The sequence below is a fragment of the Stenotrophomonas sp. MH181796 genome (assembly GCF_009659995.1).
Taxonomy (GTDB): domain Bacteria; phylum Pseudomonadota; class Gammaproteobacteria; order Xanthomonadales; family Xanthomonadaceae; genus Stenotrophomonas; species Stenotrophomonas riyadhensis.
In genome coordinates this window covers 111018-167244 of sequence record NZ_RAHU01000005.1, presented here as the reverse complement: position 1 = coordinate 167244, position 56227 = coordinate 111018, and the positions used below count along the sequence as shown (strand labels likewise).

The following is a 56227-nucleotide window of genomic DNA, read 5'->3' as shown; positions in this document are numbered from 1 at the left end:
TCCTGCAGGCCGTGGTTGATCTGGATGGCGAGGTGCCGTGCTGGCTGCCGCTCGGGCAGGGCCTCCGCACCGCCATACAGCGCTTCGCGCGCATCGGCGGGCACCTCGCGCCGCGCTTCGGCCTGCACCGCCGCCGGCGTGTACGGCGCCAGCGGCGCCATCACCTCCTGCAGTGACTGCAGCGTCGGGCGGCCTTCGGCATCCGCCGCCGCGGCCATGCAGCGCGCGCGCATCGTTTCGTAGGCGACCTCGATGGCGGCCGCATCCATCCAGCCCGACTCCATCGCGATCTGCGCCGAGCGCAGCAGCGGATCCTGCGCCTCGGCCGCGCACAGCTCCGGCAGCGCGCGCCATTCCACTTCAAAGTCGGTGCCGGCGTGGCCCATCAGGCGGGTGGTACGTAGATGCAGGAAGGTGGGCCGCCGCGTGCGCCGGCAGTGTTCCACCGCCGCCTGCACCTGGGCGTGCCCCGTGGCCAGGTCGAGGCCATCGGCAAAGAAATAGTCCAGCCCCGGCTGGCGGCTGAAGCGCTCGGCAATCCAGCCTTCCGGTGTCTTCACCGAGATGCCCAGCCCGTTGTCCTCGCAGACGAACAGGATCGGTGCCGGCAGCTTCTGGTAGGCCGACCACATCGCGGTGTTGAACGCGGTCTGCGCGGTGGCATGGTTGGCCGAGGCGTCGCCGAACGAGCACAGCACGATGCTGTCGGCCGGGATCGGCAACGGCTGCCCCAGGCGCTTGCCGCTCTCGATGGCCAGCGCGGTGCCCAGCGCTTTCGGCAGGTGCGACGCGATGGTCGACGTCTGCGGCAGCACCCACAACGGTTTGCTGCCCCACACCTTGTGGCGCCCCCCGCTGGCCGGGTCATCGGCGCTGGCGGCGAAAGACAGCGCGGCATCGCGCAGCGGATCGATGCCCGGCACCTGGCGCGAACGCTCGGCCATGAAGGCACCAGAGCGATAGTGCAGGAAGGCTGGATCGGTATGCCGGCAGGCCCGCGCCAACAGCGCGTTGCCTTCGTGGCCGGAGGAACCGATGGTGTAGAAGACCTTGTTCTGCACGCGCAGCACGCGTGCCATCAGGTCCAGCTGGCGGCTGGCCAGCTGCGAATCGAACAGCTCGCCAAACGCTGCGGCAGTGAGCGTGCTGCCCGGCAGGATCGGCGCATCCGGTGCCGGGCGCGGACGCGGGGTGCCGCGCCAGCCACGCACCGCATCGAGGAAGTTGACGTCGCACACTTCGGCGCGGTTGAGCACGCGCATGCGTGCGGGAATCGGATCTGGAACCACAGCGAACATCGAACACCCTCCGTGTCGTTGTTGCATTCCGCCCGGCGTTGGCCAGGCGCTACCCTGTGGGGGTCACCCTGGTGAGAGTCACGCAGCCTCGAATCGCGAGCGCACTTCGGCAGTCACCGCCGGCATCGGCAGGAAGCGCGGTTGTTCACGCACGCGCTGCAGCCAGCCACGCACTTCCGGGAATGGCTGCAGGCTGATACCACCCTCGCCTGCGACGTCGGTGTAGGCGAACAGCGCGATATCGGCGATGCCATATCCGCTGCCGGTGAACCACTGCGCTTCGCGCAGATGTTGCTCCATTACTGCCAGCGCGGTGGCGGCACGCTCGTGCAGGCGCGGCAGTTCGGCGCGGCGCGGTGAATCAGCGGGGGTCCAGCCACGGATGAAGCGCGCCACTGCCACGCAGGGCTCGTGCGTGTACTGCTCGAAGAACATCCAGCTCAACGCCTGCGCGCGCTCCCAGCCATCGCTGGGCAGGTACGGCGTGCCCTCGGCCAGCCAGAACAGGATCGCGTTGGATTCGGTCAACACGCGGCCATCGTCGCGGACGATCAGCGGCACCTTGGCATTCGGGTTGAGCGCCAGGAATTCGGGGGTGTGGGTCTGGCCGTGGGCACTGTCCACTTCCATCCAGCGGTAGCGGCTGCCGAGCTGCTCCAGCAGCAGGCGGACCTTGTGGCAATTGCCCGAGACCGACATGCCATGCACCGTCAACGGGACGCGCTCTTCCACCATCGCCTGCTCCATCGGATCCGGCCGGCGGCCGGCTGCGTGCAGTCTGGCAAGCGCGCCGGTGAATGCCAAGCGCGGGTGCAGCATGGCAACACGGTCGTGCCGGCCGCTGGCCGGCAATCGCACGAATCTGCCGCAACGCGGTTGCCGGCCAGCGGCCGGCACGACCGGGCAAGGCTCAGCGCGCGCGCTGCCGCCACTGCTCGCGCGACTGGCCCCAGATCTGCATCGGCTTGTCGTTGTACGGCGGCGGCAGTTCCCCCATCCGCAGCAGCGTGCTGCCGAGCTTGCGCGCGACCGCCCGCGAGTTGTCGTTGTTCTCGGCGATGGTATGGATCACCTCGTCCCATCCGAGTGTGTCGAATGCCCAGTCGATCGCGGCGACTGCGGCTTCCGGCGCATAGCCCCGGCCCCAGCTGGCATGGCGGATGCCCCAGCCGACCTCGGTACCGGGCCAGTCCTGCGGTTGCCACGGACCCATCCGCCCGATCCAGTCACCGCTGGACTTCTCGATCACGCTGAACATCGAGAAGCCGAACAGCTGCCAGGCACCGGCCAGGCTGCAGAAACCGCGCCAGGCCACCGACGGCGGCTGCACGCCACCGAGGGTGCGCATCGTTTCCTCATCAGCGCAGAACGCCAGATACGGTTCGTAGTCCTCGCGCAGCAGCGGGCGCAGGATCAGGCGCTCGGTTTCGATGCGCAGGTCGAAGATGCTCATGCCGGCTCCATGTCGAAGGAAGCGTCCATGATGGTGGATTCACGCCCCGCGCGGATGAATTTCGCCGGCTGCAACGAAACGGGCCAGCATGAGCCGGCCCGTCAGGTACTGCATGCTGCGCCTGGATTACTGACGCGTAGCGGCGGCAGTGGCACCGGCAGCAGCGGTCTGCGTGACCAGCTGGCCGTCGACCACCGGCAGGCGATCGCTGGCCGGCTTGTTGTCCATGCGCACGGTCTTCTCGGCGCCATCGTAGCGGTAGGTCACGTTGTAACCCTTGACCACATCGGTATTGCCCATGGCGATGCGGTTACCCGGCTTGCTGGCCATGCGCATGGTGCCGGTGGTGCCGTCCTCGTTGCGGTAGGTCACGTTGTAGCCGGTGACGCGGCTCGACTCGGAGGTCGCGGTCTCGGTGTGGCACTGGCGCTCGGTGCGGTTGACCACGCGGCCACCCACATGGCGCTTGTCGATCTGGTTGCCGATGAAGCCACCGGCCACCGCGCCGGCCGCAGTGGCCGCCTTCTTGCCATTGCCGCCGCCGACCTGGTTGCCGAGCAGGCCACCGACCACAGCGCCAACCACGGTGCCGCCCACATTGCCATCACGCTCCGGCAGGCGTTCCTGCACCGTCACGTCCTGGCAGACCTCATGCGGGGTCTGGGTGGTGGAGGTCTCACGCACCGCATCGGTGCCGATCACGGTGGCATACGCCTTCTGCTTCTCGGTGATCGGGTCGACCTTCAGCACGTCGGCGTATTCCAGGCCGCGCGGCGCGGACGGATCCAGCTTGTCACCACGTGCGCCATCGTCGGCGGCGTTGCCATCGACCAGGCGCGATTCACCATTGGGGGTTCCGGCGCTGATGGAATCGGGCGATTTGTCGCCACTCTTCATGAAGGCGGCAGTGGCGATGCCACCGACCAGCAGCGCGCCCGCTGCGACCAGGACAGTTGTAGTTGTGCTTTTCATGACCTGCTCCTTGCGGACCATCCGCAACGTTCTCGGGCCAGATTGCAGCATGCGCTGCCTGAACGGAATCTCCACATTTCCTGCTCATTGCTGTAACCCATTCAGCATCGGGAAATGCTGGGCCCGTGGTAGCGTTTGCATATTCCCCACGAGGATTCCCGCCATGGCCAACCCGATGCTGCTGCCGGTACTGCAATGGGCGCGCCGGCTGCGCTACCCCACCCTGTTCAAGCTCACCGCGGGCCTGTTCGCGCTGACCCTGTTCATCCCGGACCCGATTCCGTTCGTCGATGAGCTGGTGCTGGGCTTCGGCACCCTGCTGCTGGCCAACTGGAAGAGCCGCAACGCCGCAACACCTCCGCCGCTGGAACAGCGTTGAGCGTGCTGGTCGACAGCCACTGCCATCTGGACGCCAGCGAGTTCGACCATGACCGCGCCGCCGTGGTCGAGCGTGCGCAGGCGGCTGGGGTGCGCCTACAGGTGGTACCGGCGGTGACCGCAGCCAGCTGGCCGAAGCTGCGCGAGGTCTGCCGGCAGGCGCCGGGGCTGTACCCGGCCTACGGCCTGCATCCGATGTTCCTGGCCGAGCACCAGCCTGGGCACCTGCCGCTGCTGCGCGAGTGGATCGAACGCGAACGCCCCTGCGCGATCGGCGAATGCGGCCTGGACTTCTTCGTCGAAGGACTGGATGTCGAGGCGCAGCAGGCGTATTTCATCGGCCAGCTGGAACTGGCCCGTGAATTCGACCTGCCGGTGATCGTGCACGCGCGACGCGCGGTGGATGCGGTGATCGCCGCCATCCGCCGCATCGGCGGCCTGCGCGGCGTGGTGCACAGCTTTTCCGGCAGCCCGGAACAGGCCGCGCAGCTGCACCGGCAGGGCTTCCTGCTCGGGCTCGGCGGCCCATTGACCTACGATCGCGCGCAGCGCCTGCAGCGGCTTCTGCGCGAAATGCCGCTGGAACAACTGCTGCTGGAGACCGACGCGCCCGACCAGCCTGACGCCGGCATCCGCGGCCAGCGCAACGAACCGGCGCGGCTGGCAGTCATCGCCCGCCACGTGGCCGCGCTGCGCGGGATGGAGCTGGACGCGGTGGCCCAGGCCACGACGGAGAATGCGCGGCGGCTGTTCGCGCTGCCCGTGAACTGAGGGTAGTGCCGGCCGCTGGCCGGCATCTGCGCTGATTCAATCATTCCGGAGTTGCCGGCCAGCGGCCAGCACTACCGTCACGCGTCGGCGTGATCCTCGACCACTTCAGCCTTCACCTTCTTCGGCTCCAGCAGCATCTCCAACGCCTTGCCGACCGCTGCGAAGGCGAACGCGCCGGTGATGTGGGTCGCTGCGCCCAGGCCGGCGCCGCAGTCCAGCTTCAGCGCCGCATCGGCGCCCAGGTTCGGGCGGATGCCGCAGACACTGCCATCGGCCTGCGGGTACTTCACGTTCTCCAGCGAGTACACCGCCGGCACGCCGAAATAGCGCTTGGCATTCTTCGGGAAGTTGAACTCGCTGCGCAGCTTCTTGCGGATCAGCGCCAGCATGGCGTCATGCTCGGTGCGCGAGACATCGCGGATACGCACCAGGGTGGGATCGGTACGGCCACCGGCAGCGCCCACGGTCAGCAACGGCAGCTTGCGGCGACGGCACCAGGCGATCGTCTCGACCTTGACCCGGAAGCTGTCGCAGGCATCGATCACCAGGTCGAAGCCACGGTCCAGCAGTTCGGCCATGTTGGACACGGTCAGGAACGCCTGCACGGCATCGACCTCGATATCCGGATTGATCGCACGGCAACGCTCGGCCATCGCCTCGGCCTTGTTGCGGCCGTAGTTGCCTTCCATCGCCGGCAGCTGCCGGTTGGTGTTGGACACGCAGATGTCATCGGCATCGATCAGGGTCAGGTGGCCGACCGCTGAACGCGCCAACGCTTCCACCACCCACGAGCCGACGCCGCCCATGCCGACCACCGCCACGCGGCTGCCCTGCAGGCGCTCGAGTGCGCCCACGCCATACAGCCGTTCGATGCCGGCGAAGCGTTGTTTGACCTGTTCGTTCATCCCGCTATTTTAACGTGCAGGCGCCGGCACCCGCAGTACGTCGGCATCGAACCCACCGTTGCACGCCCGGAGAGCCCGCCATGAACGCCAGCCCGCCCCGCCGCCTGTCCACTGCCCATCGCTACCTGTTCGTGCTGTGCCTGGGCCTGCTGATCGGCCTGATCGCCACCGTGATGGTCAGCCGCGCCCTGCAGGCGCGTCGCGACCCGTTCCCGGACAGCCTGATGCAGGTAATGCAGCGGCAGTCGCAACTGCTGCAGCAGGCCCAGCAGCAGAACCGCTGCAGCCTGGCTGACAGTGTGCCGCGGCTGCAGGCCATACGCCTGCTGTCCAATGACCTGGACCTGGCCTTTCCCGGGCTGAAGGACAGCACGCAGTTCCAGCAGCACGCCAGCCAGCTGCGCGGCAACCTCAACGCCGCACTGGCAGCTCCGCCCAGCGACTGCAAGGCACTGGCCCAGGTGGTGGAAACCCTGCAGGCCGACTGCCGCGCCTGCCACCAGGACTTCCGCTGAGCCGCATTCATCCTGCAGCCGGGCAAGCCATGCACGGTTGGCGCGTCGTTCACGTTCGAAAGGAGAGGATTCGTCCACCCTGCTGCATGACGCAGTACCACCCCAGACACCCGCCTTCACGGCCAGGAGATGCCCCATGAAGATCCAGCTCATCGCCGCCACTGCCATCGCTACCCTTGCTCTGGCTGGCTGTGCCACCCCCGGCGGCTACGGTGGCGGCGGTTACAACAACGGCTACAACAATGGTGGCTACGGCAACAACGGCGGCTACAACCAGGGCCGCTGCGCCGACTGCGGCATCGTCACCCGCATCAACACCGTGCCCTCGGGCCGCACCGCGCCCAGCGCGACCGGCGCGATCCTCGGCGGCATCGTCGGCGCCGTGGCCGGTCATGAAATCTCCGATCACACCGGTGGCAGCCGTGGCAACAAGAACATCGCCGCCGCCGCAGGCGCAGTCGGTGGCGCCCTGGCCGGCAACCAGATCCAGAAGAACGTGACCAGCGATACCTACGACATCAGCGTGCGTATGGACGATGGCCGCACCATCGTGGTCAACCAGCGTGACCTCGGCGGCATCCGCGAAAACACCTATGTCCGCGTGGTCAACGGCAAGGTCATCCTGCGCTGATCCGCACCGGGCCATGCGCAAAGAAAAAGGCCCGCTTGCGCGGGCCTTTTTCATGCCGACGGGCGGCGGGTATTACACCGGCTGCACCTTGTCAGCCTGCAGGCCCTTCTGGCCCTGCACGACTTCAAAGCTCACAGTCTGGCCTTCCTTGAGGCTCTTGAAGCCCTGGGTCTCGATGGCACGGAAGTGCACGAACACGTCCTCGCCATTCTGCCGGCTGATGAAGCCGAAGCCCTTCGCATCATTGAACCACTTTACGGTACCGGTCTCGCGATCAGCCATCTCACTAACTCCCTTTGACTCTCTCTTGTTGTTGGAAACGCCTGGTGGGCGGCTGACAAGCAAGGGGGAAGCGAGGTGCATCGATGCAGCGGATCGGGAAGATCTTGCTTCATCAGGCCACGATCCACGGTGACCTTGCCAAGCTCAGCGACTGCAACTTAACCCGCCCAAAACGAAAAATCAACTGGCAAAATCTTTCACTGTCAACCCCAAAACGGCCACCATACGGGACAGCATGGGACTCTCATTCATCTTATATCTGCTAGCGGTCATTTTTGTCCTCGTCGGCATCGCCGGAATCATCCTCCCGGCCCTGCCCGGCATCCCGCTGGTGTTCATCGGACTGCTGCTGGCGGCCTGGGCCGACGGCTTCGCCCATGTCGGCTGGCCAACCCTGGTCGCGCTGGGTGTGCTGACCCTGCTCTCGCTGCTGGTGGACGTGCTGGCCACGGTGGTGGGTGCGCAGCGGGTCGGCGCCAGCCGCAAGGCACTCTGGGGCACCTTCGTCGGCAGCATCGTCGGCCTGTTCTTCATGCCGATCGGCCTGTTTGCGGGACCGCTGGTCGGTGCCCTGCTCGGCGAGTACTGGCACACCCGCGAACTGGGCCGCTCGACCAAGGTCGGCCTGGCTACCTGGCTCGGCATCCTGCTCGGCCTGGCGTTGAAGCTGGCGGTGGTGATCGCGATGCTGGGCCTGTTCGCCTTCGCCTGGTTCCTGTGACTGGCGCAGCCTTCACGCCACGCGCACGCGGTGGCCGTGCATAAACCGTGGGGGCTGGCCGCGATCCGGTACAGCCGCCACACTGTGCGATTCCCGTATTCACCGAAGGGCCTGCTGGAATGACCCTCCCCCCGCTGCTTCCCCGCCTTGCGCCGCTGGCGCTGGCCCTGGCCAGTGCCCCGCTGGCCGCGCAGGAATTCGTGCCCAGCACCGATACCTCGCCGGCCGCTTGCGCGGCCATCACCACTGACGCGGCGCGCCTGGCCTGCTATGACCGCCTGTTCGCGCATACGCCGCAGGCCACGGCCGCCGCCGATGCGGCTGCCGAGGCGGCCGCGCAGGCCCGTCGCGAAGAACGCCAGACCGCACGCGTAAGCCAGGGCGAAGAGAAACTGCGCGAGCGGGTCAGCGACCTGTTCCGCCCCGCTGCGCCGGACAGCGCGCTGGCCAATGCCGGCCGCGGTTCGCTGTTGGACAGCCGCTGGGAGCTGGCCGAAGACTCCAAGCTGGGCCCGTTCCAGCTGCGTGCGTACAAGCCGGTGTACCTGCTGCCTGCGTTCTGGACCAGCGACCGCAACACCACACCGCATTCGCCGAATCCGGCCAACACGGTCACCACGCCGCAGGTGCTGGACAGCGCCGAGCTGAAGTTCCAGATCAGCTTCAAGACCAAGATCGCCGAGAACCTGTTCGGCGACAACGGCGACATCTGGGCAGGCTACACCCAGAGCTCGCGCTGGCAGGCCTACAACGGCGAGGATTCGCGCCCGTTCCGCGAAACCAATTACGAGCCGGAAGTGATGATGGTGTTCCGCAACGGCTACTCGATCGGTGGCTGGCGCGGCCGCATGACCGGCATCGCGCTGAACCATCAGTCCAATGGCCGCGCCGATCCGCTGTCGCGCAGCTGGAACCGGGTGATGCTCAACATCGGCCTGGACCGCGAGAACTGGGCGCTGGTACTGCGCCCGTGGTACCGCATCCCGGAAACCCGCAGCGACGACAACAATCCGGATATCGAGGACTACATGGGCCGCGGTGATGCGACCCTGACCTGGAACCGCAACGGCCACGAAGTCTCGTTGATGGCACGCCATTCGCTGCGCACCGGCAGCCGCTCACACGGTGCCCTGCAGCTGGATTACGGCTTCCCGATCAGCAACCTGCTGCGCGGCCACGTGCAGATCTTCGACGGCTACGGCGAGAGCCTGATCGACTACAACCACAAGGCCACCTACGTGGGCGTGGGCGTGTCCCTGCTGGAGTGGTTCTGATGGACGTGACGATCTGGCACAACCCGGCCTGCAGCAATTCGCGCGGCGCATTGAAGCTGATCCGCGATGCAGGCTTCGATCCTATGGTGATCGAGTACCTGGGCACTCCACCGGACGTGGCCACGCTGCGCCAGGTGCTGGCCGAATCCGGATTGAGCGCACGCGATCTGGTGCGCAGCAAGGAAGTGCAGTTCGCCGAACTGGGCCTGGAAGATGCGGACGAGGCCACGCTGCTGGCGGCGATGGCCGAGCACCCGCGGCTGATCAACCGCCCCGTGGTGCGCACACCCAAGGGCACGCGGCTGTGCCGCCCACCGGAAACGGTGCTGGAGATCCTCTAAGCCCGCCCTACTTTTGGTAGAGCCGAGCCATGCTCGGCTGCGGTTCGCGTGCTACCCATGAATGCAGCCGAGCATGGCTCGGCTCTACAGAACGGGTTACCGCCAGTCGGTGATGCCTTCGCGGCGGTACACCTCGGCGAACGCCGGGCGCGCCTTCATCGACGTGGCATGTGCCTTCAGCACCGGCCAGGTGTCGCTGGGCTTCGGCATGTTGCGCGACCAGCGCATCAGCATCACCAGCATGTAGTCGACCACGCAGGGCGTGGCACCCAGCAGGTACGGTCCGTGTGCCTGCAGGTGCGTGGCCACATGCTGCCAGGCCGCTTCCAGGCGCTGACGGGCCATCTCGCGAGTGGCCTCCACGTTTGCCTCGCCCGCCATCTCATACGGATAGAACCAGGCACGATAGGCCGGCTGCAGCGTATTGGCACACCAGAACATCCAGCGGTAGGCATCGGCGCGCTGCGGCGTACCCAGTGCCGGCAGCAGGTTGGCTTCCGGATGGCGGTCAGCCAGATACAGTGCGATCGCCGCCGCTTCGGTCAGTACCAAGCCATCGATCAGCAGCGTCGGCACAACGCCGGCCGGATTCAGCGCCAGGTACTCCGCCGACTTGTGCTCGCGCGCGTCGAAATCCAGCAGCACCAGTTCGTGCTCGATACCCAGCTCGATCAGCAGCCAGTGCACTACCAGCGCGGCGGTACTGGTTGAACCATACAGCGTGGTGCTCATGCGGAAGATCCCGTGCAGGTGGATCGGCCGATTATGCGCCCACACGGGCGGTCACTGCTCAGCCGCAGCGGCTCATGCAGGTATCGCGGCCTTCGCTACAGGTCATGATCGGCGTGCGTATCGCGCAGTCGTGCGTCTTCAGTTCACAGGAACGGCGCAATTCGGGGTTGGCAACGTCCTTGCAGCGCTTGTCTGGCGCCGGCACCATCTGTTGTTCGCAGCTGAAGTCGTTGCTGCCGACACTGCCCCGCGCCATGCAGCTGCGATAGTCGGCCTGGCACTGCATGCGGCACTGCGAGGAGGCGGAGAAGTCCGCACCTTCATAGGATGAGGTTGTACTGCAGCCGGCCAGGGCCAGCAGGATCGCAACGGCGATGAATCGATGCAGGCCCATGAACAAGTCCTGTGTGAGGTCGCGCCGAGCCTAGCAGAGCAGATGCTGCAGGTTCGTTAAACCTCACCACACAACAACGGCGCCATACGGGCGCCGTTGCTTGAACCGGATGCGCGGCAGGGTTACTCCACCACCACCGGAATCTTGCCGATGCGGGCCTGCCACTCACGCGGACCAGTCTTGTGCACCGATTCACCGGTGGAATCCACTGCCACGGTCACCGGCATGTCCTGCACGGTGAACTCGTAGATCGCTTCCATGCCCAGGTCAGCGAAGCCGACGACCTTGGCCGCCTTGATCGCCTTGGACACCAGGTAGGCCGAACCACCGACGGCCATCAGGTAGGCCGACTTGTTGTCACGGATCGCCTCGATGGCCGCCGGGCCACGCTCGGCCTTGCCGACCATGCCCAGCAGGCCGGTCTGCTCCAGCACCTGGCGGGTGAACTTGTCCATGCGGGTCGCAGTGGTCGGACCGGCCGGACCCACCACTTCGTCGCGCACCGGATCGACCGGGCCGACGTAGTAGATGAAGCGGCCCTTCAGATCGACCGGCAGTTCCTCGCCCTTGTTGAGCATGTCGACCATGCGCTTGTGCGCGGCGTCGCGGCCGGTCAGCAGCTTGCCGTTCAGCAGCAGGGTCTGGCCCGGCTTCCAGCTGGCCACATCTTCCGGCGTGATCGTGTCCAGGTCCACGCGGGTGCCCTTGGACGAATCGTAGGTCAGCTTCGGCCAGTCCTCCAGCGACGGCGGGTCCAGCATCACCGGGCCGCTGCCATCCAGGGTGAAGTGCGCATGGCGGGTGGCCGCGCAGTTCGGGATCATCGCCACTGGCAGGTTGGCCGCATGAGTCGGGTAATCGTTGATCTTGATGTCGAGCACGGTGGTCAGGCCACCCAGGCCCTGCGCGCCAATACCCAGCGCGTTGACCTTCTCGTACAGCTCCAGGCGCAGCTCTTCAATGCGGTTGGACGCACCACGGGCCTGCAGCTCGGTGATGTCGATCGGCTCCATCAGCGCTTCCTTGGCCAGCAGCATCGCCTTCTCGGCGGTGCCGCCGATGCCGATGCCGAGCATGCCCGGCGGGCACCAGCCGGCGCCCATGGTCGGCACGGTCTTCAGCACCCAGTCGACGATGGAATCGGACGGGTTGAGCATGGCGAACTTGGTCTTGGCTTCCGAACCACCACCCTTGGCGGCGACGATGACGTCGACGGTGTTGCCCGGCACCACCTTGACGTTGACCACGCCCGGGGTGTTGTCCTTGGTGTTGATGCGCTTGCCGGCCGGATCAGCCAGCACCGAAGCGCGCAGCTTGTTGTCCGGGTGCATGTAGGCACGGCGCACGCCTTCATTGGCCATGTCTTCCACGCCCATGGTGGCGTCGTCCCAACGCACGTCCATGCCGATTTCCAGGAACACGGTGACGATGCCGGTGTCCTGGCAGATCGGACGGTGGCCTTCGGCGCACATGCGCGAATTGATCAGGATCTGCGCCATCGCTTCCTTCGCGGCCGGCGACTCCTCGCGCTCGTAGGCGGCGGCAAGGTTCTTGATGTAGTCGACCGGGTGGTAGTACGAGATGTACTGCAGCGCGTCGGCGATGGACTGGATGAGGTCTTCCTGCTTGATCGATGTCACGACTTGCTCGCTTGCTGGAGGCTGGCGGGGGTAATCCGCCCATTTTACCCCCTCCCCCGGCCGCAGGATCACAATCTCGGGGTCGGATCCCCTGCAAGGGGCTCTGACCCCACACTCCCTGTCACGCGTGCTCCCTTCCCGGCGTCCTGGTCGACATGAACCCTGAAACCGCATTCCAGACCCACCGCCCGCGCCTGATGGCCCTGGCCTACCGCCTGCTCGGCAGCCGCACCGACGCCGAAGACGTGGTCCAGGACGCCTGGCTGCGCTGGTCCGGCGCCGATCCGGCCAGCGTCCGCGATGCCGAAGCCTGGCTGGTCACCACCACCACCCGGCTTGGCCTGGACCGGCTGCGCGCGGCCAAGCGCGAGCGCGTGCACTACGTCGGCCCGTGGCTGGCCGAGCCGCTGGCGGTCACCCTGGAGCCCGACCCGGCGCCCGGCCCGGCCCAGCTGCATGCGCTGGCCGACGACGTCTCGGTCGCCTTCCTGACCCTGCTCGAACAGCTCGGCCCCGAGGAACGCGCCGCCTTCCTGCTGAAGGAAGCCTTCGACCACGATTACCGCGAGATCGCCGACCTGATCGGCCACAGCGAGGCCAACTGCCGCCAGCTGGTGCACCGTGCCCGGCAGCGCCTGCAGGCCGGACGGCCGCGCTTCAACGCCGACGCCAGCCAGCACCGGCAGCTGCTGGCGCGCTTCATGGACGCCTCGCAGCGCGGCGACAGCGAAGCGATCCAGGCCCTGCTGCACGCCAACGCGCTGCTGGTTTCCGACGGCGGTGGCGTGGTTACTGCGGCGGTGCGGCCCCTGCTGGGCGCCGAACGCATCGGCCGCCTGTTCTGGGCCATCGCCCGCCGCGGCGCGGCGCATCCGGCGCAGTTGGGCTACGTCAACGGCGAGCCTGCGATCCTGCGCTTCCAAGGCGATCGCCTGCACTCGATCACCACCATCGAAGTGGTCGATGGCCGCATCGCCAACGTGTACAGCGTGTTGAATCCGGAAAAGCTGCCGGACGTTGTCACGCGCGGTGACGGCACGGCGTCCTTGTAATGAAAGGCGGCCATCGTGGCCGCCGTGGAGCCGAAAATGTCCGACCACGCCTCTCCCCGCGTCCCTTACACCCGCCTGGCCGCCGAAGCCTTCAAGGGCCTGCTGGCCACCAGCCAGGCGGTGCATGACAGCTCGATCGATCCGACCCTGATGGAACTGGTGTTCCTGCGCGTGTCGCAGCTCAACGGCTGCGGCTACTGCATGGACATGCACGGCACGGCGCTGCGCAAGGGCGGCATCGAGCCGCGCAAGCTCGATACCCTGCCCGCCTGGCACGAAAGCCGTTTCTTCGATGCCCGCGAGCGTGCGGCGCTGGGCTGGGCCGAAGCGCTGACCCGGCTGACCGACGGCGCGCCGTCGCAGGCGGCGTTCGATGCACTGGCACCGCACTTTGATGAGAAGGGCATCAGCGACCTGAGCATGGGCATCGCGGTGATCAATGCCTGGAACCGGCTGGGCGCCGGGCTGCTGCCGCCGCTGCCCTGAGCGCTTCGTTGACAGTGCCTGGACCGCCGGGCACTGTACCTGCCCCGCAGGAAGCATCCGAACGTCATGGCCGACGAAGCCCCCGACACGCCCAGCAAGGAGGCGCTGAAGGCGCTGACCCAGTACCGGGAGCGGGACACCGCGCCGCCCGAACTCCTGTCGACGCTTGAACGGCATGGACTGTTGTGGCCCGTCGAACATCCGGGCCATGAGGCCCTCCAGGTGCGGATGTTCGCCGCCTATGCCCGCGCCGACCGCCAACATGTGGCAGACAACTTCATCCTCGGCGTGCAGGAGAACCGCAGCGACCTGCGCGCCGGGCTGTCGGCGTATGCGTTCATGGTGCACTTCCCCAGGCATCAGGAGCAGCCACACCCCAGCCTCGCCTGTGCGGTCTGCGGCCAGGTCCGCGAAGGCAGATTCGACCCGACCACCTGGGCGCGCGTCCGCCACAACATCGGGGTCGTGCTCGGCGGAAGCGTAAACGCCATCACCTTCCTGTTGGAACAACACAATCTGACCCCCAGACGGGCGCCCGGCGACATGAGCACACTGGTGGCACTGCTGCGGCTGCTGCACCACGAGAGCGACGCCAAGGACACACCGTCGACCATCGTCAAACGCGTGCGCGCGCTGCCGGGCCTGAAACTGTCCGTCGAGCAGGCGCGTCACCTGCTGGATGCCCTGGGCCATGCCGGGCTGCTGCAGACCCCCGAGCATCCCGGCCTGGCGCAACGCTTCACCCGGGTCGGCCTGGCACCGCGCACGTCGCGCTCTTCGGACTGGAGCTATCCCGTCGATTTCTGGAAAGGCGCCTACGGCATCGACAGCGGGGCCCTGCGCTTCTGGTTCGCTCACCATCCTGCGCTGCTGGCTGCGCTGGACTGAGCGCGCAGGCGGCGCCGACGCGCTGCCCTGCCGGCGCATGGCAGGCATGCGCCCCGTTCATGCCTCCGCCACGCGCAGGGCGCGCACAATACGCACATGCCTGCTACCCCCACCGCTGGCGCTGCCGCCGCGAAGAAACCCAGCCTGCGCCAGCGCTTCAGGGCGATGCGCAACCTGCCACCGTTCCTGCGCATGGTCTGGAAGACCAGCCCCGCGCTCACCCTGGCCAGCCTTGGCCTGCGCCTGATCCGTGCGCTGCTGCCGGTGGCGATGCTCTACGTCGGCAAGCTGATCATCGACAGCGCCCTGCACCTGAGCCAGCACGACGCTGGCTTCCCGCCGCTGGGCGAAGCACTGTCCAGCGGCATACTGAATCCGCTGCTGGGCCTGCTGGCGCTGGAATTCGGCCTGGCCATCGCCTCGGATCTGCTCGGCCGGCTGGTCAGCTACGCCGATGCCCTGCTCTCGGAACTGTTCGCCAACGTCACCAGCATCCGGTTGATGGAACACGCGGCAACGCTGGATCTGGAGGACTTCGAGGACCCGGACCTGCAGGACAAGCTGGACCGTGCGCGACGCCAGACCATGGGCCGGATGAACCTGATGAGCCAGTTGTTCGGCCAGGTGCAGGACGCGATCACCGTGGCCAGCCTCGCCGTCGGCCTGCTGGTCTACGCGCCGTGGCTGATCCTGCTGCTGGCGCTGGCACTGGTGCCGGCCTTCATCGGCGAATCGCACTTCAACGCGGCCGGCTACAGCCTCAACTTCCAGTGGACGCCCGAGCGCCGCCAGCTCGACTACCTGCGCCAGCTCGGTGCCAGCGTGGAAACGGCCAAGGAAGTGAAGATCTACAACCTGCACCGCTTCCTGGTGGAGCGCTACCGGCGCCTGTCGGTGGCGCTGTTCCAAGCCAACCGCGCCCTGGCCCGGCGCCGCGCGTTCTGGGGCACGCTGCTGGCCGCACTGGGCACACTGGGCTACTACACAGCGTACGCCTACATCGCATGGCGCACGGTGCGCGGCGACTTTTCGATCGGCGACCTGACCTTCCTCGCCGGCAGCTTCCTGCGCCTGCGCCAGCTGCTGGAGGGCCTGTTGATCGGGTTCTCGCAGGTGGCCAGCCAGGCGCTGTACCTGGATGACCTGTTCTCGTTCTTCCAGATCCAGCCGGAAATCCACTCGCGTGAAGGTGCGGTGCGCGTGCCGCAGCCGATCCGGCAGGGCTTCGTGTTCGAGAACGTCGGCTTCCGCTACCCGGATGCCGAGCAATGGGCGGTGCGCCACCTTGATTTCCAGCTGCAGGCTGGCGAAGTACTGGCGCTGGTCGGTGAGAACGGCGCCGGCAAGACCACCCTGGTGAAGCTGCTGGCACGGCTGTACGAACCGGACGAGGGCCGCATCCTGCTCGATGGCCGCGACCTGCGCGACTACGACCTGGATGACCTGCGCGCCAACCTCGGGGTGATCTTCCAGGACTTCGTGCGCTACAACCTCAGCGCCGGCGAGAACATCGGCGTCGGCCAGGTCGAGGCGATGGACGACCAGGCGCGCATCGCCGACGCCGCGCGGCGCGGCATGGCCGAGGAAGTGATCGACGACCTGCCCGGCGGCTACGACCAGCTGATCGGCCGCCGCTTCAAGCAGGGCGTGGACCTGTCCGGCGGCCAATGGCAGAAGATCGCCATCGCCCGCGCATGGATGCGCAATGCGCAGGTGATGATCCTGGATGAGCCAACGGCGGCGCTGGATGCGCGAAGTGAGTTCGAGGTGTTCCAGCGGTTCAGGGAACTGGCGGATAATCGCACCGCAGTGCTGATTTCCCACCGTTTCTCCTCGGTACGCATGGCCGATCGCATCCTGGTGCTGGCCGATGGCCGGATCGAGGCCAGCGGCACCCATGAGCAGCTGATGGCACAGGGCGGCCGCTACGCCGAGCTGTTCGAGCTGCAGGCGGCCGGCTACCGCTGAGAACGCCTCTCGTTCCGCCTAATGAGAACCTGTCTCATTTGAGATAGAATCACCCCCGACGACTTCCGATAGATACGCCCATGTCCTCCGCTTTTGGCGCCGAAACGGTGCTTGAGGTCCGCCACTGGACCGATGCCTACTTCAGCTTCACCCTCACCCGCGACAGCGGTTTCCGCTTCGAGAACGGCCAGTTCGTGATGATCGGCCTGGAAACCGAGGCGCGGCCGCTGCTGCGTGCGTACTCCATCGCCAGCGCCAACTGGGAAGAGCACCTGGAGTTCTTCAGCATCAAGGTCCAGGACGGCCCGCTGACCTCGCGTCTGCAGCACATCAAGCCGGGTGACAAGGTACTGGTCGGCAAGAAGCCCACCGGCACTTTGCTGATCAGCGACCTGCACCCGGGCAAGAACCTGTACCTGCTGGGCACGGGCACCGGCATGGCTCCATGGCTGTCGGTCATCAAGGACCCGGAAACCTACGAGCGCTTCGAGAAGGTGATCCTCTGCCACGGCGTGCGCTACGAGAAGGACCTGGCCTACCGCGATTACTTCGAGAAGGAACTGCGTGAGCACGAGTTCCTGGGCGAGATGATCGGCGACAAGCTGCTGTACTACCCGGCCGTCACCCGCGAGCCGTTCGCCAACCAGGGCCGCCTGACCCAGCTGATGCAAAGCGGCGAGATGCAGCGCACCCTCGGCCTGCCGGAGCTGAACCCGGAGAACGACCGCGCGATGATCTGCGGCAGCCCGCAGATGCTGGCTGATCTGCGCAGCGTACTCGATGCCCGTGGCTTCCAGGTCTCACCGCGTATCGGCCAGCCGGGCCATTACGTGTTCGAGCGCGCGTTCGTCGAAAAGTAAGCAAAAAGGGGACGGAGGGGATTAAGTCGTTTGTGCACAAACGACTTAATCCCCTCCGTCCCCTTTTTGGGTTCATCTCACAGCAGCGCTTCGATCTCGTCGCGCAGCTGCTCCGGCCTGGTGGTGGGCGCATGCCGCGACACCACCTGCCCCTGGCGGTCGACCAGGAACTTGCTGAAATTCCACTTGATGCGGGCGCTACCCAGCAGGCCGCGCTTCTCGCGTGACAGCCATGCCCACAACGGATCAGCCCCCTCGCCGTTGACCTCGATCTTCTCCGACAGCGGGAAGCTGACCGGGTAGTCCAGCGAACAGAACTGGCGGATCTGCGCGGCGTCGCCGGGCTCCTGTGCACCGAACTGGTTGCATGGGAACCCGATCACCACCAGGCCACGCTCGCGGTAGTCCTGCCACAGCTGTTCCAGCCCGGTGTACTGCGGGGTGAAGCCACAACGGCTGGCGACATTGACCAGCAGCAACGGGTGACCCTGGTACCGGGCCAGGGCCTGCGGCTGGCCGTCGAGGTCGCGGAAGCTGAAATCATAGGCAGTGGTCATGGCAGCGGGCCGTGGGCGGTGAATGCATGGTACCCGCGCCCAGCCCCGGCAACATGCCTTTTGACACAAGTGCGGGCGCCGCCGGCCGGGTTACCCTCGGGCCCTTGTTTGCCTTACCGGAGTTCCTACCTTGACCACTCGCCTTGCCCTTGCCGTGGCCATGTCCCTCGGCCTTGCCCTGCCCGCCTTCTCGGCCGGCGCCGCCACCCCGGCTGCCAGCACCCATGCCCAGCAGGCCAATCCGTTCTTCGCCGAAAGCCCGCTGCCGCTGCATTTCCCGCAGTTCGACAAGATCAAGGACAGCGACTTCGCCCCGGCCTTCGACGCCGGCATGGCGCAGCAGCTGAAGGAAGTGGAGGCGATCGCCAACAACAAGGCCAAGCCGACCTTCGACAACACCATCATCGCCCTGGAAAAGAGCGGTGACATCCTCGACCGTGCGACCACCGTGTTCTTCAGCCTGGTCGGCGCCGATACCAACGACACCCGCAAGAAGCTGCAGGCCGACTACTCGGCGAAGTTCGCCGCGCACAGCGATGCGATCGCGCTGAACGGCAAGCTGTTCGCCCGCATCCAGGCGCTGTATGACACCCGCAGCCAGCTGGGCCTGGACGCCGAAGGCGTGCGTCTGGTCGAGAAGTACTACGACAACTACGTGCGTGCAGGCGCCAAGCTGTCCGACGCCGACAAGGCCACGCTGAAGGAGATGAACGCCGAGCTGGCCAACCTGGGCACCAAGTTCAGCCAGAACGTGCAGTCGGAAGTGAACGCTTCGGCGATCACCGTTGACGACGTCAAGGAGCTGGACGGCCTGTCCAAGGAGCAGATCGCCGCCGCCGCCGAAGCCGCCAAGGCTCGTGGCCTGGAAGGCAAGTACGTGATCACCCTGCTCAACACCACCGGCCAGCCGCCGCTGACCAACCTGGCCAACCGCGCCCTGCGCCAGAAGATCTACGAAGCCTCGACCACCCGCGGCAGCCGCGGCGGTGAGTTCGACAACACCGCGCTGGTCTCGCGCATCATGCAGCTGCGTGCCGACAAGGCCAAGCTGATGGGCTTCCCGAACTTCGCCGCCTACAACCTGACCAACCAGACCGCCAAGACCCCGGAAGCGGTCAACGCAATGCTGGGCAAGCTGGCTCCGGCCGCGGTGGCCAATGCCAAGCGCGAAGCCGCCGACCTGCAGGCGATGATCGACAAGGAACAGAAGGCCGCGCGCAAGCCGACCTTCCAGCTGGAACCGTGGGACTGGGCCTTCTACAGCGAGAAGGTGCGCCAGGCCAAGTACAACTTCGACGAGTCGCAGCTGAAGCCGTACTTCGAGATGAAGAACGTGCTGGAGAACGGCGTGTTCTACGCCGCCGGCCAGGAATTCGGCCTGACCTTCAAGCAGCGCACCGACCTGCCGGTCTACCACGATGACGTCACCGTCTACGACGTGTTCGACGCCGACGGCAGCCAGCTGGCGATCTTCATCTTCGACCCGTATGCACGCGCCTCCAAGCGCGGTGGTGCGTGGATGAACTCCTACGTCTCGCAGTCCAAGCTGACCGGCTTCAAGCCGGTGGTCGCCAACCACCTGAACATCCCGAAGCCGCCGGCCGGCCAGCCGACCCTGCTGACCTGGGACGAGGTGAACACCACCTTCCACGAGTTCGGCCACGCCCTGCACGGCATGTTCTCCAACGTGAAGTACCCGTACTTCTCGGGCACGTCGGTACCGCGTGACTTCGTCGAGTTCCCCTCGCAGGTCAACGAGATGTGGTCGGACAACCCGGTCATCCTGAAGAACTACGCCAAGCACTACCAGAATGGTTCGGCGATGCCGCAGGCACTGCTGGACAAGGTGCTGGCTGCGGCCAAGTTCAACCAGGGCTTCGCCACCACCGAGTACCTGGGTGCAGCGATGCTGGACCAGCGCTGGCACCAGATCGGCGCCGACCAGGTGCCGGCCGCCAAGGACGTGATGGCCTTCGAGCGCGCCGCGCTGGAGAAGGACGGCATCTACTACGCGCCGGTTCCGCCGCGCTACAAGACCCCGTACTTCAGCCACATCATGGGCGGCTACTCGGCCGGCTACTACGCCTATATCTGGTCGGAAGTGCTCGATGCCAACACCCAGAAGTGGTTCAAGGACAACGGCGGCCTGAGCCGCAAGAATGGCGATCACTTCCGCGCCACCCTGCTGTCGAAGGGTGGCAGCGTCGACGCGATGCAGCTGTTCCGCGATTTCGCCGGCCACGAGCCGCAGATCGAACCGCTGCTGGAAAAGCGTGGCCTGACCGGCGCCGGCAACTGATCGCCCGCGCGGTAGCCTGAAACGAAAACCGCCCGGGAGACCGGGCGGTTTTTTGTTGTGATTGGGGTCAGAGCCCTTCTCTGCGAAAAGGGATCTGATCCCGGGGTCGGATCCCTTTCCGCGGAACGGGCTCCGACCCCGCTCCGGCTTCATCGTGGCGCCACGTACCCACCCGGCACGCCTTCCGGCGACAGCACCAGCTGCCACAGCTGCGCGTGCCGGCAACGGAAAGTGGCCATCGATCCAGCCAGGTAGAAGCGCCACATGCGCCGGAAGTGCTCGTCGTAGCGCGCATCCAGCCGGGGCCACGCCGCTTCCACGTTGCGCCGCCAGGCCTGCAGGGTCAGGTCGTAATCGGTACCGAAGTTGTGCCAGTCCTCCAGCACGAAGCGGCCCTCGAACGCCTTGGTGATCTGCACCGCCGATGGCAGCATCGAGTTGGGAAAGATGTAGCGCGCGATCCACGGATCGGTACGATGCCGCGAGATGTTGGTGCCGATGCTGTGCAACAGCAGCAGTCCGCGCGGCGACAGGCAACGCTTGGCCACCTCGAAGAAGCTGGCGTAGTTCTTGTCGCCAACGTGCTCGAACATGCCGATCGAGAAGATCGCATCGAACGGCTCGTCCAGCTCGCGGTAGTCCTGCAGGCGGATCTCGATGGGCAGGCCGGCGCACAGTTCGCGCGCGAACTCGGCCTGTTCCTGCGAAATGGTCACGCCGACGCCACTGACACCGTAGCGCTCGGCGGCGAACTTCAGGGCTTCGCCCCAGCCACAGCCGATGTCCAGCACACGCTGCCCCGGGCGCAGGCCCAGCTTGCGGCAGACCAGGTCAAGCTTGGCTTCCTGCGCGGCGTCGAGATCGCCGGCATTGCGCCAGTAGCCACAGCTATAGACCAGGCGCTGGCCCAGCATGGCCTGGTAGAGATCATTGCCAAGGTCGTAGTGGCGGCGGCCCACCTCGTAGCTGCCCTGTCCCACCTGCAGGTTGAACAGGCGCGCCTTCAGTGCATCGGCCACTTCGCGCCAACCGTGCACCCGTTCGTCCAGGTGCGCCTGCATCAGGTGGACGAGGAATTCATCCAGGACGTTGGCGTCCCACCAACCGTCCATGTAGCTTTCGCCGAGGCCAAGCGAGCCGTGCGCCATGACCCGCGCGAAGAAGCGCGGGTCATGAACCTGGATATCCTGTGGCTGGGTACCGGCGATGCGGACCCCGGCTTCCTGCAGCAGGCCGGCGACCCGCTCCTGCAACCCTGTATCCACGCCACCTCCTCGACTGCGGTCAACCGCGTGCGAACAGCTCCACGAAGTCCTTGGCCACGTGCGGCAACAGCACCGCCGCCGGTACATCGGCGGTCTGGGTGCCGTCCGAGTATGGACCCACCTGGTACGGCGGGAAAACAAAGCGCAGCGCGGTGATCTGCCCCTTGTCGTCGGTCAGCGGCTGGAACTGGCTGAAATTGTCGGCCTGCGGGCCGGTGCCGTCGGCAATCATGCGCGATGCGTTGCGCAGCGATTCCTGCAGCTGGGCCGGATCCATGTCCTCACCGCTGAGGCGGGTGGCCACGCGTTCACGCAGCTGGTCGGCGACGAAATCGCTGATCGCCTTCCAGCCCTTGGCATCGGCCACCAGCTTTTCGGCGCTGAGCATCTGCTGATGCTGCGGCAGCCACACGAATCGGGCCACCAGCGGTTCGCCATGGGCGCCACCGGTGTAGCGGCTGCCATCGGCACTGACCACCACCAGCTGCGGGGTTTCCAGCAGCTTCTCGAAGCTCAGCGACAGCTCGTACGGCATGGTCGGCTTGTCATTGCCCAGCCCGTCCAGCGCCTGTTGCAGGTCACTGCGCGCACTCGTCGCATAGCTCTGCAGCGCGCGGGCCAGGCCCGGGTAGCGGTCGATGCCGGCCGGGTAGCTGATACCCACCACTTCGCGTTCGTTGTTCTCGATCACGTCGCGCAGGTCCAGCGGCGCTTCCGTGACCGGCGTTTCGCCTGCGGCGGTGGCTTCGGCGGCGGGCGCCGCGTCGGTCGCCGGTGCCGGCTCGCTTTCACGCTGGCAACCGGCCAGCAACAGCACGCCCACCACGCCGGCCAGCACGCTGCCGTGCAATGGCCGGTTGTTTCCAATCTTCATCGGGATCCCCTGTTCATGTTTGTACATCATCGCCTGCCATGGCTGAAGCGTGGCCCGCTGGCATTCAGCCAACGAGCAGGTCGTGGTACTCCTCATGTCGCTGCAGGAAGGCCTCGGCGTAGGAACACGCCGGCACCACCTTGTACTTCTGCTCGCGGGCGAAACGCAGTGCCACACGGGTCAGCTCACCGGCAATGCCACGGCCGGCGATCGGCTCGGGCACCTCGGTGTGGGTGATGACCATGCGCCTGCGCTTGATCTGGTAATCGAGCACCGCCAGCTGTCCACGCACACGGGCGGTGAAGCGGTGGTTGGCCAGGTCGTGTTCGACCTCGTAGGCCAGACCGGGGGGCGTGACCGAAGCCATGGAACTGTCTCCTGCGGCGACTGCGTGGATGGTGCGCAGCCGGGCGCCATGATCGCGTGAAGCCTGAACAGGGGCAAGTCCAGTGCGTTCACGTCAGTTTTCGACCCTCAAGCTGGAGGGCCAGCGGCCGCTATCGCCTGTGGAGGGGTCCGGCCAGGCTGGCACGGCCCTTGCGACCGATAATCATGCGCACCACCGTGGAGGCCCCGATGCACCCCAGCGATCCCCATTCCGATACCGACCGCGCCCTGCTGGAGGGCCTGCTGCAACTGGCGGTGGAAGGGCAGACCGAAGAGCAGGATTTCCAGCGCATCGGCGAGGAAGTGTTCGCCCGCCTGCTGGACACCTACGGCCAGCAGACCGCAACCTGAGCCTGCCGGGGCGGATCGCTGCCGATCCGCCCCGCTCCCGCCATCAACCGCCGCCGAGGCGGAAGGTCGGGTTGGAAAGTTCGCGCAGGAAGTGGGTGAAGATGCTCGGCTGCATGGCCAGCATGAAGATCACGCCGAACGCCGCGCCTGCCAGGTGCGCGCTGTGGTTGATGCGGTCACCGCCGCGCTTGTCCATCCAGATGCTGTAGCCGACGTAGAACGCGGCGTAGACGATGGCGGGCGCCGGGATGAAGAACACCAGGATGATCGACCACGGCTTGATCAGGATGAAGGCGAACAGCACCGCCGACACCGCCCCGGACGCACCGAGGCTGAGGTAGTTCGGGTTCTTCTGGTTCTTCAGGTAGCTGGGCAGGATCGAGACCAGCAGCGCACCGATGTAGAACGCCGGGTAGGTCAGGTAGCTGCCGGTCAGCTGCACCATCACGCTCTCGATGAATCCCCCGAAGAAGAACAGGGTGATCATGTTGAAGATCAGGTGCGACCAGTCGGCGTGGATGAAGCCATAGGTCACCAGCCGGTCGTACTGGCGGTGACGGTCGACGGCTGGCGGCCACAGGATCAGGCGATCGGCCAGCTTGCGGTTGTTGAACGCCATCCACGACAGGATGGCGGTGATGGCGATCAACAGCAGATTGACGGGGGTCATGTCAGGCTCAGGCGCTACGGTAGTTGTCGACCATACGATAGCGTTTCGCGTACCAACCGAAGGCCAACGCCGCGACGAAGGCGAAACCGGCGAAGAAGAACATCAGGAACGCCGCCTCGCTCAGGCCCGTACTGGCGATCTTGTGAGTCACCGCATCGTTGCGCACAGCCGCGTTGGACAGCAGCACCCACAGGTTGCCGATGGTGGTGGTCAGGTTCCAGAAGCTCATCACCACGCCCTTCATCGCCTGCGGCGCCTGGCTGTAGGCGAACTCCAGGCCGGTGGCCGAGACCAGCACCTCACCGAAGGTCAGCAGCGCATACGGCAGCATCTGCCAGAAGATCGACATGGCGTTGCCCCCGTCCATCACCACCTGGATGCCGCCGACCACGATCCAGGCCAGGCCGCTGAAGGCGATGCCGGCGGTCATGCGGCGCAGCGCTGTCGGCTCGAAGCCGAAGCGGCGCAGGGCCGGGTACAGCACCAGGTTGTTGAACGGAATCAGGATCATCACCAGCAGCGGGTTCAGTGCCTGCATCTGCGAGGCGGTGAACCAGCTCGGCATCTGCATCTGCTGGCCCTGCAGGACCCAGGTCGAGGCCTTCTGGTCGAACAGCGAGAAGAACGGCGTGGTCAGCGCGAAGATCACCAGCACGCGCAGCACCGAGCGCACGCCCTCCACGGCTTCGGCCGGATGCTGGCCACGGGCGCGGTCCAGCTGCAGCCAGGTGCCACCGCCGATGCCCGCCAGGATCGACACCAGCGCAAGGCACAGGCAGATCACGATGCCCAGCGAGCCGACCAGGCCGAACGAGGCCACTGCCAGCACCAGGCCGAGCACGGCGATCACCAGGCCCGGACGGCCCTGGCCGGCCACGCGCGCGGTCAGCGCGGTGCGTACCACGTTGGCGAACGAATGCGGATCCTTCGGCGGCAGTGGCACCAACACGTAGCGCTTGCGGCCCAGCCAGAACACGAAGGTGGCGATGAACATCAGGATGCCCGGGATGCCGAACGCCCACTGCGGGCCCCAGTTCTTCAGCACCAGCGGGATCAGCAGCGAGGCGAACAGCGAGCCGAAATTGATGATCCAGTAGAAGGCATCGAAGACGACCTTGGCCAGGTGCTTGTTGCTCTGGTCGAACTGGTCACCCATGAACGAGGCCACCAGCGGCTTGATGCCACCGGCACCGAGCGCGATCAGGCCCAGGCCGAGGAAGAAGCCTTCGCGGCTGTTCTCGAACAGCGCCAGGCACAGGTGGCCGGCGCAGTAGACCAGGCTGAACCAGAGGATGGTGTGGTATTTGCCAAAGAACCTGTCGGCCAGCCAGCCACCGAGCAGCGGGAAGAAATACACGCCGATCATGAAGCTGTGCATGATGTCCTTGGCTTCACCGGCACGGCCTTCCGCCGTGATTTCCTGCATCAGCAGCGAGGTGATCAGGAACTGCACCAGGATGTTGCGCATCCCGTAGAAACTGAACCGTTCGCAGGCCTCATTGCCGATGATGTACGGAATCTGGCGCGGCATCTTTCCTTGGCCGGCGATGGGGGCGACTGCGTCGTGGCTCATCCTGTAAGGCATTCCTGCAAAGCGAAAGGCGCAAGGTTACCGGAACCTGGGCTTGCGAAGCACGCTGCAGGGCTGCATGACAACGGTGCCAATCCATGGCAGGCCGTTCTGGCCCTGCCGGAAGTCACGGCACCTGCACGACAAAAGCGTAAACTTATCGTTATGCGCCCCCTCGCCCCCGCCCGCCTCCTGCTCAGCTGTTTCGTGCTGCTGCTGGCGTTGCAGGCCCAGGCGCGGCCGCAGGCGCCGGCCGCCACTGCCAGTGACAACGAGCCCCGGCAACTGACCGTGGCCGCGCTGGAACTGCCCAGCCGTGATGATGCGCATTGGAAGCAGCGCCGCGAGCAGGTCGCGCAACTGCTGACCGAGCTGCAGCCGGACGTGATCTCGGTGCAGCAGGTGCTGCAGCAGCAGGGCCGCAATCCAGCCTGCTGGCTGGCCAGCCGGCTGCGCTACAGCTGCGACTTCGTCACCGCTGACCCTCCCAGCCAGCCACTGCGGCATGGCAACGCCATGCTGACCCGGCTGCCGGTCAGCGAAGACGGGGTGACCCTGCTGCATCCTCCCGGCACCTTCAGTGCGGCCGGAATGATGCGCCTGAAGCTGGGCGAGGCGCTGGTCAACATCTATGTCGCGCGGCTGCGCCCGGACCCGGACGAGGCCACCGCCCGCCAGCACCAGACCAGCGATCTGATGACCTGGATCGGCGCCACCTCCGAGGGCATGCCGAGCCTGATCGCCGGCGATTTCTCGGCCAACACGGTGGAACTGGTGCGCAGCACGCCGGGTTTCCAGCCGGCCCGGCGCAATCCCGGTGGCCGTGCAGACCCGCCTGCGGCCAGCGGCGGCGGTGCGAGTGGCCATGGGCTGGACGTGCTGTTCCAGGTCAAGCACTTCGGCGGCATCCGCCAGCAGCCGATCCTGCTGCCGGCCGACGGCGACCTGCCCGGCCTGCGCCTGGGCGTGATGGCGACCCTGCGCCTGCAGGGTGATACGGCCACGGCCGAATGAATCCTGCAACAGAAAAGGCCGGGGTCTCCCCCGGCCTTCTCAGTTCATCCCGTTACCGCGATCAGGCGATCGCTTCCTGGTAACGGCGCTCGACTTCGTTCCAGTCGATGACGTTGAAGAACGCGCCGATATATTCCGGACGACGGTTCTGGTACTTCAGGTAGTACGCGTGTTCCCACACGTCCAGGCCGAGGATGGGGGTGTTGCCTTCCATCAGCGGGCTGTCCTGGTTGCCGGTGCTCTCGACCACGACCTTCTTGTCCGGGGTCACGCTCAGCCACGCCCAGCCGCTGCCGAAACGGGTCAGCGCCGCCTTGGTGAAGGCATCCTTGAACTTGTCGAAGCCGCCCAGGTCCTTGTCGATGGCCTTGGCCACGTCGCCCACCGGGTTGCCGCCGGCGTTCGGGGCCATCACGGTCCAGAACAGCGAGTGGTTGGCATGGCCACCACCGTTGTTGCGCACCGGGCCCTGCAGGTTCTCCGGCAGCGACTTGAGCTTCTTCACCAGCTCTTCGACCGGCAGGTCAGCGTACTCGGTGCCTTCCAGCGCCGCGTTGACGTTGTTGATGTAGGTCTGGTGATGCTTGGTGTGATGGATTTCCATCGTCGCCGCATCGATATGCGGTTCCAGCGCGTCGTAGGCGTAGGACAGCTTGGGCAGGGTGTAGGCCATGATGCATCTCCTGATTGCGAGGGCACCCGACGATGTCGGGCGGTGCGCGGTGAATGATGGGGACAGACCGCCAGATTACCAAGGGGGATGTAAAGGAAATTGCGTCCTGCCAGTGAGCACGACGGCAATTGTTACGCATCAGTGACGCAGCGATCTCCTCATGCACCGTGCAGCGCGCAGGCGCTACAGTGCGTGTACCACCCTCGCGTGCCCCTGCCCATGCGCAACCCCCGGCTGCTGATCACCGCCATCGCCCTGCTGCTGCTCGGCCTGGTCGCCAACCATTTCCTGCAGCGGCCGCCGGCGCCGCAGTTCGCGCCGGACCTGCAGGGAGCGCCTACGGCACGGGCGCCTGCCACGGCCACGCCCGGCAAGGACAACGGCCTGCCCGCGTTCCTGCCGGCTGAAGCACGCCAGACCATCGCCCTGATCCAGCGTGGTGGCCCGTTCCCGCATCGCCAGGACGGGAGCACCTTCGGCAACCGCGAACAGCAGCTGCCGCAGCGCCCGCGCGGCTACTACCGCGAGTACACCGTCGATACCCCCGGTGCGCGTACCCGCGGCACGCGCCGCATCGTCACCGGTGGCGATCCGCCGGAGGCGTGGTACTACACCGACGACCACTACGCATCGTTCCGCAGCTTCACCGTGCCAGCCCAGGGAGCGCAGCAATGAGCCACGATGATTTCGGCCTCGGCCTGCATGACATCAACAACGCTGGCGTCTACGCCATCGACAGCGACGACATCAGCGCACTGGCCGCGGCGATGCGCGATGCCGGACTGAAGGTGATCCACATCGACCTGGAAGGCGTGGCCGACAAGCGCACCCTGCTGGCCCGGCTGGCCGCGCAGATGGATTTTCCGGCAGGCTTCGGCGGCAACTGGGATGCCCTGTCGGACAACCTGCGCGACCTGCAGTGGCTGCCGGCCAACGGCTACGCGCTGTTCCTGGCCGACGTGGACACGTTGCGCGCCTCCACGCAGAAGGACTTTGACACGTTGCTGGACGTGATGGACGAAGCCAGCCGCGACTGGGTTGGCCGCGACGTGCCGTTCTGGGTGTTCCTGTCGCAGAGCGCGTGAGGTCACTGCCCTGGTGGATGCCGACCTTGGTCGGCATGCGTGCATCCGGTAGATGCCGACCTTGGTCGGCGCTTCTGTGCCAACCAAGGTTGGCACCTACCAAAGCGCGAGCCGGCCAGCAGGTCGGCCGTGACGTGCGGTTCTGGGTGTTCCTGTCGCAGAGCGCGTGAGGTTACTGCCCTGGTGGATGCCGACCTTGGTCGGCATGCGCTGATGCTTTGGTAGAGGCCGACCTTGGTCGGCGTTTCTGTGCCAACCAAGGTTGGCACCTACCAACGCGCGAGCCGGCCAGCGTGTGGGGCGCGCCCCCCCTGCCTAGCGGCTCCCGTTATCTTCCTGCAGCTCTTTCTTGAACGGAATGTCCGGCGGCGGTCGTGCCACCGCCGGCTGGTCCTGCATGTTGGGGTTGGTCAGGCCACAGCCACCACCGGCCTGCAGGATCGAGATCACGCAGGAGATCTTCGTGCTGGTACCCGGCAATGGAATCTCCATCGCCTTGACGCCCTTGCGCACCCACTCGGCCAGCAGCGATTCCTGCGGCACCCAGTACTTGTCGAACGACGTGGGCGTGTAGTCGTACGGGGGTCGCTTCAACCAGGTGCCCGATTGCGCGATGCGTTCCTTGCTCCAGCCATCGTTGGCGCCACCGGGCGCACCGCGCTCGGCACGACCCTCGCCCTCCTGGCCCGGCACGCGGACGCTGCCATCGGCATTGAACAGGCCACTGCCCTTGCTGCTGGTACTGGCCTGTCGGGCGCCAGTGGCGGCGCCGTCATGGCTGCGGCTCGATGCACCCCAGTCATCGCCCTTGGCGGGCGTAGCCCAATTGCCCGGATTGGGAGCCGGGCGCGCTCCAGCCTGGGCCGGGGTCGTGCTGGATGCAGCAGGCCGCGCGGCGCTGCTGCTCGCCTGCGTCGCGCTGCCATTGGCCGCCGGCGCGGGCGTTGCCGCGGGTGCATTGCCACTGGAAGACGAAGGGGCTGCCACCGGTGCCGAGGCTACTTCGCGCTCGCGCACCTGTACGTCACGACCCGCCGGCGCATGCACTGCCGGTTCACGACCGGCGACGGTCGCCATCCGCACCTGCGGATCAACCACCGCCTGCACTTCACGCTCGCGCACCTGTACGTCCCGCTGCGGCACGCGCACCTGCACATCGGCCGTGCGCAGCGGCTGCGACACCGCCGGTGCATCGACCGTACTGACTTCGCGCTCCTGCACCGGGATGTCACGCAGCTGCGGCGTCCGCACCGCGATCTGCGGCGCACGCATCGCGGTTGGGGTTGGCGGCGCCTGCACCGGCTGCACGCTGCGCTCGCGCACCGTGGGTGTGGTGTCACGCGGCACGATGCTGACCTCGGTGCGCGGCACGCTGACCGGCGGCACCACGAAATCCGTGCTGGCCTGCGCCACTTCGGTGGCCTGCACCGGCGACGGTGGCGGGGCCGCAAGCGGGGCCGGCTCGACTTCGGCCGGCGGCGACGGCACGCTGGCTGCCGGTGCTGGAGTCGGTGCGGGCGCAGGCGCCGACGCGGCCGCAGGACGCGGCTCAGGTGCAGTCGCAGCCCCCGCTTCCCGGCCGGCGGCAACCTGGCCGGCCGGTGCAGCCGCAGCCGCCTCGGCACCCGGCTGATCGCCCCCGCCTTCCTGGGAGGCGCGGCCGACGAATTCCACCTGCACACGCTCGCCTTCGGCGCCCTCTGCTTCCGGTGCCGTGGTGCGGATCACCGCAACCCACAGCAGCAGCATGAAGAACAGCAGGTGCAGCAGCGCGCTGGCCAACGCCGAGGTCCAGCGCATCCAGCGCTGATCGCGCGGCGCAGCATCCCAGTCCTGCCAGAACAACCGGCGCAGCGCCTGCCAGGGCGACAGGCGAGGCGATTGGCCCGGCGGTCCAGGCAGCGGGCGCGGCAGCAATACCGCAATCACTTCGCGGGCGTGGAACGGCCGCGGCAGCGGGCCCAGCGAGCGCAGCCACAGCGCCCAGCCATAGGGCAGGCGCGTAGTCTTCTCGAGGACGGCGCGTGGCTGCTGGCGGGCCAGCAGCAGTTCGATGAGTTGCTCGGCCCGGGTCAGAGGCACGCGTCAGCAGTCAGGCGACGTTGCCGCGCGGGATGTAAGGCGCGTGGCCGCTGTCGTGGTCGGTCGCGTCGCGCACGGCGGTCACGCCTGGCACGCGGCCCATCAGGGTCTTCTCGATACCCTGCTTGAGCGTCACGTCGGCCATGCCACAGCCCTGGCAGCCACCGCCGAAGCGCAGCAGCACCACGCCGTCGGCCGAAACCTCCTGCACGGCCACCTTGCCGCCATGCGAGGCCAGCTGCGGATTGACTTCGTTCTCCACCACCCAGTGCACGCGCTCGACCAGCGACGCGGCATCGCCGGGGGCCTCGCCCTTGATGCGCGGCGCCTTGATGGTCAGCTGCTGGGTACCGGCGGTGCCGGCGACGATGTCGATCTCGGCGCCATCGAGCCAGCCGACGCTGCTCGCATCGACGTAGAGGGTGAAGCCATCGCAGTCCACCGCCCACTCGTCACCGAGCAGGTCGGTCGGTTCGGCGAACTCCAGCCGGGCATCGGCGCGCGGCGTGCCAGGTTCGACCGCGCTCAGGCGCACGCCCATGCCGGGCACGCCCTCGCGTTCGATCAGCTTGCGGAAATGGGTCTGGGCAGTGTCGGAGATCTGGATCATCAGGCTATTCTAGCCAAGTAAGCGTCAGCCGCTCATTCGGTTTATACACCGTCCGGCGCATTGTTCAGTCAACACGAGGTGGAGATTCCCATGGCCGACCTGATTCCACTGGCCCAGGCCCGTTGCGTGCCGCGCAAAGGCAGCGACCACAAGCTTGGCGAAGCCCGCCTGGCCGAACTGCTGCCGCAGATTCCCGGCTGGGAGCTGAGCGAGGGTGGCCAGGCCCTGCTGCGCACCTTCCGCTTCAAGGATTACTACGCCACCATGGCCTTCGTGAACGCGCTGGCCTGGATCGCACACCGCGAGGACCACCATCCGGACCTTGGCGTGCACTACGACCGCGCGGTCGTGCGCTTTTCCACCCACGACGTGGGTGGCCTGAGCGAGAACGACTTCATCTGCGCGGCAAAGACTTCGGCCCTGACGGAGCAACTGCCATGAACGTACGTTTGCTGAGCCTGTCCCTGATCGCTGCGACCGGCCTGGCCGGCTGTGGCGCGTCCGAACCGCCGGCACCGCCACCGCCGCCGCCGACCGAAGTGGCCGCGGTGAAGACGCCGCCGCCGCAGTACCCGCTTGAGCTGGCCTGCATGGGCGTGGGTGGCACCAGCACCTTCAAGGTGACCATCGGCACCGACGGCAAGCCGAGCGAAGTGGCTCTGCTGACCGGCGCCGGCAACCCGCAGCTGGACGAGCTGGCCAAGACCGCCGTGCAGGGCTGGCAGTTCAATGCCGCCACCCGCAACGGCCAACCGGTGCCGGCCACCATCCAGGTGCCGGTCAGCTTCAACCCGCCGCAGCCGAAGCCCGACCAGTGCTTCGCCATCGAAGAACGCCTGCGCCGCGGCGGCTGATCGCGCACACCCCGACGAGGCCAGCCGACGCCCGCCTCGCCCTCGCCGCCCCGGCACTGCCCGGGGCGGTTGTCTGTTGACCAGGACCGCGTCGGTAGATGCTGCAGATTCCCCCCGAAAACATCTGGATCGCGCTGGCGGTCACCCTCGCGGCCGGCCTCGCCACCGCGATCGGCAGCCTGCTGGTGCTGTTCTCGCGCCGGCCCAATCCGCGCCTGCTGGCCTTCGGCCTGGCCTTCGCCGGCGGCGCGATGGTCTATGTGTCGCTGTCGGAGATCCTCAACAAGTCCATTGCGTCGTTCGCCCTGGCCTATGGCGAGCGCACCGGCTTCACCTACGGCACCCTGGCCTTCCTGCTGGGCGTGATCGTGATCGTGCTGATCGACCACTTCATTCCCAACCCGCATGACAGCCTGGACAAACAGGACCCGGCGTTCCGCGAGAACAGTCGCGAGTACCTGAAGCGGGTTGCCCTGCTGACCTCGATCGCGATCACCGCGCACAATTTCCCGGAAGGGCTGGCAACGTTCTTCGCGACGCTGGAGAGCCCGTCGGTCGGCATGCCGCTGGCCTTTGCCATCGCCATCCACAACATTCCCGAGGGCATCGCCATTGCGGTGCCGGTGTACTTCGCCACCCAGAACAAGTTCTATGCGTTCAGTGCCAGCCTGCTGTCCGGCCTGGCCGAGCCGGTGGGCGCGGCGCTGGGCTACTGGCTGCTGTCCGGATCGCTGTCGCACGCCACCTTCGGCTGGGTGTTCGGGCTGATCGCCGGCGTGATGGTGTTCCTGGCGCTGGATGAACTGCTGCCGGCGGCCAAGCGCTATGCCAAGGGCCACGAAACGGTGTACGGGCTGGTGGCAGGCATGGGCACGCTGGCGATCAGCCTGGTGCTGTTCAAGTGGTGAGGGGTTTGCGACCCGCCCTGTAGAGTCGAGCCATGCTCGACTGTTCTTCGGCCGGGGCGCGCGAAAAGCCAGTCGAGCATGGCTCGACTCTACAACGGGAGCGCCGGGCACGGCCCGGCGCCAGCTTCAGCGCAGCCGGTCCAGCGCCTCGACCAGCTCATCGGCCAGCGGCGCGTTCAGCACGTACGGGCTCTTGCCGTCGTCCAGCGCGAACTCCAGCGAGGCCGCGTGCAGGAACAGGCGCTTCAGCCCGATCTGCTCACGAAGCCGCTTGTTGACCGCAGGATCGCCGTACTTGTCGTCACCGGCCACCGGATGCCCCAGATGCTGGGCATGCACGCGGATCTGGTGGGTACGGCCGGTCTCGATGCGGACTTCGCAGTAGGAATGACCACCGCGACGCTCCAGCACACGGAAGTGGCTGATTGATTCCTTGCCGATCGCATTGACCTGCACATGGCGCTCGCCGCCCTGGCGCAGACCCACGTGCAGCGGCGCATCGACCGTCATCACGCCGTCGGGCATGCGCCCGGCCAGCAGGGTCAGGTAGCGCTTGCGGATGCCGGCGCCGTGATCTTCACGCAGCAGCGCCTGCAGTTCGCTCAGCGCGGAGCGCTTCTTGGCCACGATCAGCAGGCCCGAGGTGTCGCGATCCAACCGGTGGACCAGCTCGAGGGTCTGGCCTGGGCGCAGGGCGCGCAGGGTCTCGATGGCACCGAAACTGATGCCGCTGCCGCCGTGGCTGGCCACGCCGGTCGGCTTGTTCAGGGCCAACAGACGGGCATCCTCGAAGACGATGGCCTGCTCCAGGCGGCGCATGAACGCCTCCGGCGGACCGGCCTTGTCTCCTTCCTCAGCGAGACGAACCGGCGGCACACGCACTTCGTCACCGGCCTCCAGCTTGCGTTCGGCCTTGGCGCGGCCGCCGTTCACCCGCACCTGGCCGCTGCGCACCAGCTTGTAGACCAGGCTGCGCGGGGCACCCTTCAGCTGGCCGAGCAGGAAGTTGTCCAATCGCTGGCCTGCGCGGTCGGCGGGAACGGTGATCATGCGCACGGAAGGCTTGTCGCCAGCGGGTTTGGTGGGGTCTTGGGCGGTCATCAGGCTGTTTATTCTGTTACACTCGGGGGGCGAGATAAGGGATTGATTTCGTTGGAAGTTACTCAGGGCCAGAAGCCCAGCTTCCGACGAATCCGGCACAGTGCGCGACCACCGCCCGCGGGGCGGCCATGTTAGCGGCTCACCGGCCTTCCCGGCCATCGCCGGATGCCTGACACGCAACCGTGCTGAACATGTCCCGCGTGGCGCTCCAGCCTGGCTGACAGCTGCCTGCGGCCTGTAACACCCCAAAACCCATAAGAGTGAAGCGCTCCCGCGGCCTGCCGTGGTGTCGTAGCGCTGGAAACCCAAGCCGCCCTCCCCGCGCTTGCGCGAATGGGCGGCGAACCGTGTCCAGAGGCGAAACCCCATGGCGTTCCGCGCGGTAGCCGCTTGCGAGGAACGCAACAATGAAGCGAATGCTGATCAACGCCACGCAGGCTGAAGAGCTGCGTGTTGCCATCGTGGATGGCCAGTCGTTGTATGACATCGACATCGAACAGCCGTCGAAGGAACAGAAGAAGTCCAACATCTACAAGGGCCGGATCTTCCGCATCGAGCCCTCGCTGGAAGCAGCCTTCGTCGAGTACGGCGGTGGCCGCCATGGCTTCCTGCCGCTGAAGGAAATCTCCCGCGACTACTTCCAGGCCGGTGTCGACCACAACAAGGCCGGCATCCGCGAGCTGCTGAAGGAAGGCCAGGAGATCGTCGTCCAGGTGGACAAGGAAGAGCGTGGCAACAAGGGCGCCGCCCTGACCACGTTCATCTCGCTGGCCGGCCGCTACATGGTGCTGATGCCGAACTCGCCCAGCGCCGGCGGCGTGTCCCGTCGCATCGAGGGCGAAGACCGGGCCGCCCTGAAGGACGCCCTGGACAAGCTGAACATCCCCGACGACATGGGCGTGATCATCCGTACCGCCGGCGTCGGCCGCGATGCGGAAGAGCTGCAGTGGGATCTGGACTACCTGCTCAACGTCTGGCGCGCCATCGCCGAAGCCGCACTGAGCAAGCCGGCCCCGTTCCTGATCTACCAGGAATCGCGCCTGATCGTGCGCGCCCTGCGTGACTACCTGCGCGCCGACATCGGCGAGATCCTGGTGGACACCGAGGAGATGTACGAGCACGCCCGCGAGTTCATGCAGCAGGTGATGCCGCAGACCCTGCGCAAGCTCAAGCACTACAAGGACGACATCCCGCTGTTCAACCGCTTCCAGATCGAATCGCAGATCGAAGGCGCCTACGAGCGCAACGTGCGCCTGCCGTCGGGCGGCTCGATCGTGGTCGACCAGACCGAAGCGCTGACCGCGGTCGACGTGAACTCCTCGCGCGCCACCAAGGGCAGCGACATCGAGGACACCGCGTTCCAGACCAACCTGGAAGCAGCCGAGGAAGTGGCCCGCCAGCTGCGCCTGCGCGACCTGGGCGGCCTGGTAGTGATCGACTTCATCGACATGGCCTCCAACAAGCACCAGCGCGAGGTCGAGAACCGCCTCGCCAACGCGCTGAAGTACGACCGTGCCCGCGTGCAGGTCGGCCGCATCTCGCGCTTCGGCCTGCTGGAAATGAGCCGCCAGCGCCTGCGCCCGAGCCTGGGTGAATCCAGCCAGATCGTCTGCCCGCGTTGCGACGGCCACGGCCGCATGCGCAGCGTCGAGTCGCTGTCGCTGTCGATCATCCGCGTCGCCGAAGAGCATGCGATGAAGGAGAACACCGGGCAGGTGCTGGTGCAGGCCCCGGTGGAGATCGCCAACTACCTGTTGAACGAAAAGCGCAGCGCCCTGCGCGAGATCGAGCAGCGCCACGAGGCGCCGATCGTGATCGTCGCCGACGAGCAGTTGCACACCCCGCATTACACCGTCACCCGCCTGCGTGAGAACGAGCTGGGTGAAGAGAGCAGCAAGCCCAGCTACCAGCGCGGCACCCCGCGCAAGCTGCCGGTGCATGCGCTGACCAAGGGCCAGCTGAACATCCCGCCGCCGGCGGTGACCCAGGTCAAGCACACCTCCCCCGCCCCGGTGCGCGAGGAAGTGGAACCGGCCGCAGTGGCCCCGGCTCCGGTCGCTGCAGCGCCGGTGGCGCCGGCCCCGGCGGGCGGCGTGATCGGTTGGCTCAAGCGCGTGTTCGGTGGCGAACCTGCCCCCGCGCCGGCGCCGGCAGCCCCGGCTGCGCGCCAGCAGCAGGACGGCGGCCGCAAGGACCGCAACAAGGATCGCAACAAGGACCGCAAGGATCGCCGCGACGACAACCGTGGCAATGGTGGCAACGCCAACGCGCAGCAGCAGAAGGACGGCGGCAACCGCAAGGACCGCGGTGAGCAGCGCAGCAAGGACGGCCGCAACGGCAACAACGGCAATGCCCAGCAGCAACCGCAGCAAGGCAAGCAGAAGGAGCCGCAGCAGAAGGATGGCCAGCAGCAGCCGCAGCAGCAGAGCAAGCCGCGCAACGAGCAGCAAGGCCAGAACCAGAACCCGCAGCAGCCGAAGCTGAAGCAGCCGAAGCAGCCGCGCCCGCAGCAGGACGGTGACAAGCCGGCCGAGAAGCCGCAGCGCAACGCCGCCGAAGCACCGGCCGAAGCCGTGACCGCGGCTGCCGCCGTGGCCGCCACGGCGGTCGCCGCCAATGCGGTGACCGCGCAGGAAGCGACCGCGCCGGTTGCTCCGGTGGCCGCCGCTCCGGCAGAAGCCGCAGCACCGGTCGACACGACTGCCAACACCGCCAGCGAAGCCGAGGTGGTTGCGGTTGCCGGTGAAGAGGCTGCAACCGACGCCAATGGCGAGCAGACCGGCGAAGGCGCGACCCGCCGTCGTCGCGGCCGTCGCGGTGGCCGTCGCCGTCGTCGCGGTGGCGCCGAGAATGCCGCTGGCAGCGACGCCCTGGGCGATGACCAGGACGATGGTGACGAAGGCGATGACGCCGATGGCGCCGAGCCGAACGTCGACAACATCGCCGGCACCACGCCGGTCGCTGCTGCGCAGCCGGCCCGTTCGCAGCCGGAATTCGACTTCGATGATGACGTCGAGCCGACCGCCGACGCCGCGAAGCCGGTCCGTGCCGCCGCTGCCGTTGTCGCCGCGCCGGTCGCAGTGGTGAGCAGGGCCGTGGTCGAAACCGCCGCGCCGGCCGTGGCCGAAACGCAGGCCCCGGTGGAAGCCGCTGCCAAGGCTGAAGCGGTGTCCTCGCCGGTGCAGACCAGCATGCTCGATGCCATCGACGCCGCGACCCCGGTCCAGCCGGTGGCCGTTGCGGCTCCGGTAGCGGACGCAAAGCCGGCGGCGGCTGAGGTTGCCCCGGTCGTTGAAGCCGCTCCGGTGGTGGAGGTGAAGCCGGTCGTGGTCGAGGCGGCACCGGTGGTGGAATCGAAGCCGCAGGTTGTTGAAGCAACCCCGGTGGTTGAAACCAAGCCGGTGGCCAGTGAGATTGCCGCGGTGGTGGAGGCCGCCCCGGCCGTTGAAGCCACGCCGGTCGTCGAGACTGCGCCGATCGTCGAACAGCCGGTCGCTCCGGTGGCGGTCGAAGCCGCGCCGATCGAAGCCGCTGCCCCGGTGGCCGAAGCCGTGGTGACGCCGTCGATCGATCCGGTCGCCGATGGCCATGCCGACGCTGCAGCCCAGGCTGCGGAAGCCAGGGCCGATGAAGAAGACGAAGAGGCCGCCAAGCGCACGCCGCCGGCGAACTGATCGCACGTTGATCGCGTGAAAACGAAACGGCGGGGATCAATGATCCCCGCCGTTTCTGTTTGTGCGTCGGACGCGTGCAGCGCCCTGGTAGAGGCCAACCTTGGTTGGCGCCGTTGTTGGAGCGAACGCGGACACGCCCGTGCCAACCAAGGCTGGCAGCTACCGGAGCGTGCTCCGTCAGGGTTTCGGTGCGAACTGCAACCGGGTCCACACACCGTAGTGATCGGAAGCCCAGCGACCGCTGTCGTCGGGCTGGTCAAACAGGAGTTTCGCCTCGCGCGCGACCATCTCGTCCTGCTGGAAGAAGATGTGGTCGATCCGCGAGGGCGCCTGGTAGTAGTGACGATTGAGCGTACTGACCCCGGCCAGATCGGTATTGACGTGCACGCTGCCGTAGCTGTCGCCGTAGTGGCTGCGCAGCTCGCTCAGGTCACCGGCGTCCACCAGCGCATTGAAGTCACCGGCGATCACCACCGGCGCACCAGCGGACGTTGCAGTGATGAAGCGCAGCAGGTCCTCGACCTGGCTGCGACGGATGCGCTGCCCACTCTCGTCGTTGCGCTCGTTCAGATGCGTGGCGTAGACGTTCACTGGCGTGCCGTCGACGTCGATGCGCAGGTGAGCGACCGTGCGGTAATCATTCAATGGCTGCAGCAGATGATCGCCCTGGGCAAGGATCGGGCGGCGGCTCAGCAGCGCGTTGCCGTAGCGCTTGGGTGCCCCGACCGGATCGGTGGACACGAACACATACCTGTAGCCGAGTTGGCTGGCCAGCCATTGCGCCTGGTTGCGCACGTTGCGGCGCTGGATCACCTCCTGCAGCGCGATGGCATCGGGCTGCAGGCGCTTGAGTTCGGCCAGGATGGTGCGGCGGCGGCTCGGCCAGTCCTCGCGGTCATGATGCAGGTTGAAGGTGACCATGCTCATGCCTGGCGCACTGGCCACCTCAGCCGGCGCAGCGGTGGCCGCCGGCGCCACCGCCATCACCCCGACCGGCAATGCCAGGGCAATCGCCAGTCCCAGGGCGCGCACCGTCATGCGCGCCCTCGCCCCCTGTTGCTTCATCGTTACTGCCCCTTGCGTTCCGCGCGGCGCACCGCGCTCGGCACTTCGATCTCGACCCGCGCCGGCAGCTGGTGCACGTGCAGTTCCTTGTTGATCCACTCGGCGGCTTCGCCATTGACCGTCGCCTCGCCCGGATCACCCGCGTACGGCCATGGCAGCACCACGCCACCGACCGGCGGCACCAGGCCCGGCTGCACCTCCAGCACCAGCTGCTTGTCGCTGCGCTGCAGCCGGTAGTTCAGCTGACCCTGCGGCGTACGCAGGCCCTGCACGGCGATGCCCTCACCCTGCAGCCATGACGACGGCACACCGGCGGCCAGCACCAGCGCATCGTCCATGTCGCGGTTGTAGGCAAACATGTCCAGCGCCGAGCGCACGAAGTCCGAAGCCACCCAGGCGTGTGGCAGGTCGCCAACAAAGAACGGCTTCCGCGGCGTACGCGAAACCACCTCGGCCCACTGGTTCCAGGCCTGCGGTACGCGGTCCTTGAAGAAGAACTCGGTCGCCTGCCAGGCGCGGTCGCGCCAGCCCAGGCGTACGAACGCAGCCACGTTGCGCCATTCGTAGGGCGTGTAGTCCTTCCACTCGCGCTTGCCATCGCGACGCGCCACGAATTCCTTCCAGTAGCGCTCGAAGGTTGCGTCCAACGCCTGCTGCGGCAGGCGGTCCTGCTCGCCCCCCGGGGCCAGCGCAATGGTGGTCGAAGTCGCATCGAAGTCGCCCAGCTCGGCCGAGCCCGGCAGGTAGTCGATGTTGTGCTGCTGCATCGCCGACAACAGCGAGGCCTGCAGGTCATCACGGAACTGGTCACGCGATTCGGCGATCTGCATCGCCTCGACCTTGCCCAGCTGGGTCGCCAGCAGCGCCGCGTCCTTATAGCCACGCAGCGCCCAGAAATTGTCCCAGTACGAGTGCATCGGCTTGGCCGAATAGCCTTCGTGGCTGATCGAGGCCGGCATCATGCCGTAGAAGGCCGGGTTGCGCGCACGGTTCTCCTCGGTGCGTTCGCTGGCACGCAACTGCTCCATGTAGCTGTAGGCACCCTGCACGTGCGGCCACATCAGCTCGACGAAGGTGCTGTCGCCGGTATAGCGCCCATACTCGGCGATGCTGTAGATCAGTTCGCCATGACTGTCGTTCTCCGGCACCGGGTCGCTGCCGCGCGCATCGACGCAGCACGGCACCTTGCCGTTCTCGAACTGGTAGGGGGCATACCAGTTGATGTAGTCACGCACGGCGTCGCTGCGGCCCATGCGCAGCAGGCCTTCTGAAATCATCGCGCCATCGCGGATCCAGCTGCGCGCGTACGAACGCGTGCCCGGCTGCAGGCGCGGACCGACCCGCGAGATCAGCATGTGCGCGACTGCCGTGCGCAGGGTGTCGACCAGCGGCTGGCCTGCAGCGGGCACCTGCAGCGAGACCACGCCCAGCTTCTGCCGCCACTGCCCGGCCACCTGCGCCTGCGCCTTGGCCACGTCCAGCGCCTTCGGCGCCCAGCCACCGGTCTGCGGCAGCACCACCGCCACCTCGCGGCTCTGCCCGGGCTCGAGCTTGATCGTATAGATCAACGCGCCCGACGCCATGCCGGTGCTGTCCTTCACTGAAGTGGTGGCCGGATACTTTCCGTCCGCCAGATGCATCGCATCGAGCTTGCCATCGAACGTGCTGGCAAAGCGCGCGTCCGGCACCTGCAGCGGGTAGATGCGCGGCTCGCCGTTGACCCGCACCAGCTGATCGCCCACATCCAGTGCATCGATGCGGCTGAAGCCACCGACGGTGTTGAGGAACTGGGTCGGGGGATTGACCTGCCACGGACGGATCGCCAGCGCCAGGGTGTATTCGTGTGCGACCTTGTCCGGATTGCTCAGCCGATAGCGGCCGATCAGCTGCGCGCGCTCCGGCGTGCCCTGCACGAAGCCTGTCACCGCCAGGCCGACCTTCTCATGCACCCAGTCAACGTTGGCGATCGGCAGGTAGTGATCCTGCAGCGACTGGGTGATGGCCACCTTCGACCAGTCCAGCAGCTTGCCGTCGAGGCGGATGAACGGCTCGATGCTGAAGCTGCCCTTGGCCGGCTCCAGCGCGCCATCCTCGCTGATCAGCGCCTGTTCCTGGCCGCCATCGAGGCCGAGCAGCGTCCAGTACGGCTGTTCGCCCACATAGGCACGCGGCAACGACCCGCGCGGCAGATCGGCCGCCACCGAGGACAGGAATGCGTTCGGCGTGGCCGCGAAGGCCAGCGGCTTGAGCGCGATGTCACGGATGCCGTAGCGCCAGTTCGGGCCATCCTGCAGATCGAAGCGCACGTAGCGTGCATCGGTATCCGGCAGTGCCAGCCAGTCACGGCCACCGGCACCACTGGTGACTTCGCGCACGGTACGCCAGTCACGGCCATCCTCCGAAGTCCGCACGGTGTAGCGGCGCGCCTCCAGGTTCGGCAGCCAGTCGATCACCGCACCGCCGATCTCGCGGCTCTTGTGCAGGTCCAGGCTGATGGTCTGCTGCTTGACGCCACCGCTGATCCAGAACGTATCGCTCTTGCCGTCGATCATGCGGTCCTGCAGCGCGGTGGCGGTATCGGCGATCACCGACGGCACCAGCGCCGAGTCATCCTGGGCTGGCAGGCCCTGCAGGGTCAGCTTGTCGAAGCACACGGTGCCGCGGCCGCCGACCTTGCTGTAGATCGTGAACTCGACCGCGGCGCTGCGTGCCATCTCCTTTTCGGGCGAAGGCCCCCACGCCTTGTCGATCTGGCGGCGGCGGTACTCGACCGGCGTCCACGCCCTGGGGAAGCTGTAGCCGGGCCGGTTGACCCACCAGACGTTGTCGCCGCTGGCATCGATCAGCTTGAACTGCAGGTCGTTGCCCGGTGAATCACCGCGCATCTGGAAACCGAAGCGGTAATTGACCGGGTATTCGATGTTGAGCGCGCGGCGGATGCCGACGTAGCCGGAGACATCGTGGAAATCGTAGTCCAGGCACAGTGCACGACCGCCGCCGGCGCCACTGACCGGTCGCAGCGATCCGCTGACCTGGTCGGACAACACCAGCTTCCAGGCGCCGATGTCGTCGAAATCGTCCAGCACCTTCGGTGCCGGCAGCGCCGGAGGTGCGGCGATCGCCAGGGAGGTCCACAACAGGCCCAGTCCAACGGCGATCGCTCGCTTCATCCTTTGACGCTCCCCAACAACAGACCTTGGATGTAGTACCGCTGCAGCACCAGGAACAGCGCCAGCACCGGAACCACGGTGACCACCGCGCCGGCCATCATCATTTCCACGTCCATGATGTGCTCGCGCGAGAGGGTGGCCAGCGCCACCGGCAAAGTGTAGTGCTCCTGGTCGGTCAACACGATCAACGGCCACATGAAATCGTTCCATGCACCCATGAAGGTGAAGATCGCCAGGGTCACCAGCACCGGCTTGAGCATCGGCAGCACGATCTGGAAGAAGATCCGCAGCTCCCCTGCCCCGTCGATGCGCGCCGCCTCCAGCAGTTCGTCCGGGATCGACCGCGCATACTGGCGCACCAGGAAGATGCCGAACACGCTGGCCAGCGCCGGCACGATCACGCCGCCGAAGCTGTTGACCAGGCCCAGCTGCTTCATCAGCAGGAACAGCGGCAGCATCGCCACCTGCGCCGGAATCACCAGCGCCGCCATCAGCACCTGGAACAGGCGCTCGCGGCCGACGAAGTTGAGCTTGGCGAAGGCGTAGCCGGCCATCGTGTTGAGCAGCAGCGAACCCAGGGTGATGCCAACCGACACCAGCAGGCTGTTGGCGAAGTTGCCGCCCATGCCGGTGCGCGCGAACAGCTCATGGTAGTTGCGCGTGGTGATGCTGGACGGCAGCAGCGGTGGTGGGAAGTGGGTCGCCTCGCCCTGCGGCATGAACGAGACCGAGAGCATCCACAGCAGCGGTGCCAGGCTTAGCAGGGCCAATACCAGCAACGCACCATTGATCATCCACGGGTACCAGCGCGACTGGCCGATTTCACGACTCATACCAACTGCCTCTTGCGGCCGAAACGCAGCATCACGGTGGTCACCGCCAGGATGATCAGGAACAGCAGGAACGCCACTGCGGAGGCGCGTCCCAGGTTCCACCACTTGAAGCCTTCCTCGAACATGAAATACAGCACGCTGACGGTGCTCTGCAGCGGGTCGCCGCGGGTCATCACGTACGGCTCGGCGAACAGCTGGAAGTAGCCGGACACGGTGATCACGCCGACCACCAGCAGCACCGGGCCGAGCATCGGCAGGGTGATGTGCAGGAACTGCTTCCAGCGCGAGGCACCGTCGATGCGTGCGGCCTCGTACAGGTCATGCGGGATCGCCTGCAGGCCCGCCAGGAAGATCACCATGTTGTAGCCGAAGTTCTTCCAGACCGCGAACAGCATGATGGTCGGCATCGCCCAGTTGGGATCACCCAGCCAGTCGATCGGGCTGATACCCAGGTGGCCCAGGCCGTAGTTCACCAGGCCGTAGCTGGTATGGAACAGATAGCGCCAGATCACCGCCACCGCCACCAGCGTGGTCACCACCGGCGCGAACAGCGCGGTGCGGAACAGCGCCTTGAAGCGCGCGGCCGGCGCATTCAGCAGCATCGCCGCGCCCAGCGATACGCCGATCGACAAGGGCACGCCGATCAGCACGAAGTAGGTGGTGTTCCACAGCGACTTCCAGAACATCGGCGTCTGCAGCAGATCGATGTAGTTGCCGAGGCCGACGAAGCGCAGGTTGCTGCTGTCAGCCAGGGCATACAGGTCGAAGTCGGTCACGCTCAGCGCCAGCGCCGAAGCCACCGGCAGGCCGAAGAACACGCCCAGCACGATCAGCGAGGGACCGGCAAAAATCCAGCCGGCAAGTGAAGTACGTTTCATTGCGCGCTCCCGGCGGCCACGGCACTGCTCGATCGCGGCGACGGCACGCGCTGCTGCAGGCGTTGTTGTTCATGCATCCAGCGGCGCTTGGCCAGCACCTTGTCCACGCGCTGGTCCAGCTCTTCCACGGCCTTGTCCTGCGCCAGGCCACCACGCACCACCTTCTCGGTGACGATGCGCATTTCCTGCACGATGCGCTCCCATTCCAGCACCTTCGGCGTCGGCTTGACCCGCTCCAGCTGGTCACGGAACGCGGCCGCCAGCGGATCGTTGGCCAGCGATGGCGCATTCCAGGCGCTGCGGCGCGGCGGCAGGTCACCGATGATCGAATGGAAGCGCGCCTGGATTTCCGGTCGCGACAGGAACTCGATCAGCTTCCAGGACGCTTCCTTCTGCTGTGACTTGCGGAAGATCACCAGGCTGGTACCACCGGCGATACCGGCACCCGGGCCATCCGGCCCCGGCAGCGGCGCGGTGCCCCATTGCCCTTCCAGTTCCTTGGGCTGCAGTTTCTTGAACTCGCGGATGTTCCACGGGCCGGAAATGTAGAACACGTTGAAGCCGCGGAAGAACTCATCCCAGACGTTGGAGATCTGCGTCTCGGACATCTTCGGCGCCCAGCCCTGCTCGAACATGTTGGCGTAGAAGGCCAGCGTGCGGCGGAACCCCGGGCTGGCGAAATTGCCGCGGGTATCGTCGTCGCGCAGCAACGGATCGGGCTGCTGCAGCGCCAACGACAGCTGCTGCTCGAACTCGTTGATCGGCATCAGCACCGCATAGCGGTTCGGGCCCTGCATGCGCTTGATCGCCGCCATCTGTTCGTCCCACTCCTGCCAGGTCCGCGGCGGGTGGTCATAGCCGGCCTTGGCCAGCAGGTCCTTGCGGTAGTAGATCAGGCGGGTATCGACATACCACGGCACGCCCACCAGCTCGCCATGGATCACGTTGGTGTCCCAGATGCCCTGGAAATAGTCCTTCGGGTCGACCACGGACGAACGCTGCACGAACGGCTGCAGCGGCGTCAGCGCGTCGAGCTCAGCGAACTCCGGCACCCAGGTGTTACCCAGCTGGCATACGTCCGGCAGGCCGTCGGCGGCGAACGCGGTCAGCAGCTTCTCGTGCGCGGCCGTCCACGGGATGTTCTGCACATCCACCTTGATGCCCGGGTTCTCCGCCTCGAACTCATGGATCAGCTCACTGACCACCTCGGCTTCTCGCCCCATCGCCCAGAAGCGCACGGTGGTGGTGCCCGGCTCGGTACGGGCGCAGCCGGCCACGGCCAGCGCGGCCAGGGCAGGCAGCGCCCAGCGGCGCAGGCGGTCGATCCAGTTCGGCATCGGGTTACTTGCCCTGGCCTGTGGTGCGATTGGCATTGTTCTTCTGTTCCTGCGCGGCAGCCGCGCGTGATTCGGCGATACCCACCGCGCGTGCCGCCGCGGCCTTTTCGTCTTTCTGCAGTTCCAGCGGCTGGAACGAGCCTTCCGGCGCCAGCCAGCCACCGCTGAACCCGGCCCGTTCCAGGCCCTTGCGGATGTACGGGTTCTTCTTCATCACTTCCCAGACGAAGTCATCGCGGTAGTTGGCGATCATGGTCAGGATCGGACCCTGGTCGATGGCGATGTAGTCGCTGGCGACCCAGCCGCGATCGGGCACCAGGCGGCCGGTCTTGATCGGGATGTCGTAGTTGAAACTGGGGTTGAACGAATCCAGGAAGCCGTAACTGGAATAGATGTAATCGCCGAAGCGCTTGTGCATCTCCAGCGTGGCCGGGATCACCTGCTCGGGGGCGAACACCACCGAGGCGATCGCAGCGGTGGGGGCGATGGTGCCGTCATCGAAGTTCTCACGGAGGCCGGCGCCGCGCGAAGAGTAGTGGCGGAACTGGCGCTGCTCGCCACGGTAGTCCTGCGTGGTGTTCTGCGGCCCGTCGCTGGCGGTCAGGCCCCACACGTTCTCGCCATACTCCTTCCACTGCATCGGGTTGGCGATGGCGTACTCGCGTTGCGCCAGCGCAGCCGAGCGGCTGTTGAGGAAGTAGGTGCTGCCGCGCTCGCGCATGTACGCGTCCTGGATGTCGCGGAAGTCGATCCAGACGTGGCTGTACTGGTGGCCGAACAGCGGGCCGAAAGACAGGTATTCCTGGCCCTGGTAGACACCCCAGTCGTTGTCGTAGGTGCGCGTCCACACCGTCCATGCGTCCGGGCTGACCGGGTGCGTCGGCGAACCCAGGGCAAGGATGTAGACCATCATCGCCTCGTTGTAACCCATCCAGTCGTGGTCGATGAAGCCGCTCTCCGGGAACCAGCCCATCGAGATCAGCGGCGCACGCTGCTGCAGCCACGGCCAGTCGACCTTCTTGTAAAGCGTATCGGCGATCTGGCGGATTTCCTTCTCGCGCGGATCGTCACCGCCGTAGTACGACTGTGCGAACAGCACCCCCATCATCAGCAGCGCGGTATCCACCGAGGACAGCTCGACCCAGCTGTCGTAGCGACGGCCTTCCTGCATGTCCAGGAAGTGGTAGTAGAAGCCCTTGTAACCGGCCTTGCCGGTACGCTGCGGGCCCATCGGCACGTCGCGGAAGAACTTCAGCGTGGTCAGCGTGCGATCGATCGCCTGGTTGCGGCTGACCCAGCCGTTTTCGATGCCGATCGGATAGGCGGTCAGCGCGAAGCCGACCGAGGCGATGCTGGCGAACGGCCGCGAGGGATAGCGGTCCGGGGTCAGCCCATTGATCTCGTTGGTGGTATCCCAGAAGAACTGGAAAGTGCGCCGCTCGATGTCATCGAACAGCGGCGGCAGCTCCGGCTTCATCGGCCGTGGTGGCGCATCGGCTTCGATCAGGATCACCGGCGGCCGCGGCTTGGCAGGCTCCTGCTGGGCCGGCTGGCAGGCAGCAACGGCCAGGCTCAACGCCGCGGCGGACAACAGATGGCGTGCCTGCATGGCGCGATTCCTCCGGTGGTCTGATCGATGGGAAAGCATAACGTCCAATGATCTGAAATCGTTTACAAGCTGCGCTCTTAAAAAACCACGAAAAACGTGGTTTGACACCGCGATCATTGCCCACGCCGCTGCCCCCTGCCCGGCAACGGCGTGGGCAATGGACCGGCACGGGGCCGGCCATTGCCATGTATCCATTCAGCCGATGCCGCCGGCGGGCCGGCGGCATCAGGGTGTTGCTTCAGGCGGGCCCGCTTAGAAGCGGAAGCCCACTTCGGCCTTGATCTGGCGCGGAGTACCGATGATGTCGCCGGTCTCGTTGTAGCTGACCAGCAGCTTGCCGTCGCTCTTCACGTAGTTCAGCTTGGAGAAGTTGTCGAAGTTGAGCACGTTGATGATGTCGATGCGTGCATACAGCTCGGTATCGCCCGCCAGCTTGAAGGTCTTGGTCGCCTGCAGATCCAGCGAGCGGTAGCCGAAGATCTTGCCGCCGAGCAGGAAGTGGCCATTGCCCGACGGCGTGCCAGCAGCCGGGGTCGGCATGCAGTTCGAATTGCCGGCCTGGGCGATGCAGGCCCAGTCGTTGCCCGGGGTCGGCGTGGCCAGGGTCAGCTTTCCACCAAAGGTGATGCCCCAGAAGCCATCATACGAGCCGGTCACCACCAGACGGTGGCGCGGCGCGCCATTGGACTTGATCGTCGGGTATTCACCGATGGTGCCGCGATCGAACGAGTAGTGCTCGTTGATGTTGCGGTTGTGGCGGGCGTTCGTCCAGGTGTAGGCGATCGAGGTACCCCAGCCGCTTTCCTTGCTGTACGGCTTCTGCGCCGACAGCAGGATCTGGGTGGAGCGGGTCTTGATGCCCTGCTGGCCGATGACGAGGCTGCCAAAGCCCGGGATGTTGCAGCCCCACGGCTGACCGTAGGTCGGCTCTTCAGCGCCGCACAGCATCTGGTTGTCGAAGAAATTGCCGTTGTGGAAGCGGTTGCCCAGCGTGTAAGCGAAGCCGTCGTAGGTCAGCGTGCGCGAAATCGTGGCATCGGTCAGCCACTCGCCGATCTGGTTGCTCATGCCGAGGCTGAACTGATCCGCGTACGGCACCTTCATGTTGTTGTTCAGCAGATCGACCTCCATGCCTTCATTGCTGGTGGAGCCCAGCAGCGCCTGCACGTTTTCGATGCCGTTCAGCAGATTCGGGTTCCAGTCAAAGCATGGCGGCTGACCATACATGCAGCTGCCGGTGGCCGGGTTGCGGAAATTCACGGTCGGCTGCGGGAGCGCCAGCTTGGTGGTCTCCAGGGCCAGATTGTCGAACAGGTCACGGTCGTAGGAACGGCCGGCGCCACCGTGGATCACGTGCTGCTCGTCGGCATTGACGTCATACGAGAAGCCCAGGCGCGGCTGCCAGGCGTTCTTGAAGTTCTTGCGGTTGTGGCCGGTACTGATGTAGTCGTTGACGTCCAGGCCACTGAGCGCCAGCGTCTGCGCATAGGTCTGGGACACCCCCGGCGGTGCGTGCGGATCCTGCGAGTTCAGCGCCTTGACCACTTCCGGCGGCGTGACGAAGTCCGTGTAGACCGGGTTCTTTTCGTAGTCCCAGCGCAGGCCGATGTTCAGCTGCAGGTGGTCGTTGACCTGCCAGTCGTCCTGGATGAACAGACCGATCTGCTTGACCTTGGCGCGCACTTCCGACGCGACACCGGTGACACCGGTGCTGGTCTTGGTGAACTGCGCCTTGTACGGGATATCCGAAGGGAACGCCGGGTTGTCGATGGTGTAGAAGAACTGCGGATTGATCTGCGCCGCGTCGGAGGCGTACAGATCGATCTGCTTGTACTTGGCACCCATCTTGACGGTGTGGTCGCCCGCCCACTGCAGGCCATCCAGGGTCAGGTTGTCCTCGATCGCCCAACCCTTCTGGCCTTTCACCTGGGAAGACAGCGCATCTGCTGCACCGATCTGTACCAGAGTCTTTTCCACCGGGCGGTTCCGGTTCTTGTCACCAAAGTCCGGCGCGGTGTAGACGATACCGTTGCCGTAGGTCAGCGGCAGCGGATTGTTGAACGCCTCTTCATGGGTGACCATCAGCTCGTTGTAGAACCGCTCGCCGCTGTGGTTCCAGCGCAGCGCATAGCGACGGTCGGTGTTGTCCACCACCTTGCCGTGCACCTTCGCGGTCTGGTCGCTGAACTGCTGCTGGTTCTCGTCGCGGTCCTGGAAGGTCAGTTCGATGCGATCGTTGTCGGTCGGCTCGAAGTCGATCTTGGCGAAGATCAGGTCCTGCTGGAACGGCTGGCTGGCCGGGCCGAGGCCCGCAGCGCCATCGGCGGGCAGATGAGCGGCCGCCGAGCTCACCGCACCATCTGGCGCGATGGTCACCGGCAGGTCGAAGCGCTTGGCTTCATAGGTAACGAAGAAGTGGGCCTTGTCCTTGATGATCGGACCACCCAGCGCGAAGCCGTACTCCTTCTCGGCCGAGTCTTCCTTGCTCTTGCCCGGCTGGCGTTCGGCCGGGGTCATCGCACGCATGTTGTCGTTGGTGTAACGGTAGAAGGTCTCACCCTTGAACTCGTTGGTACCCGACTTGGTCGCGGCGGTGATGGCGGCGCTGGAGACCTGGCCGTACTCCGCCTTGTAATTGCCTGTGATGACCTTGTATTCACCGATGGCCAGCTGCGGGAACGGGTTGCCGGCGCTGCCGGACTGGCCGGAGATGCCGCCCCCCTTCACGTAGCTCTTCTGGCCGACGCCATCGATGTAGACGTTGGTGCCGTCAGAGTTGGTGGCACCGCCGCGCAGCGAGGTGTTGCCCTTGGCATCGCGGGTGAAGATCATGCCCGGCACCGCGTCGGCGAACTCGAGGAAGTTGCGCGAGACCTGCGGGGTGGTCTGGATCTGCTGCAGGCTGACGGTCTTGCCGACTTCGGACGTGCGCACTTCCTGCAGCAGGGTCGGCGCGACAACGTTGACGGTGTCCAGGTTGGTGGCTGCGGTCGTACCCGGGGTGCTGCTGGCCGCGCCGGCAAAGTTCAGGGTAGCGGTCGAGGCCACGGTGACGGTGACCTTCTGCGACTGGCCGTTGGCGACCACGTCATAGGTGCCCGGATCCAGGCCCATCAGCGAGTAGCTGCCATCGGCACGGACGGCGCCGCGACGGACGGTGCCGGTGGCTACGTTGGTGGCGGTGACTTCGGCGCCGGCCTGGGCGCCGGCAACCTGGCCGCGCAGGCTGGCATTGGCCGACTGCGCCATGACGTTCGGAGCAGCGGCCAGCATCAGGCAGCTGACCAGTGCAGTGCTCAGCAGCCGGCGTGCCGGCGTGCGGAAGGTGGTGTGCATCATCAACTCAATCTCCGGGTGGCGGTGACCGCTCGCGCGGTCCCTGCGATCAATCAAAAAAGAAGGAACGCCTCTGGCTTCAACGGCCCGATGGCGGAGTGGTGGAATCGCGAACTATCAAGCGGGGAACCAGGGTCTGCTTGTCCCCTGTCCCATCCGTGGAGGTGCCGTCCATCAACTGCAGCAGGCGCGTCATGGCCCGATCGCCGAGCTCGGCGATGCTGACCTGCATGGTGGTCAGCGACGGGTGGACGAAACGCGCCAGTGGAATGTCATCGAAACCCGCCAGTGCGACGTCGGACGGCACATGGACACCTGCCTGCGTGAACGCATACAGGCAGCCCAGGGCCATCATGTCGTTGGCGGCGAACACGGCATCGGGCAGCGCTCCGGCTGCCAGCAACTCCTGACCGGCGCGATGGCCGGAAGCTTCGTCGAAATCACCGGGCAGCTCGATGCCTTCGGCGTCATTGCCGAAAGCCGCCAGCGCGTCACGGAAGCCACGCAGGCGCTCGCGCGCGTCGAAGTTGAGGTCCGGGCCAGAAATGAAGGCAATGCGGCGGTGGCCGGCATCCAGCAGGTGGCGGGTCATCGCCATCGCGCCGGCGTGATCGTCGATGCTCAGCACCGGGTGGTCCTGCCCGGGCAGATAGGTGTTGATCAACACCGTCGGCAGCGACTGCGGCAGGTTGTCGGTCAGGAAGCCCGGGCTTTCGGCATAGGGCGAAAGCACCAGCAGGCCGTCGACGCGGCCGCGCATGGCACGCAGGGCCGCGCCCTGCTGTTCCTGGTCGCCGTGATAGCTGGACACCAGCAGGTGCTGGCGGCGGCTACGGGCGACGTTGTCGATGCCACGCATCAGCTCGGAGAAGAATTCGCCGTACAGGTCGGGCAGGACCACGCCCACCGTGTTGGTGCGGCGGCTGCTCAGGCTGCGGGCGGCGGCGTGCGGGGTGTAACGCAGCCGTGCGGCCACCTCCAGCACAAGCTGGCGGACCGGTTCGGCGACATTTTCATGCCCGTTGAGCGCGCGGGAAACCGTGGCCACGGAGACCCGGGCTTCGCGAGCGACGTCTTTGATTGTGATAGCTGCCTTGTTCACGAAGCCGCCCTCCACGGCTTGGACCTACCAGCATTGGCGCGGAATGTAAGCGTTTCCATCTGGGCTTGTAAACAGTCCGTTAGGCGAATGTCCCGAAATGGACATGGAAATCTGTCCATGGCGAGGCCCCGCAGGGACCTGCCAGGACAGCGTGGGACAAGGGCTCAGCCTTGTTCTGACGGGGTCTGGGCGTGGATGGACAACGCGTGGATATCGGTCTCCATCATCGACCCCAGCGCGGCGTAGACCGCGCGATGCCGGGCCAGCGGGCCCAGTCCGGCGAAGCGTTCACTGACCACATGGACGTTGAAGTGGCCGCGACCATCGCGCGCGCCGGCATGACCGGCGTGGCGATGACTGTCGTCCTCGATCTCGAGCACGCTCGGGGCCAGCGCCTGTTGCAGCGCATCATGCATCCGTTCGATCCGTTCCGCGTTCACGGCAGGACCTTGCGGAACGGGCGTACCTGTACACGGGTGTAGACGCCTGCAGCCACGTATGGGTCGGCATCGGCCCAAGCCTGGGCCTGGAGCAGCGACTCGAACTGCGCGATCACCACCGAACCACTGAAACCGGCCGGGCCCGGGTCTTCACTGTCCACCGCCGGGCAGGGCCCGGCCAGCAGCAGGCGCCCTTCGTCGCGCAGCGCGTGCAGTCGCGCCAGGTGTTCCGGCCGCGCCTGCAGCCGCTGCGCCAGCACATCCTGGCCGTCATACCCTTCGATCACATACCACACCGGCATTTCCTCGCTTGCGTTGTCGGGTGCGCAGATTCTAGCCAAAGCGGCCCCCGCCCCGGTCCAGCTGGACACTAGCGCGACAAAGGCTTACCCTAGGCTCCATTGCACGTGGCTGGATGCAGCAGCCCGTCGGTTTTTGCGGCCAACGCAGCCCCCGACGACCGTCCCGCTGCTTCAAACCGGACCACCCGGCCGGGCCACGTAGACGACCTCCCCGTAGTTTTGTCGCTGCCGTTCCCTGCGGCGCGTCCTGCTGTTTGATATGTGTGGAATCGCGCCGATCCCGGCGTGTCTGGTGCCCTGGGGCTCCGTGGCGCAGGCCCGGCGAACCCGGTGCCGCGACTGGTCCGTTGCAATCCTGATGTCCATTAGATGACTTCCGAACTCGCGCTCGACGCGAACCCGCCAACCCGGCCGCCCGCCCCCCAGCAGCAGGAAATGCCGCTGGCCGTGGTGCATGGACAACCGGTCCTGCAGATTCCGCAGGACCTGTACATTCCGCCGGATGCGCTGGAAGTCATCCTGGATGCCTTCGAAGGCCCGCTGGACCTGCTGCTGTACCTGATCCGCCGCCAGAATCTGGACGTACTGGACATTCCCGTCGCCGAGATCACCCGGCAGTACGTGGAATACATCACCGTGATGCGCGAGCTGCGCTTCGAGCTGGCCGCCGAGTACCTGGTGATGGCTGCGATCCTGGCCGAGGTGAAGTCACGCATGCTGCTGCCGCGCCCGGTCAGCGAGGAAGGCGACGAAGCCGACCCGCGCGCCGAGCTGGTGCGCCGCCTGCAGGAGTACGAACGCTTCAAGCAGGCCGCCGAGGACATCGACGCCCTGCCCCGCCAGGACCGCGACACCACGGTGGCACACGCCTTCATGCCCGAACGCGCCACGGTGAAGCTGCCGCCGCCGGTGGACCTGAAGGAAATGCTGCTGGCCCTGCACGACGTGCTCAAGCGCGCCGAGCTGTTCAGCGGCCATGCCATCAAGCGCGAAGCACTGAGCGTGCGGCAACGCATGGGAGAAGTGCTGGGACGCCTGGAGGACGGCAAGTTCTATCGTTTTGAAGGGCTGTTCACCGCCGAAGAAGGCAAGCTGGGCGTGCTGGTCACGTTCCTGGCGGTGCTGGAACTGGCCAAGGAACAGCTGCTGGACATCGTCCAGGAAGAACCACTGGCGCCGATCTACGTGAAGTCACTGGCCGCCGGCAACACCAATGCCCCGCTGCAGTTCAGCAGCGAGTTCGACGACAACGACGCCGCCAACGAGAACGAGTGAGCGCTGACTGCCGATGGACCAAACGCTGATCAACCGCATTGTCGAAGGTGCCCTGCTGGCCTCCAGCCAGCCGCTCACCCTGGCCCAGCTGAAGGACCTGTTCCCGGAAGAGGAACCGGCACCCCCGGGCAGCATCGAACGTGCGCTGGAACGCCTGCGCGAAGCCTGCGAAGGACGCGGCGTGGAACTGGTCGAGGTCGCCTCCGGCTTCCGCTACCAGGTCACCGGCGAAGTGCATGGCTGGATCAGCCGGCTGTGGACCGAACGCAAGACCCGCTACACCCGTGCCACCCTGGAAACCCTGGCGCTGATCGCCTACCGGCAGCCGATCACCCGCGGCGAGATCGAGCAGGTGCGTGGCGTGGCGGTCAGCAGCAACATCATCCAGGCACTGGAAGAACGCGAATGGATCCGCGTGGTCGGCCACCGCGACGTGCCCGGCAAGCCGGCACTGTTCGGCACCACCAAGGGCTTCCTGGATTATTTCGGCCTGAAGCGATTGGATGAGCTGCCGCCACTGTCGGAACTGAAGGACCTGGGCGAGCTGGAACCCCAGCTGTCCCTGGACCGCGATGCACCGGCGGCGGCAAGCGCCGATGGCCCTGACATCTCGGCCGGCGCCGAAGGCGCTGCCGCGAACGATGATGCCGGCCAGGCCGGCAGTGACACCCCTGATTCCGTCGATGCAGCCCCTGCGTCGGCCTCCGATGAGCAAGCACCTTCGCCCTTCGATGATGGGCACCCCGATTCCGCGCCGGGCGAGCGCGCGGTGCCAGTGAACGAACGCGAAGACAACGCCGTCGCGATGACGACCGTGGCTGTTGACCAAGCCGATTCCGAACCAGAGGCCGACCTCGAAACCGTCGGCCGGAGCAAAACTGATGAGTGACACCCCTCGCAAGCTGTCGTTGAACAAGCTCTCGCTGAAGCGCGAAGCCACCTCCGAACAGTTCAAGTTGGAAGAACGCCTGCACAAGGTGCTGGCCCAGGCCGGCCTTGGCTCGCGCCGCGCGCTGGAACAGCGCATCGCCGAAGGCCTGGTCAAGGTCAACGGTGAAGTCGCGCAGACCGGCATGTCGGTCAAGAGCGGCGACAAGATCGAACTGGATGGTCGTGGCTTCGTCGCCACCGCCCTGGCCGAGCCGTCGCGCGTGCTGGTCTACAACAAGCCGGAAGGCGAAGTAACCACCCGCGATGATCCGGAAGGTCGCCCGACCGTGTTCGAGTCGCTGCCGCCGCTGAAGGGCGCGCGCTGGATCGCGATCGGCCGCCTCGACATCAACACCACCGGCCTGCTGCTGGCCACCACCGACGGTGAACTGGCCAACGCCATGATGCACCCGTCGTTCGAGGTCGAGCGCGAATACGTGGTGCGCGTGCGCGCGCCGGAAGGCGAGGAAAAGGTCTCCGACGCCATCGTCGATCGCCTCACCCGTGGCGTGGCACTGGAAGATGGCCCGGCCAAGTTCGACGAGATCGAACGCATCGGCGGCACCGACTCGCACGACTGGTTCCGCGTTGTGGTGAAGGAAGGCCGCAACCGCGAAGTGCGTCGCCTGTGGGAGTCGCAGGGCTGCCAGGTCAGCCGCCTGAAGCGCACCCGCTATGGCAAGGTGAGCCTGCCGCGCGAACTGGCCCGCGGCCATTCGGTGGAACTGGGCACCGCCCAGGTGGAAGCCCTGCGCGCGCAGCTGAAGCTGGAAGAAGGCGCGCCGTCGGCACTGACCCTGCAGCCGGTGATCGGCCAGCGTCGCGCCGCCAAGACCACCGTGCGCGTGCGCGAAGGTGGCCGTGGCAACGCCTACGTCAACGGCCACAACACCGCTGACGAAGGCCGCGAGCTGCGTCGCTTCGACAACGTCCGCGAAGACCGCGGCCGTGGCCGCGGTGGCAAGGGCGGCGGCTTCAAGGGTGGCCTGACGGTCAGCGGTGAAGCGGCGGCCAAGCAGTCGCAGAAGCCGTTCAAGCAGCGCGCCCAGAAGAACGACCGTTCGCTGCCGGAAGGCAACCCGGCGGCGTTCCGCACCTGGTACGTGCCGGATGGCGTGAGCACCGGCCCGAGCGGCCATCGCAATGCCGGTCCGGGCGCACGTGGCCCGGGTGCCCGTGGTCCGGGCGCAGGCGGCCAGGGCCGTCCGTACGGCAAGCCGAAGGGTCCGGGTGCTGGCGCCGTTGGCGGCCAGGGCCGTGGCGGCTTCGGCGGTGAAGGCCGTGGCGGCGCAGGCGGCCAGGGTCGTCCGGCCGGTGCGGGCAATCGCTCGCAGGGCCAGGGCAACAAGCACCCGTACGGCCATCCGGGCAATGCCCCGAGCTTCCCGTCCGACCACGCCACGCCGGGCTTCAACCCGTATGGCAGCCCGAAGCCGGCGCAGGGCGCCCGTCCGGGCGGTCGCGGTCCGGGCGGCGGCAACCGTGGTCCGGGCGGTAATCGCGGTCCCGGTGGTCCGGGTGGCAACCGTGGCCCGGGTGGCCCCGGCGGCAACCGTGGTCCGGGCGGCCCGCGCCGCAGCGGCCCGCGCGGCGGCTGATCAGCAGCGACGTTGAAATGAAAAGCCCCGGCGCAGGCCGGGGTTTTTTTTTGAAAAGGGGACGGAGGGGATTAAGTCGTTTTTGCATCAAAGGGGCGAAAGCGACTTAATCCCCTCCGTCCCCTTTTGCGTGGCGCTGGAACGCGGCTGGCGTGGTGCCGGTCATGCTGCGGAAGAAGGCGATGAACGGGCTCTCGGCGGAGAACCCGGTGTCCTGCGCCACATGCGCGACGCGATGGCCGAGCAGCAGCAACTCCATGGCTCGCATCAGGCGCCATTGCTGACGCCAGGCCTGATAGCCCATGCCGGTATCACGCTGCATCAGCCGGCCGACGGTACGCACGCTCAGGTCCGCACGCGCGGCCAGCTCGCCCAGTTCGGGCGGCAGCTGCTCGGCCAGCGGCAGACAACGTGCGATCCGCGGATCACGCGGCAGAGGCAGGTCCATCGGCGCCACCGGTGCAGCGGCGATCTCCAGCACGCACAACGCCAGTTGATGGTGTGCGCGCGACGACTGCCAGTCATGGTTGAACGGTGCCTGCGCGATCGGCTCCAGCAAGGCCTGCAGCAGAGGGCCCACGCTGATGATCGCAGGCTGCTGCGGCAGTTGCGCCGATAACGCGACATCAAAGTACAACGAGCGGTAGTCGACCGCCTGGCGCATCTGTGCACGATGAAGCAGACCGCCCGGAATCCATGCCGCGCGCGACGGTGGCAGCAGGCTGATGCGATCTCCGTAGGTCAAGCGCGTACAGCCCTGCCGGGTGTAAAGCAACTGCGCACGTGCGTGCCGGTGCCAGCCCGAATCATGGTCGGC

The 56227-nt window shown here is 66.4% G+C and carries 54 protein-coding genes (2 of these 54 only partly in view); 24 read left to right on the top strand and 30 right to left on the bottom strand.

Translation table 11 applies throughout. The annotated features are described in order from the left end of the window. The 4 genes from D5301_RS13780 to D5301_RS13765 all read right to left on the bottom strand — a co-directional run. Positions 1 to 1298, bottom strand: partial view of a thiamine pyrophosphate-dependent enzyme gene (locus D5301_RS13780; protein ID WP_153855970.1) — the 5' portion only. Its footprint begins 982 nt before the window's first position; only the first 1298 of its 2280 coding nucleotides appear in the window; the start codon lies at positions 1296 to 1298; its stop codon lies beyond the left edge, outside the window. A 78-nt stretch (positions 1299 to 1376) separates the two neighbouring features. Then, positions 1377 to 2033 (bottom strand): glutathione S-transferase family protein, encoded by a 657-nt coding sequence (locus tag D5301_RS13775; RefSeq protein ID WP_110714347.1) that lies wholly within the window; start codon positions 2031 to 2033, stop codon positions 1377 to 1379. Positions 2034 to 2208: 175 nt separating this feature from the next. After that, a complete protein-coding gene (locus D5301_RS13770) occupies positions 2209 to 2751 on the bottom strand; it encodes a GNAT family N-acetyltransferase (protein WP_032129637.1) in 543 nt (180 codons plus the stop codon). A gap of 126 nt (positions 2752 to 2877) precedes the next feature. After that, positions 2878 to 3723, bottom strand: coding sequence for a glycine zipper 2TM domain-containing protein (locus D5301_RS13765; RefSeq protein WP_110714348.1), 846 nt, complete (start codon positions 3721 to 3723; stop codon positions 2878 to 2880). A gap of 163 nt (positions 3724 to 3886) precedes the next feature. Here D5301_RS13765 and D5301_RS13760 point away from each other — a divergent pair, with 163 nt between their 5' ends. Then, complete coding sequence (locus tag D5301_RS13760; protein WP_110712850.1) at positions 3887 to 4102, top strand: DUF6116 family protein; 216 nt, start codon at positions 3887 to 3889, stop codon at positions 4100 to 4102. Then, entirely contained in the window at positions 4099 to 4872 is a 774-nt protein-coding gene (locus D5301_RS13755) for a TatD family hydrolase (protein WP_153855969.1), read from the top strand. The genes D5301_RS13760 and D5301_RS13755 overlap by 4 nt, the downstream gene beginning before the upstream one ends. Positions 4873 to 4949: 77 nt before the next feature. Here the strand turns inward: D5301_RS13755 and D5301_RS13750 are convergent, their stop codons facing one another. Beyond that, positions 4950 to 5777, bottom strand: a complete 828-nt coding sequence (locus D5301_RS13750) for a tRNA threonylcarbamoyladenosine dehydratase (protein ID WP_033835434.1) — start codon at positions 5775 to 5777, stop codon at positions 4950 to 4952. A gap of 80 nt (positions 5778 to 5857) precedes the next feature. Here D5301_RS13750 and D5301_RS13745 point away from each other — a divergent pair, with 80 nt between their 5' ends. Beyond that, positions 5858 to 6292 carry a cytochrome c gene (locus tag D5301_RS13745; RefSeq protein WP_153855968.1) on the top strand — a complete coding sequence of 145 codons (435 nt, stop codon included), beginning with the start codon at positions 5858 to 5860 and terminating at the stop codon, positions 6290 to 6292. A 136-nt stretch (positions 6293 to 6428) separates the two neighbouring features. Then, the gene (locus D5301_RS13740; protein ID WP_110712854.1) at positions 6429 to 6923 is read left to right on the top strand and encodes a glycine zipper 2TM domain-containing protein; all 495 of its coding nucleotides are present in this window, start codon (positions 6429 to 6431) and stop codon (positions 6921 to 6923) included. Positions 6924 to 6995: 72 nt separating this feature from the next. On the opposite strand, the gene D5301_RS13735 is transcribed toward D5301_RS13740, so the two are convergent. Further along, positions 6996 to 7205 carry a cold-shock protein gene (locus D5301_RS13735; protein ID WP_010486802.1) on the bottom strand — a complete coding sequence of 70 codons (210 nt, stop codon included), beginning with the start codon at positions 7203 to 7205 and terminating at the stop codon, positions 6996 to 6998. Positions 7206 to 7440: 235 nt separating this feature from the next. Here D5301_RS13735 and D5301_RS13730 point away from each other — a divergent pair, with 235 nt between their 5' ends. The 3 genes from D5301_RS13730 to arsC all read left to right on the top strand — a co-directional run bounded on the left by D5301_RS13730 (position 7441) and on the right by arsC (position 9541). Then, positions 7441 to 7926 (top strand): DUF456 domain-containing protein, encoded by a 486-nt coding sequence (locus D5301_RS13730; RefSeq protein WP_153855967.1) that lies wholly within the window; start codon positions 7441 to 7443, stop codon positions 7924 to 7926. A 119-nt stretch (positions 7927 to 8045) separates the two neighbouring features. Continuing rightward, positions 8046 to 9200, top strand: coding sequence for a phospholipase A (locus D5301_RS13725; protein ID WP_019337376.1), 1155 nt, complete (start codon positions 8046 to 8048; stop codon positions 9198 to 9200). Next, entirely contained in the window at positions 9200 to 9541 is a 342-nt protein-coding gene (gene arsC, locus D5301_RS13720; protein ID WP_110712856.1) for an arsenate reductase (glutaredoxin), read from the top strand. The genes D5301_RS13725 and arsC overlap by 1 nt, the downstream gene beginning before the upstream one ends. A 96-nt stretch (positions 9542 to 9637) precedes the next feature. Here arsC and D5301_RS13715 read toward each other — a convergent pair whose 3' ends face one another. From D5301_RS13715 to D5301_RS13705, 3 genes are all read right to left on the bottom strand, one after another. Continuing rightward, positions 9638 to 10273, bottom strand: coding sequence for a glutathione S-transferase family protein (locus D5301_RS13715; RefSeq protein ID WP_153855966.1), 636 nt, complete (start codon positions 10271 to 10273; stop codon positions 9638 to 9640). Between the two features lie 58 nt (positions 10274 to 10331). Beyond that, positions 10332 to 10667, bottom strand: a complete 336-nt coding sequence (locus D5301_RS13710) for a hypothetical protein (protein WP_153855965.1) — start codon at positions 10665 to 10667, stop codon at positions 10332 to 10334. A 122-nt stretch (positions 10668 to 10789) separates the two neighbouring features. Continuing rightward, positions 10790 to 12307, bottom strand: a complete 1518-nt coding sequence (locus D5301_RS13705; protein ID WP_006377486.1) for a fumarate hydratase — start codon at positions 12305 to 12307, stop codon at positions 10790 to 10792. Between the two features lie 155 nt (positions 12308 to 12462). On the opposite strand from D5301_RS13705, the gene D5301_RS13700 reads away from it, so the two are divergent. The 5 genes from D5301_RS13700 to D5301_RS13680 all read left to right on the top strand — a co-directional run bounded on the left by D5301_RS13700 (position 12463) and on the right by D5301_RS13680 (position 17561). Further along, positions 12463 to 13359: an RNA polymerase sigma-70 factor gene (locus D5301_RS13700; RefSeq protein WP_153855964.1), complete on the top strand. Its 897-nt coding sequence runs from the start codon at positions 12463 to 12465 to the stop codon at positions 13357 to 13359. Positions 13360 to 13395: 36 nt separating this feature from the next. Beyond that, positions 13396 to 13845 (top strand): carboxymuconolactone decarboxylase family protein, encoded by a 450-nt coding sequence (locus D5301_RS13695; protein ID WP_049398766.1) that lies wholly within the window; start codon positions 13396 to 13398, stop codon positions 13843 to 13845. Between the two features lie 66 nt (positions 13846 to 13911). Continuing rightward, on the top strand, positions 13912 to 14733 hold the full coding sequence (locus tag D5301_RS13690; RefSeq protein WP_132810483.1) for a hypothetical protein: 822 nt from the start codon (positions 13912 to 13914) through the stop codon (positions 14731 to 14733). A 96-nt stretch (positions 14734 to 14829) separates the two neighbouring features. Continuing rightward, complete coding sequence (locus D5301_RS13685) at positions 14830 to 16701, top strand: ABC transporter ATP-binding protein (protein WP_049460581.1); 1872 nt, start codon at positions 14830 to 14832, stop codon at positions 16699 to 16701. A gap of 80 nt (positions 16702 to 16781) precedes the next feature. Continuing rightward, positions 16782 to 17561 (top strand): ferredoxin--NADP reductase, encoded by a 780-nt coding sequence (locus D5301_RS13680; protein ID WP_153855963.1) that lies wholly within the window; start codon positions 16782 to 16784, stop codon positions 17559 to 17561. Between the two features lie 77 nt (positions 17562 to 17638). Here the strand turns inward: D5301_RS13680 and D5301_RS13675 are convergent, their stop codons facing one another. Beyond that, a complete protein-coding gene (locus D5301_RS13675) occupies positions 17639 to 18118 on the bottom strand; it encodes a glutathione peroxidase (protein WP_153855962.1) in 480 nt (159 codons plus the stop codon). A 130-nt stretch (positions 18119 to 18248) separates the two neighbouring features. On the opposite strand from D5301_RS13675, the gene D5301_RS13670 reads away from it, so the two are divergent. After that, positions 18249 to 20417, top strand: a complete 2169-nt coding sequence (locus D5301_RS13670) for a M3 family metallopeptidase (RefSeq protein ID WP_110712865.1) — start codon at positions 18249 to 18251, stop codon at positions 20415 to 20417. Positions 20418 to 20566: 149 nt separating this feature from the next. On the opposite strand, the gene cfa is transcribed toward D5301_RS13670, so the two are convergent. Genes cfa through D5301_RS13655 form a run of 3 tightly spaced genes read right to left on the bottom strand, consistent with a single transcriptional unit; the run spans position 20567 to position 22923 of the window. Continuing rightward, positions 20567 to 21682 carry a cyclopropane fatty acyl phospholipid synthase gene (cfa, locus tag D5301_RS13665; RefSeq protein WP_324187324.1) on the bottom strand — a complete coding sequence of 372 codons (1116 nt, stop codon included), beginning with the start codon at positions 21680 to 21682 and terminating at the stop codon, positions 20567 to 20569. 19 nt (positions 21683 to 21701) lie between these two features. Next, positions 21702 to 22583 carry a DUF3298 and DUF4163 domain-containing protein gene (locus tag D5301_RS13660; RefSeq protein WP_153855961.1) on the bottom strand — a complete coding sequence of 294 codons (882 nt, stop codon included), beginning with the start codon at positions 22581 to 22583 and terminating at the stop codon, positions 21702 to 21704. Positions 22584 to 22620: 37 nt separating this feature from the next. Beyond that, on the bottom strand, positions 22621 to 22923 hold the full coding sequence (locus D5301_RS13655; RefSeq protein WP_006455911.1) for a GNAT family N-acetyltransferase: 303 nt from the start codon (positions 22921 to 22923) through the stop codon (positions 22621 to 22623). A gap of 185 nt (positions 22924 to 23108) precedes the next feature. Here D5301_RS13655 and D5301_RS13650 point away from each other — a divergent pair, with 185 nt between their 5' ends. Next, entirely contained in the window at positions 23109 to 23294 is a 186-nt protein-coding gene (locus D5301_RS13650) for a hypothetical protein (protein WP_153855960.1), read from the top strand. A gap of 43 nt (positions 23295 to 23337) precedes the next feature. On the opposite strand, the gene D5301_RS13645 is transcribed toward D5301_RS13650, so the two are convergent. Together D5301_RS13645 and D5301_RS13640 are read right to left on the bottom strand one after the other, a co-directional pair. Next, the gene (locus tag D5301_RS13645; RefSeq protein WP_032129656.1) at positions 23338 to 23964 is read right to left on the bottom strand and encodes a rhomboid family intramembrane serine protease; all 627 of its coding nucleotides are present in this window, start codon (positions 23962 to 23964) and stop codon (positions 23338 to 23340) included. 7 nt (positions 23965 to 23971) lie between these two features. Beyond that, positions 23972 to 25537: an oligopeptide:H+ symporter gene (locus D5301_RS13640; RefSeq protein ID WP_153855959.1), complete on the bottom strand. Its 1566-nt coding sequence runs from the start codon at positions 25535 to 25537 to the stop codon at positions 23972 to 23974. A gap of 162 nt (positions 25538 to 25699) precedes the next feature. Between D5301_RS13640 and D5301_RS13635 the strand changes: the two genes are divergently transcribed. Next, entirely contained in the window at positions 25700 to 26548 is an 849-nt protein-coding gene (locus D5301_RS13635; protein WP_153855958.1) for an endonuclease/exonuclease/phosphatase family protein, read from the top strand. Positions 26549 to 26609: 61 nt separating this feature from the next. Here D5301_RS13635 and D5301_RS13630 read toward each other — a convergent pair whose 3' ends face one another. Next, on the bottom strand, positions 26610 to 27221 hold the full coding sequence (locus D5301_RS13630) for a superoxide dismutase (RefSeq protein ID WP_005410310.1): 612 nt from the start codon (positions 27219 to 27221) through the stop codon (positions 26610 to 26612). Positions 27222 to 27440: 219 nt separating this feature from the next. On the opposite strand from D5301_RS13630, the gene D5301_RS13625 reads away from it, so the two are divergent. Together D5301_RS13625 and D5301_RS13620 are read left to right on the top strand one after the other, a co-directional pair. Continuing rightward, positions 27441 to 27896, top strand: a complete 456-nt coding sequence (locus tag D5301_RS13625) for a ribonuclease domain-containing protein (RefSeq protein WP_110712872.1) — start codon at positions 27441 to 27443, stop codon at positions 27894 to 27896. Continuing rightward, positions 27893 to 28306 (top strand): barstar family protein, encoded by a 414-nt coding sequence (locus D5301_RS13620; protein WP_110712873.1) that lies wholly within the window; start codon positions 27893 to 27895, stop codon positions 28304 to 28306. Before D5301_RS13625 ends, D5301_RS13620 begins: the two co-directional genes overlap by 4 nt. A gap of 315 nt (positions 28307 to 28621) precedes the next feature. On the opposite strand, the gene D5301_RS13615 is transcribed toward D5301_RS13620, so the two are convergent. Continuing rightward, positions 28622 to 30388 carry a hypothetical protein gene (locus tag D5301_RS13615; RefSeq protein WP_324187323.1) on the bottom strand — a complete coding sequence of 589 codons (1767 nt, stop codon included), beginning with the start codon at positions 30386 to 30388 and terminating at the stop codon, positions 28622 to 28624. Positions 30389 to 30398: 10 nt separating this feature from the next. Continuing rightward, positions 30399 to 30998, bottom strand: coding sequence for an NfuA family Fe-S biogenesis protein (locus D5301_RS13610; RefSeq protein ID WP_153855957.1), 600 nt, complete (start codon positions 30996 to 30998; stop codon positions 30399 to 30401). Between the two features lie 90 nt (positions 30999 to 31088). Between D5301_RS13610 and D5301_RS13605 the strand changes: the two genes are divergently transcribed. The 3 genes from D5301_RS13605 (at position 31089) to zupT (ending at position 32760) form a co-directional block, all read left to right on the top strand. Next, complete coding sequence (locus tag D5301_RS13605) at positions 31089 to 31439, top strand: 4a-hydroxytetrahydrobiopterin dehydratase (protein ID WP_100440645.1); 351 nt, start codon at positions 31089 to 31091, stop codon at positions 31437 to 31439. Then, entirely contained in the window at positions 31436 to 31852 is a 417-nt protein-coding gene (locus D5301_RS13600) for an energy transducer TonB (RefSeq protein ID WP_008264832.1), read from the top strand. Before D5301_RS13605 ends, D5301_RS13600 begins: the two co-directional genes overlap by 4 nt. A 98-nt stretch (positions 31853 to 31950) precedes the next feature. Further along, positions 31951 to 32760 carry a zinc transporter ZupT gene (gene zupT, locus D5301_RS13595; RefSeq protein ID WP_014037815.1) on the top strand — a complete coding sequence of 270 codons (810 nt, stop codon included), beginning with the start codon at positions 31951 to 31953 and terminating at the stop codon, positions 32758 to 32760. Between the two features lie 126 nt (positions 32761 to 32886). Here zupT and D5301_RS13590 read toward each other — a convergent pair whose 3' ends face one another. Then, on the bottom strand, positions 32887 to 33861 hold the full coding sequence (locus D5301_RS13590) for an RluA family pseudouridine synthase (RefSeq protein ID WP_110712877.1): 975 nt from the start codon (positions 33859 to 33861) through the stop codon (positions 32887 to 32889). 407 nt (positions 33862 to 34268) lie between these two features. Here D5301_RS13590 and D5301_RS13585 point away from each other — a divergent pair, with 407 nt between their 5' ends. Then, a complete protein-coding gene (locus D5301_RS13585; RefSeq protein ID WP_153855956.1) occupies positions 34269 to 37535 on the top strand; it encodes an Rne/Rng family ribonuclease in 3267 nt (1088 codons plus the stop codon). 177 nt (positions 37536 to 37712) lie between these two features. On the opposite strand, the gene D5301_RS13580 is transcribed toward D5301_RS13585, so the two are convergent. The 10 genes from D5301_RS13580 to D5301_RS13535 form a co-directional block, all read right to left on the bottom strand. Further along, the gene (locus D5301_RS13580; RefSeq protein WP_110712879.1) at positions 37713 to 38600 is read right to left on the bottom strand and encodes an endonuclease/exonuclease/phosphatase family protein; all 888 of its coding nucleotides are present in this window, start codon (positions 38598 to 38600) and stop codon (positions 37713 to 37715) included. Between the two features lie 2 nt (positions 38601 to 38602). Beyond that, the gene (locus tag D5301_RS13575; RefSeq protein WP_110712880.1) at positions 38603 to 41770 is read right to left on the bottom strand and encodes a discoidin domain-containing protein; all 3168 of its coding nucleotides are present in this window, start codon (positions 41768 to 41770) and stop codon (positions 38603 to 38605) included. Continuing rightward, on the bottom strand, positions 41767 to 42603 hold the full coding sequence (locus D5301_RS13570; protein ID WP_110712881.1) for a carbohydrate ABC transporter permease: 837 nt from the start codon (positions 42601 to 42603) through the stop codon (positions 41767 to 41769). Before D5301_RS13570 ends, D5301_RS13575 begins: the two co-directional genes overlap by 4 nt. Next, positions 42600 to 43481, bottom strand: coding sequence for a sugar ABC transporter permease (locus tag D5301_RS13565; protein ID WP_005410323.1), 882 nt, complete (start codon positions 43479 to 43481; stop codon positions 42600 to 42602). The genes D5301_RS13570 and D5301_RS13565 overlap by 4 nt, the downstream gene beginning before the upstream one ends. Next, the gene (locus D5301_RS13560) at positions 43478 to 44818 is read right to left on the bottom strand and encodes a sugar ABC transporter substrate-binding protein (RefSeq protein WP_110712882.1); all 1341 of its coding nucleotides are present in this window, start codon (positions 44816 to 44818) and stop codon (positions 43478 to 43480) included. The genes D5301_RS13565 and D5301_RS13560 overlap by 4 nt, the downstream gene beginning before the upstream one ends. A gap of 4 nt (positions 44819 to 44822) precedes the next feature. Then, positions 44823 to 46427, bottom strand: coding sequence for a glucoamylase family protein (locus D5301_RS13555; RefSeq protein ID WP_153855955.1), 1605 nt, complete (start codon positions 46425 to 46427; stop codon positions 44823 to 44825). Between the two features lie 252 nt (positions 46428 to 46679). Continuing rightward, positions 46680 to 49766, bottom strand: coding sequence for a TonB-dependent receptor (locus tag D5301_RS13550; RefSeq protein ID WP_153855954.1), 3087 nt, complete (start codon positions 49764 to 49766; stop codon positions 46680 to 46682). Positions 49767 to 49842: 76 nt separating this feature from the next. Then, positions 49843 to 50880 (bottom strand): LacI family DNA-binding transcriptional regulator, encoded by a 1038-nt coding sequence (locus D5301_RS13545; RefSeq protein ID WP_324187322.1) that lies wholly within the window; start codon positions 50878 to 50880, stop codon positions 49843 to 49845. Between the two features lie 149 nt (positions 50881 to 51029). Further along, a complete protein-coding gene (locus tag D5301_RS13540; protein WP_110712885.1) occupies positions 51030 to 51281 on the bottom strand; it encodes a BolA family protein in 252 nt (83 codons plus the stop codon). A 20-nt stretch (positions 51282 to 51301) separates the two neighbouring features. After that, on the bottom strand, positions 51302 to 51601 hold the full coding sequence (locus tag D5301_RS13535; protein WP_032129789.1) for a YciI family protein: 300 nt from the start codon (positions 51599 to 51601) through the stop codon (positions 51302 to 51304). A 375-nt stretch (positions 51602 to 51976) separates the two neighbouring features. Between D5301_RS13535 and D5301_RS13530 the strand changes: the two genes are divergently transcribed. Genes D5301_RS13530 through D5301_RS13520 form a run of 3 tightly spaced genes read left to right on the top strand, consistent with a single transcriptional unit; the run spans position 51977 to position 55410 of the window. Beyond that, complete coding sequence (locus D5301_RS13530; protein ID WP_110712886.1) at positions 51977 to 52882, top strand: ScpA family protein; 906 nt, start codon at positions 51977 to 51979, stop codon at positions 52880 to 52882. A gap of 13 nt (positions 52883 to 52895) precedes the next feature. Continuing rightward, entirely contained in the window at positions 52896 to 53771 is an 876-nt protein-coding gene (gene scpB / locus D5301_RS13525) for an SMC-Scp complex subunit ScpB (RefSeq protein ID WP_110712887.1), read from the top strand. Continuing rightward, complete coding sequence (locus D5301_RS13520) at positions 53764 to 55410, top strand: pseudouridine synthase (protein ID WP_153855952.1); 1647 nt, start codon at positions 53764 to 53766, stop codon at positions 55408 to 55410. Before scpB ends, D5301_RS13520 begins: the two co-directional genes overlap by 8 nt. A gap of 106 nt (positions 55411 to 55516) precedes the next feature. Here D5301_RS13520 and D5301_RS13515 read toward each other — a convergent pair whose 3' ends face one another. Then, positions 55517 to 56227: the 3' portion of a helix-turn-helix transcriptional regulator gene (locus D5301_RS13515; protein WP_110712889.1), read on the bottom strand. 78 nt of this gene lie beyond the right edge of the window; 711 of the gene's 789 nt are visible here — the last part of the coding sequence; its start codon lies beyond the right edge, outside the window — the gene reads right to left on this strand; the stop codon is at positions 55517 to 55519.

Coding starts and splice junctions, on each gene's coding strand:
- D5301_RS13750 (WP_033835434.1), bottom strand. CDS start 5,777: ATGAACGAACAGGTCAAACAACGCTTCGCCGGCATCGAACGGCTGTAT.
- D5301_RS13610 (WP_153855957.1), bottom strand. CDS start 30,998: ATGATCCAGATCTCCGACACTGCCCAGACCCATTTCCGCAAGCTGATC.
- D5301_RS13655 (WP_006455911.1), bottom strand. CDS start 22,923: ATGGCTTCGGTCACGCCCCCCGGTCTGGCCTACGAGGTCGAACACGAC.
- D5301_RS13730 (WP_153855967.1), top strand. CDS start 7,441: ATGGGACTCTCATTCATCTTATATCTGCTAGCGGTCATTTTTGTCCTC.
- D5301_RS13640 (WP_153855959.1), bottom strand. CDS start 25,537: ATGAGCCACGACGCAGTCGCCCCCATCGCCGGCCAAGGAAAGATGCCG.
- D5301_RS13585 (WP_153855956.1), top strand. CDS start 34,269: ATGAAGCGAATGCTGATCAACGCCACGCAGGCTGAAGAGCTGCGTGTT.
- D5301_RS13740 (WP_110712854.1), top strand. CDS start 6,429: ATGAAGATCCAGCTCATCGCCGCCACTGCCATCGCTACCCTTGCTCTG.
- D5301_RS13580 (WP_110712879.1), bottom strand. CDS start 38,600: ATGAAGCAACAGGGGGCGAGGGCGCGCATGACGGTGCGCGCCCTGGGA.
- D5301_RS13675 (WP_153855962.1), bottom strand. CDS start 18,118: ATGACCACTGCCTATGATTTCAGCTTCCGCGACCTCGACGGCCAGCCG.
- D5301_RS13690 (WP_132810483.1), top strand. CDS start 13,912: ATGGCCGACGAAGCCCCCGACACGCCCAGCAAGGAGGCGCTGAAGGCG.
- D5301_RS13540 (WP_110712885.1), bottom strand. CDS start 51,281: ATGCATGATGCGCTGCAACAGGCGCTGGCCCCGAGCGTGCTCGAGATC.
- D5301_RS13630 (WP_005410310.1), bottom strand. CDS start 27,221: ATGGCCTACACCCTGCCCAAGCTGTCCTACGCCTACGACGCGCTGGAA.
- D5301_RS13600 (WP_008264832.1), top strand. CDS start 31,436: ATGAACGTACGTTTGCTGAGCCTGTCCCTGATCGCTGCGACCGGCCTG.
- zupT (WP_014037815.1), top strand. CDS start 31,951: ATGCTGCAGATTCCCCCCGAAAACATCTGGATCGCGCTGGCGGTCACC.
- D5301_RS13715 (WP_153855966.1), bottom strand. CDS start 10,273: ATGAGCACCACGCTGTATGGTTCAACCAGTACCGCCGCGCTGGTAGTG.
- D5301_RS13725 (WP_019337376.1), top strand. CDS start 8,046: ATGACCCTCCCCCCGCTGCTTCCCCGCCTTGCGCCGCTGGCGCTGGCC.
- D5301_RS13745 (WP_153855968.1), top strand. CDS start 5,858: ATGAACGCCAGCCCGCCCCGCCGCCTGTCCACTGCCCATCGCTACCTG.
- D5301_RS13650 (WP_153855960.1), top strand. CDS start 23,109: ATGCGCACCACCGTGGAGGCCCCGATGCACCCCAGCGATCCCCATTCC.
- arsC (WP_110712856.1), top strand. CDS start 9,200: ATGGACGTGACGATCTGGCACAACCCGGCCTGCAGCAATTCGCGCGGC.
- D5301_RS13605 (WP_100440645.1), top strand. CDS start 31,089: ATGGCCGACCTGATTCCACTGGCCCAGGCCCGTTGCGTGCCGCGCAAA.
- D5301_RS13550 (WP_153855954.1), bottom strand. CDS start 49,766: ATGATGCACACCACCTTCCGCACGCCGGCACGCCGGCTGCTGAGCACT.
- D5301_RS13635 (WP_153855958.1), top strand. CDS start 25,700: ATGCGCCCCCTCGCCCCCGCCCGCCTCCTGCTCAGCTGTTTCGTGCTG.
- D5301_RS13555 (WP_153855955.1), bottom strand. CDS start 46,427: ATGCAGGCACGCCATCTGTTGTCCGCCGCGGCGTTGAGCCTGGCCGTT.
- D5301_RS13620 (WP_110712873.1), top strand. CDS start 27,893: ATGAGCCACGATGATTTCGGCCTCGGCCTGCATGACATCAACAACGCT.
- D5301_RS13530 (WP_110712886.1), top strand. CDS start 51,977: ATGACTTCCGAACTCGCGCTCGACGCGAACCCGCCAACCCGGCCGCCC.
- D5301_RS13520 (WP_153855952.1), top strand. CDS start 53,764: ATGAGTGACACCCCTCGCAAGCTGTCGTTGAACAAGCTCTCGCTGAAG.
- D5301_RS13565 (WP_005410323.1), bottom strand. CDS start 43,481: ATGAAACGTACTTCACTTGCCGGCTGGATTTTTGCCGGTCCCTCGCTG.
- D5301_RS13765 (WP_110714348.1), bottom strand. CDS start 3,723: ATGAAAAGCACAACTACAACTGTCCTGGTCGCAGCGGGCGCGCTGCTG.
- D5301_RS13680 (WP_153855963.1), top strand. CDS start 16,782: ATGTCCTCCGCTTTTGGCGCCGAAACGGTGCTTGAGGTCCGCCACTGG.
- D5301_RS13685 (WP_049460581.1), top strand. CDS start 14,830: ATGCCTGCTACCCCCACCGCTGGCGCTGCCGCCGCGAAGAAACCCAGC.
- D5301_RS13710 (WP_153855965.1), bottom strand. CDS start 10,667: ATGGGCCTGCATCGATTCATCGCCGTTGCGATCCTGCTGGCCCTGGCC.
- D5301_RS13760 (WP_110712850.1), top strand. CDS start 3,887: ATGGCCAACCCGATGCTGCTGCCGGTACTGCAATGGGCGCGCCGGCTG.
- D5301_RS13575 (WP_110712880.1), bottom strand. CDS start 41,770: ATGAAGCGAGCGATCGCCGTTGGACTGGGCCTGTTGTGGACCTCCCTG.
- D5301_RS13700 (WP_153855964.1), top strand. CDS start 12,463: ATGAACCCTGAAACCGCATTCCAGACCCACCGCCCGCGCCTGATGGCC.
- D5301_RS13695 (WP_049398766.1), top strand. CDS start 13,396: ATGTCCGACCACGCCTCTCCCCGCGTCCCTTACACCCGCCTGGCCGCC.
- D5301_RS13570 (WP_110712881.1), bottom strand. CDS start 42,603: ATGAGTCGTGAAATCGGCCAGTCGCGCTGGTACCCGTGGATGATCAAT.
- D5301_RS13660 (WP_153855961.1), bottom strand. CDS start 22,583: ATGTACAAACATGAACAGGGGATCCCGATGAAGATTGGAAACAACCGG.
- D5301_RS13625 (WP_110712872.1), top strand. CDS start 27,441: ATGCGCAACCCCCGGCTGCTGATCACCGCCATCGCCCTGCTGCTGCTC.
- D5301_RS13590 (WP_110712877.1), bottom strand. CDS start 33,861: ATGACCGCCCAAGACCCCACCAAACCCGCTGGCGACAAGCCTTCCGTG.
- D5301_RS13770 (WP_032129637.1), bottom strand. CDS start 2,751: ATGAGCATCTTCGACCTGCGCATCGAAACCGAGCGCCTGATCCTGCGC.
- D5301_RS13645 (WP_032129656.1), bottom strand. CDS start 23,964: ATGACCCCCGTCAATCTGCTGTTGATCGCCATCACCGCCATCCTGTCG.
- D5301_RS13775 (WP_110714347.1), bottom strand. CDS start 2,033: ATGGTGGAAGAGCGCGTCCCGTTGACGGTGCATGGCATGTCGGTCTCG.
- D5301_RS13735 (WP_010486802.1), bottom strand. CDS start 7,205: ATGGCTGATCGCGAGACCGGTACCGTAAAGTGGTTCAATGATGCGAAG.
- scpB (WP_110712887.1), top strand. CDS start 52,896: ATGGACCAAACGCTGATCAACCGCATTGTCGAAGGTGCCCTGCTGGCC.
- D5301_RS13560 (WP_110712882.1), bottom strand. CDS start 44,818: ATGCCGAACTGGATCGACCGCCTGCGCCGCTGGGCGCTGCCTGCCCTG.